Origin of the sequence: Pelagibacterium mangrovi, from assembly GCF_036662815.1 — a bacterium.
GTDB classification, from domain to species: domain Bacteria; phylum Pseudomonadota; class Alphaproteobacteria; order Rhizobiales; family Devosiaceae; genus Pelagibacterium; species Pelagibacterium mangrovi.
The window spans coordinates 514,887-563,319 of the sequence record NZ_JBAFXA010000001.1; the positions used below are offsets into that span (position 1 = coordinate 514,887).

Consider the following 48,433-nt stretch of genomic DNA (forward strand, 5'->3'; position numbering starts at 1 on the left):
CCTTAAGCTTCGGCTTCCGATGCGATAGGGGTGGCCAGCACCTTGTCGACGCGGCGGCCGTCCATATCGACGATTTCGAGACGCCAGCCGTCGGTTTCCAGCGTTTCGCCGGTGGTGGGCAGGTGCTGAAGGTTCTCGATGACGAAGCCGGCGAGCGTTTGGTAGTCACGCTTTTCAGGCAGCAGCAGGCCGAGACGGTCCGAGAGGTCGTCGGCGGTGAGGCTGCCGGCCAGGAGCCAGGACCCATCCTCGCGCTGTACGGCCTCGTCGGCTTCGCCTTCCTCGAGATCGGAACGGAATACGCCGGCGATGGCTTCGAGCAGGTCCGAAGGCGTTACCAGCCCTTCGAAATGGCCGTATTCGTCAAGGACGAGCGCGAGCGGGAAATCGGCGCGCCGGAGAATGTCGAGCACGTCGAGGGCGCCCATGGTGTCGGGAACCACCTGCGGCTTGCGCAACAGGCGCCGCAGGCCGGCATGATCCTCGGGCTGGGTCGCGAGATAGTCGCGCATGACCAGAACGCCGATGATGTTGTCGGTCTCCCCGCTCGAAACGGGAATGCGCGAATGCCGGATTTCGGCCAGTTCGGACCGGATGGTCTGGAAATCGTCGTCGAGGTTGATCATCTCCACATCGGTGCGCGGGGTCATGATGCCACGGGCCCGGCGGTCTGAGAGGCGCAACACGCCGGCGATCATGCGCTTTTCGTCGCGCTCGATGACACCGGTTTCGGCCGCTTCGGCGACGATCGACTTGATCTCTTCCTCGGTGACCTGGTCCTCGTTGGATTCGCTCATGCCCAGAAGGCGGAAAATCAGCCGCGTGGAGGCATCGAGCGCCCAGACGACCGGTGCGGCGACGCGCGACAGGATGGTCATGGGGCGTGCGATGATGCAGGCCACGCGCTCGGGATTGCGCAGCGCGAACTGCTTGGGCACCAACTCGCCCACGACCACCGAGAGATAGGTGATGATGACGACGATGCCGCCGAAACCAACCGCCGACGCCGCGCTTGCGGGAAGGCCGCGATCGGCCAGGAAATCGGCCAGTGCTCCACCGAGCGTCGCCCCGGAAAAGGCGCCGGCAACAATGCCGATCAGGGTAATGCCAATCTGGACTGTGGAGAGGAAACGGCCGGGATCTTCGGCCAGTTTGATGGCGGCATTGGCGCCGTTTTGACCGCGCTCGGCCATGGAGCGCAGCAGGGGTCTGCTGGAAGAGACGACGGCAAGTTCGGACATGGCGAACACGCCGTTGAGCAGGATCAGGCCCGCGACGATAGCTATTTCTATCATTTTGAACGAACAGGCTGGAGGGCCGGTCCGATTTTATCCTTCAGTTGATTTCAGGAAGCGGCACAATGAGGCCTTGGGCAGGCCGCGTCAATGCGCGGCCTGCGCCCTTGCAGCTTCCTTTACCGCATCCTGAACCTTTTCGAAGGCGCGGACCTCAATCTGGCGGATACGCTCGCGGCTGACTTCGTATTCCTGCGCCAGTTCCTCGAGGGTCGAAGGGTTTTCCTGAAGGCGCCTGGCCCTGAAGATGGCCCGTTCGCGGTCATTGAGCACTTCCATGGCGCCTTCGAGAAGGCCCATGCGCTCGTCGAATTCCTGGCTTTCGCCGAGAATTTCTTCCTGATCGGGCACATCATCGATCAGCCAATCCTGCCATTGGCTGGAGCCTTCGTCGGCGCGCATGGGCGCGTTGAGCGAGGCGTCGCCGGTCAGGCGTTGGTTCATGGAGACGACGTCGTTTTCCGAAACGTTGAGCGTGGTCGCGATCTGCTTGATTTGGTCGGGGTGGAGGTTGCCGTCGTCGAGCGCGGCGATCTGCCCCTTGAGGCGACGCAGATTGAAGAACAGACGCTTCTGGGCAGCAGTCGTGCCGATCTTGACCAACGACCAGGAGCGCAAGACATATTCCTGGATCGATGCCCTGATCCACCACATGGCATAGGTGGCAAGACGGAAGCCCTTGTCGGGCTCGAAGCGCTTGACTGCCTGCATGAGGCCGACATTGCCTTCCGAGATCACCTCGGAAATGGGCAGGCCATAGCCACGATAGCCCATGGCGATCTTGGCCACGAGCCGCAGGTGGGACGTGATGAGCTTCTGGGCCGCTTCGGGATCGGCATGCTCCTTGTACCGCTTGGCGAGCATGAATTCCTCGTCAGGGTGGAGCATCGGAAATTTGCGGATTTCCTGAAGGTAGCGGTTAAGACCGCTTTCCGAACTCAGGACAGGTAGATTGGACTGGGCCATATTTGCACCCCCTCTTATTCACCCCCGGATAAGCCCGGCGGGCCTTGGTCTGCATCGACGCCCATTTCGGCACGCGCGCAGACACGTTAGAGTGAATATAGGTCGCAATTGGACGATTACATCCCCGCCTCACGAATTTTTGCCATTCGCAAGGTGCATAGGTCTCGCCGGTTCGCAAGTTACAATGAGTAAGGTGCCAGAGCGGTTGCGAGATTTGCCAGATCCTGCGGCAATTCGCTCGTAAATCGCATGGTTTTCCCGGTCGCGGGATGCGAGAAACCCAGGACCGAGGCGTGGAGAGCCTGCCGTCCCAGGGCTTTTGCGGCCTGCTGGACCGGCTCGGGCACCGCATTGATCTTTGTTGCAAAACCCGACCCATAAACGCCGTCGCCCAGGAGCGGATGGCCGATATGGGTCATATGCACGCGAATCTGGTGTGTGCGGCCGGTTTCGAGATTGCAGGCAACCTGGGCCACGGCCCATTTGTCTCCTCCGAACCGATCGTTCACCCGATAATGGGTAATCGCCTCGCGTCCGTCGCGGCCCAGAACCGACTGCTTGAGGCGATTATACGGATCGCGGCCGATCAGGGTCTGGATCGTCCCCACGAGCGGATTTGGAATGTTCCAGACGAAGGCGGTATAGGCGCGTTCGAGGGGGCCGGTGCGCCCGTGATCGGCGAACTGGGCGGCAAGGCCGTTGTGGGCCTGTTCGGTCTTGGCGGCGACCATGACCCCGGAGGTGTCCTTATCGAGCCGGTGGACGATTCCGGGGCGTTTGACCCCGCCGATGCCGCGAAGGCTTTGGCCGCAATGATGGATGAGGGCATTGACCAGCGTGCCGTCCTCATTGCCGGGGGCGGGGTGCACGACCATGCCAGCGGGCTTGTCGATGACGATCAGATGCTCGTCCTCATAGAGGACGTTCAGCGCAATGGCCTGGGGCTCGGGTTCGGCCTCGACCGGTTCGGGGGCCGCGAGGGCGATGGACTCGCCGGCCTTGACGCGATATTTGGGCACTTCATTGGTCGTTCCTTCGACGCTGACCGCACCCGTTAAGATCAAGTCCTTGATCCGGTTGCGCGAGAAAACGGGGAAGCGCGCCGCCAGAAACACATCGAGCCTCGTCCCGGCCTCGCTTTCGAGCACCGTGGCGTCATGCCTGTCCTCCTGGAGCCCATCCGCTGCCATGACTCAACCTCAAGCCGATTTCGATAAGGACGAGCCGCTCAGCCCGGAGGCCGAGGCCGTTATGGCAAAAGCCCGCCGCCGGGCGGCGATATCCATGCTCATCATGCTTATCGGCTTTATGGCGATTGTGCTGGTGGTTGTCTATCGCCTCGTGAGCATGGGTCCCGACGTTTCGGAGCGTTATGGCGTGCAATCGATAGCGCTGCCGGCCGGCGCGCAGGTGATCGCAGCCCAGACACAGGATGGGCTGCTGACCGTGACCTATGCAACGGACGATGCCCAAGCGATCCGCATCTTCGACGGGGCAACCGGCGAAATGGTGCAAGAGATCGCGATCATCGCCGAATGATCAGCAGTCCGGCACCGCGACGCTGAGGCCGCCTAGGGAGGTTTCCTTGTAGCGCTCGTCCATGTCGCGTCCGGTCTGGCGCATGGTTTCGATGCAGGCGTCGAGCGGCACGATGTGGCTGCCATCGCCCTGCATGGCGAGCGAGGCGGCAGCGACCGCCTTGACCGCCCCGAGCCCGTTGCGCTCGATGCAGGGGACCTGGACAAGGCCCTTGATGGGGTCGCAGGTCATCCCGAGATGGTGTTCGAGGGCGATTTCGGCTGCATTTTCGATCTGGGCATTGGTTCCGCCCAGGGCCGCACACAGGGCAGCGGCGGCCATGGCGGAAGCCGAGCCCACTTCGGCCTGACATCCCGCCTCGGCGCCTGAAATCGAGGCGTTGTATTTGATCAGCCCGCCGATCGCGGCGCCGGTCAGCAGCATGTCGGGGATTTTCTCGCGGCTCGCGCCGGGAACGTGGGAGAGGTAGTAGCGCAGGACGGCGGGGAAAACGCCGGCCGCGCCATTGGTCGGGGCGGTCACCACCTGGCCGCCAGCGGCGTTTTCCTCGTTGACCGCCATGGCGTAGGCCGAAAGCCAGTCGATGGCCGAATGGAGCGGCATGTCATTGGCGCCGGCCCGGCCCGAGAGGTTTTCGAAGATGGCGCGGGCGCGGCGTTTGACCCTGAGCCCGCCGGGTAATTGGCCGGTGGCGTCCAGCCCCCGGCTTATGCAGGCGTCCATCACGTCCCAGATGTGCATCAGCCGGTGGGCGAAGGCTTCGCCGTCGAGGCGAGCACATTCGTTGCGGCGCTTCATTTCCGCGATGGAGAGGCCAGAGGCCTTACCCATTTCCAGCATTTCGGCGGCGCTGGCGAAGGGAAACGGCACGTCGTCGGCGGGTGTGGCGGGCAAATCGCCGGCCTCGATTTCGGCCAGTGTTTTGACGAACCCTCCGCCAATCGAGAAATAGATTTCCTCGGCGATGATCTGCCCATCCGCATCGAGAAGGGTGAAGCGCATGCCGTTGGGGTGGGTTTCCAATCTTGTGGTGCGATCGATGATCAGATCGGCCTCAGGATCGAGGCCGATCGTCCAGCCGGGGGCTGGGGAGATCGTCTTGCGCGCGGCGAGCGCGGCAAGGGCCGATTGGGCTTGGTGTCCGTCATAGGTCTGGGGCGCAAAGCCAAGGCAGCCCGCCAGAACTGCCGCATTGGTGCCGTGGCCTATGCCGGTGAAGGCGAGCGAACCGTAGAGGGTGATTTCCAGTCGCGCGTTCTCGCGCGGCGGCATCTGCGTCACCCAGTCGAGGAAGCGCGCGGCGGCAATCATGGGGCCCATCGTATGGGACGATGACGGGCCTACGCTGATTTTGAATACGTCGAAAACCGAGACGAACATGCGGTTTACCCCTCATCGCATGCGGCCGGACCTCATGTGAGGGAATAGAATAATATTGCTTACGTCAAGCGGTATTGGCGGATGGAAACTTCGCTTACGTGGATTTGTGAGCGGAAATCTGCGTTTTGGTCGCCTTCTCGCGCCAAATCGTTTCAAACAGCGATCTGAAATGATCCGGCTGAATCTTGTCGAGACGAACCAGAACGAAGGGGTAGCCGCGATAGTGATCGGTGAGAAAGAACAGGTCGGGCTCGGCTTCGAGCAGCATGTCGCGCTCGTCCATCGAAGGGCGTTGCAAGGCGACAATGCCGGGTTCGCGTTCGCGCAGGAGGAATTTGGTGCCCAGCTTGATAGCCGGCGTGCCGTAGCTCGGGGATTGAACGACGCCGGGGAAGGTGAGGGCAATGGCTACGAGCTCGTCGTATGTCATCGCCTCGAACTCTAACGCCGATAGCGCAGGCGACCGATTTCGTCGAATTCGGCCTGTTCGCGCTTTTGCTGCTCGTCCTTTTCGCGCTGGTGTTCGCGCGCGTCGAGCAGTTCGACCTTTTTCAAATCCTCGATGGCTTCGGCGAGATCGTCCTGGGCGGCTTCGAGCTTGCCCTTCATATCGCCGGCCGAGGTCAGAAGATTGTCGCGGCGGGTGATGGCGGCCTTGGCGAAGGTGGAATAGGCGAAGTGCGCAATATCGGAGATGCCGGTCTTTTTGTGCTCGATCTCGATCTGCTGATCGAGTTCGGCGGCCATGCGCTCGAAATCGGCAATCATGGTCTCGATCTGGAGAACCTGGCGGCGCTTTTCATCGACCTGAAACTTTTTGAGGCGGATCAGGCTCGCGCTCTTGGACTTCATGACTTGCACTCCTTACTCATCAAGCCGTCGGTCGGCTTAACGAGCCGCCCTCATCCTTTATGCACCGGGCCGTCCGCGCCGGCAGTTTCCAGAATCGTCGCCAGCAAATTGTAGCCGTCGGCGATTGCGGTGCGCTCATCCGATCGCTGGCTCAAAAAAGCCTCCAGCGCCGGGTTGAGCGCTATGGCGCGGTCAACCTTGGAGTCCGATCCTTTCCGGTAAGCCCCCAGCCGGATCAGTTCCTCCATGTCGGCGAAAACCGACATCAACTCGCGCGCCCTGCTCAAAGTGGGCCGGAAATCCTCCGGCACGCATCCGGGCATGGTGCGCGACACGGATCGAAGCACATTGACGGCCGGATAGCGTCCCCGTTCGGCAATGGATCGCTCCATGACGATGTGACCATCGAGAATACCGCGTACGGCGTCCGCGATGGGCTCATTGTGATCATCACCTTCCACCAAAACGGTAAACAGTCCGGTAACGGAGCCCGAATTGACGAGGCCAGGACCGGCCCGTTCGAGCAATCGTGGCAATTCGGTGAAGACGGTGGGCGGATAGCCCTTGGCGGTCGGGGGCTCGCCGGTGGCCAGGCCAATCTCGCGCTGGGCCATGGCAAAGCGGGTCAGACTGTCCATCATGCACAGTACGCGCTTGCCCTGATCGCGGAAATATTCGGCAAGGGTCAAGGTAAGATAGGCGGCCTGTCGGCGCATGAGCGCGGATTCGTCGGAGGTCGCGACCACGACGATGGCCTTTTTCATGCCCTCTTCGCCCAGCTGCTCGGTGATGAACTCCTGCACCTCGCGGCCACGCTCGCCGATCAGCCCGATGATCGAGACGTCGACGTCGGTGTTGCGGGCCAGCATGCTCATCAGAACGGATTTGCCGACGCCCGAACCGGCGAAAATCCCCATCCGCTGGCCATCGCAGCAGGTGGTGAAGGTGTTGAGGCACCTCACGCCCAGATCGATGGGGCCGCCGACCCGGCCACGGGCGTGGGCGGGCAGGGGGAGGTTGCGTAAATTGTATGGAGATGCGCCGCGCAGCAGGGGCGCCGCGCCGTCGATGGCCTGGGCTTCGGCGTTGATTACACGCCCAAGCCAGCTATCGTCGGGATAAACGGCGCCGTCATGGCCGGCGAAAACGGCCTTGCAGCCCAGCCGAACGCCCTCTACCGGGCCGAAGGGCAGACAGAGGGCAAGGCCGTCGCGGAACCCGATGATTTCGCAGGCGAGGTTTGGGCCGCTGGGCGTTTCTATCGAGACCCGGCCCCCGACGCGCAGTTCGCGCACCGGCCCGACGATCTCGATCAGAAGCCCCTGCACGGTCTTTACGCGGCCAAAGACTTCGATCTCGTCGATCGCTTCAATGTCTGAAATCAGCGATTGCACTTTGGCTCCAGGCGAACCGATTCGCACCACGTTTGCGCCGCATTGGTAACTCATCCTTAAGGTTATGGCGATATTGCCAGAAGTTGAGCAAATTTTTTCGCCACGCCCTTGCGCGCGCCTGCTTTTCCCCTACAGCCCGGTTTCAATGAGTCCCGAGAGTCGGTTGAAGGGCTTTCTTAACGTTGTGCATTAAGAAAAGTTACGGTAATTTTCTTATATATATCAACGCATTAACGTCTCATTCAGTTAATGTAGCTCGCATATTGCCCGACCGAATTAAACTTTGTTAACTAATTGACGTTAGGTTCGAATCGTACCCAGTAGGGTTTGGTTAAGGGTTGCGGCTCGAGCCGGGCTCGGTCCCAGATAGGGATGTGGTTGGATAAGGGGATTGGCATGCGTGTGCTCTTGATAGAGGACGACAGCGCGACAGCGCAGAGCATCGAATTGATGCTCAAATCCGAAAGTTTCAATGTGTACACCACCGACCTCGGTGAGGAAGGTGTCGATCTGGGCAAGCTCTATGATTACGACATCATTTTGCTTGACCTCAATCTGCCGGACATGAGCGGGTATGAAGTGCTGCGCACGCTGCGCGTCGCGAAGGTTCAGACCCCGATCCTGATCCTTTCGGGTCTGGCTGGCATCGAAGATAAGGTCCGAGGCCTTGGTTTCGGCGCCGACGACTACATGACCAAGCCGTTCCACAAGGACGAACTGGTCGCCCGCATCCACGCCATCGTGCGGCGCTCCAAGGGCCATGCCCAGTCGGTCATCAACACCGGCGACCTTTCGGTCAACCTCGACACCAAGACCGTCGAAGTGGGTGGCCAGCGCGTGCATCTGACGGGCAAGGAATACCAGATGCTGGAGCTTCTCTCGCTCCGCAAGGGTACGACGCTCACCAAGGAAATGTTCCTCAACCATCTTTATGGCGGGATGGACGAGCCGGAACTCAAAATCATCGACGTGTTCATCTGCAAGCTTCGCAAGAAGCTTTCGGTGGCCACAGAGGGCAAGAACTACATCGAAACCGTCTGGGGTCGCGGCTATGTACTGCGCGAGCCCGACGAGACCGAGATGGCCAAAAGCGCGTAATCCGCGCTTCCGAGCTTCTATTTCGGCAAAGCCCGCACGGTCCCCTCGTGCGGGCTTTGTTCTTTCGGCCCCCTATTCGATCAGCTTGCGATAGAGGTGCCAGGTCGCATGGCCGAGGATCGGCAGCGCGACGGCGAGGCCGACAAAGAGCGGCACCGAGGCGATCACCATGATCACGGCGACGAGTACGCCCCAGAGTATCATGGGAACGGGATTGGCGCCGAACGCCCTTAGCGAGGTGAGGATGGCATGGGCCGCACTGCCGCCCCTGTCGACCAGCAGCGGGAAGGCGACGGCGGTGGTTGCCAGGACCAGCAGGGCAAAACCCAGCCCCACCAGATTGCCCCAAAACAACAGGCTCCAGCCGCGCGAGGTGGTGAAAGTCTCTGTGATCAGAGCCATGAGGGTTTCGGGCGCCCGGACGGAAAAATGCGCCTCATAGATCGCGCCCGCCGCCGTGATCCAGAGAATGAAGAGAATGGCGAGCCAGAGGCCTACGGCAACCATCGAGCCGATGGCGGGATGGCGCAATACGCTCAGGGCATGGCTGGGATCGTCATCCTCTCCCCGTTCACGCCGCCGGCTCAATTCATAAAGCCCCAGAGCCGCGACCGGGCCGATGAGGGCAAAGCCCGTGGCGAGAGGATAGAGCAGGGGAAAGGTCGCCCCCCCGGCGCTCCAGGTCGCCAATACAATGCCGACCAGGGGATAGATGAGGGCTATGAAGAGATAATGGGAAGGGTGACGCCAAAAATCGGCCGATCCCTTGCGCAAGGCATCGAAAACATCGCTGGTCGAGATGGAGCGGACGACAGTTTCGGCGTTGCCGACATCCGCATAGGCTTGTTCGGGATACACAGGCATACCAGGCCTCCTCGGTCAAAAGGAGCGTGGGGTGCCAGCACTTCCCCCGGGCGCGGGCACACCACGCCGTTGGGGCATTGCCTTGTCCAGACAATACCTGAACGCGATCATAACCCGATTTGCAGGAAAACGGGACTGGCGTTCACACAGAAGTGTGCTCGGGGGTGGCGCGCGGCCTACACATAGGTCTGGAACTTGGCTTCCAGCATGGATTGGTCGAAGGGCTTGAGGATGTGATCGTTGGCGCCGGCTTTGCGGGCCATGGCCATGTGGCCGATGTCGCGCTCGGTGGTGCAATAGACGATACGGGGCTTTTCGCCGCCGTTATAGCCGCGCAGGGCCTTGAGAAATTCGAGCCCGTTCATGATGGGCATCTGCCAGTCGAGCAGGATCACGTCGGGCATTTCCCGCGCGCATTTTTCATAGGCTTCCTGGCCGTCCTCGGCCTCGTCGACGATGAAATCCATGTTTTCCAGGATGCGCCGAGCCACTTTGCGGATCACGCTGGAATCGTCGACGATCAGGCAGGACTTCATGAGCTCCATCCCATGAACGGAGGCGGTCGGGATGGAGCTGACTCTAATGGCTTAATCGTTAGCGAAGAGGTAATTCAGTCGATGTCGTGGGGCAGGGGATCGGCGGTGAAGCGCAGCACGTCGCCATCGAGGCTGAGGTTGAGGCCCATGTGGCAGAGGCGGGCGAGGACGCCGGTATAGAAGGGCTGGATGCCCCGGGCATCAACGGTGCCGTCCTCGGGCGTGCCGGCAATCAGCCCCTGAACGGCGTTGGGAATCAAGGTCTTGGGGCCGGTCCCCGTAATCGTGAAGCTCTCGCGCCCGGCTTCGCCTTCCACTTCCACGGTCACCGTGCCACCACGCGGAACGCCAGCGACTGCGATCAACAGCATGTTGAGCAGCATCTTTGCCTTGTTCTTGGGAAGGAGCATGGGCGTGACCTTCCATTCGAGGTCCGCCTTTTCACCGGCCATGAGCAGGGTCGCCACGCGATCAGCCTCGCGGGTGTCGATATCGGTGCCCGCAGTCGAGGACGCACCGAAGGCAAGGCGGGCGAATTCGAGCTTGGCGCGCGCCTGGCGCGTGGAATTTTCGATCAGCTCCTTGGCGAAGCTCTGCATTTCGACCTGAGAGGGATCGGCGAGCACTTCGAGCCCGTTGCCGATCGCTCCGACCGGGTTGATGAGGTCATGGCAAACGCGCGAGCATAGCAATGCGGCAAGATCGGCCGCGCCCAGTTCCACAATGCTCGTCATGGCCGATTTGCCTTTCGCTCGGTTCGGCGGCGTTGGCGCCGCGCGTATCTGTCGAATCAATGTTCCAGCACTTTATAGTGCAACTAGGGCAGGGCAACGCAAAGCTGCCCGCTCCGAAGGGGTTGCGCCCAATTTATTGGAGATCTGCGGCGCGCGGGTCGGGAAGCGCGGCCCAGTTGGTTGCGCCCTCGCGCAGCGCGCTGGCCGGCGAAAGGTCGAAGGCCGATCGGTTACCGATGGAATAGAATAGCATCAGCCTTCCGCCCACGATGCGAAAAATCTGCGGATTGCCGTCGGACATGTGTCCGCGCGCCATAGACATGGCGCAATGACCGCCGAAAAGAGGGGCGTAGATTTCCGGGTTTCGCTCGAAGACATCGCGATTGGCGGCGGAGGTGAAATACCAGGTGACGCCGTTCCATTGCAGATCGAAGAGCGGGCTGCCCACCATGGCGGCGTCCTCGGTGAAATAGGCGACCGGATCGTAACCCGAAATGGCGACGCCGGTCAGGACATTGGTGACAATAGCCTTTTCGCGGGCTAGCCCCGGTGCCGCGAGCAGGACGAGAGCGACGAGAAAGAAAGTCGCGTAAGACTTTGTAAGGGTTAAGATTTGTTTACCAATTTGCTGCATTATCGCTCACTGAACCGCTATGCTGTTGGGGGCGGACCGGTTGATCGTACCCAAAGGCCGTTTGGCCTTGGTTAACCGGGCACGCATATCGCGAGACCGAACGCGAGGGAGCATTAACGTGATCATCAATCGCCTTTTGGCGGCACTTGTTCTTTCCCTGGGAATGATAACCTGGGCCGCCCCGATCCAGGCCCAGATGCAGGCGCAAGGGCCGGCCCAGACCCAACAGGGCGGATCGCTGTCGGATACATATTCGAGCGAGGAAATCCTCACCGCCGGCCATCAGTTCTTCGGCTCGGTTGCCCAGGGCCTCGCCTCGGTGATCGAGCAGGCTTTCGAGCAGTATGGCCAGCCCAATGCCTATATTCTCGGCCAGGAGGGCGGCGGCGCGCTGTTTATCGGCGCTAAATATGGCGACGGCACCATGTACACCCGCAACGCCGGCACCCATCAGGTGTTCTGGCAGGGGCCGAGCCTGGGGCTCAACATCGGCGCGGACGGCAGCCGCGTGATGATGCTGGTCTATAATCTTCCCGCCGTCGAATCGATCTACGACCGGTATCCGGGCGTCGAAGGCTCGATTTTCGCCGTCGGTGGCATCGGCATGACCGCGCTCAAGCTCAACGACGTTTACGTCGTGCCCATCAGCTCTGGTGTGGGCCTGCGGGCGGGCGTCGCGGTGGGGTATCTCAACTTCACGCGCGAGCCGACGTGGAACCCATTCTAAGCCCCAAGAGTTCGCACAACAGCGAAGTCCCAGTGGACGCCATGCCAGAGCTGTGAGATGACGAGGCGACTTTCATCGCGTAAAGTCGTCTTGTGAACCGTTACGCCGATTTTTCCGGCGCTGGTTCGAGGGCAGGGCTTCCCGTCGGGGGAGAGGCATATGGTCATTGAGAATGCAATGTATCTGGCGCTGGGATTCCTCGCGGCGACCCTGATTGCGGTTGCCATCGGGCCGGCCTTCTGGCGTCGCGCCGTTCGGCTTACGAAGCGCCGGATGGAAGCGGCGACGCCCGTGACCCTCGCCGAATTCAGGGCCGACAAGGATAAGCTTCGGGCCGAATTCGCCATCACCCTGCGCAAGCATCAGCTCAAGATCGAGGCGCTGCGCGAGCAGATCGGCCAGCGGGTCGTGGCGCTCGACGCGGCCAATATCGAACTGGCCGCGCTCAGAAGCGAGCGCGACGAGCAGTTCGGCGCCATCGAAAGCCTTATCGCGCGCGAGCAGGAACTCGTGGCACGCATCCGCGATCTCGAACGCGATTCCGCGACGTTGGCCGCCCGGCTGCGGCAGGCCGATGTCGATCTTTCCGATATCGATCCCACCCTGGTTCCGGAATCGGTCGAGCCGGTCAGCGCCGAACAGCTTACGGGCGATTATCGCGCAGATGTGGAAGATCTGCTGACCGCGCTCAATATCGAGCGGCAGCGCAACGGATATCTCGAAGAACAGACCCGCATCCTTCTGGCCCGGCTGGAAAAGAAGAAAAAGAGCGGGCTCAAGGACGAAGCGATCGCCATGTTGCGCGATACGCTGGCCAGGAACGACCCCGAGAGCGAGGCACGCGTGGAGTTGCGGCGGGCCGAAGCGCGCATTTCTGGTGCCGAAAGCCGTCTCAACGCCCTTTTGGCGGAAACGGATGCGGAGCCCGAGGACAAGGCGCGGACCAATGGAGAGCGCCGGCTTTTGGCCGAAGACCTTTCCCTTGAAGACCAATCGGCGCGTATCGAGGAGAGCGTGGCCGCATTGCAGGAGTCGATAATGAGCGACTGGGAAACCGAACGCCGTGACGAGGACGCATTGCGCGCCCGGTTGCGGTCCATCGCTTCGGATGTATCGCAGCTCGTTTACGCCGGCGATGCGCAGGACGATCCGGCCCTTTCCGAAAGCCTGTTCGACAAGGTTCGCAAATTCGCCGACGGACTCGAGATGGAAGACCTGCCAACGCCGGTCGAAAGCGGTGCCGGTGGCCCGGTTTCAGATCGCATCGTCGCTTTGCGCGATCGCGCGGCACATTAGCGGTTTTCCAGCACCAGCCGAAATGTTGGCACGATATTTCGCGTGCCCGCCGATGGGCAGCATGGCCGGACCTTGGCCTGTTGCGCGTAGAGGCGTAGATTCTGCCTAATTGTTATGCACCGCGTTGGGCGCGGTCATCGATATGGGGCAGACATGTCATCTACGATTACAACTTCAGGCAGGCGGCCGCGTGGGCCGCTCTATACTTCGTTCGGTTTTCAGGTTCTGGTCGCGCTGGCGATTGGTCTGGTTCTCGGACTGATTGCGCGCCAGATGGGGCCGGGGGTGGATGGGCCGAACTGGCTCACTCAGACCCTCTCCACAATCGGATCGAGCTTCGTGTCGTTGCTGCGCACGATTGTTCCGGTACTGATTTTTACGGCCATCGTGGCTTCGATCGCCAATCTGCGTGAACTCAACAATGCGGCGCGGCTGGTGTGGCAGACGCTGCTGTGGTTCGCCATTACCGCATTGATCGCGGTGGTTATCGGTATCGCGCTGGGGCTTATCATTCAGCCCGGCCTCAATACGGCGGTGACCGAAGCGGCAGCACGGGCACCTTCGCGTACCGGCTCATGGCTCGATTTTCTGACGGGCTTGATCCCGTCGAACATTCTGGGGCTCACGGCATCGACTTCGGTCAACGACGGTGGCGCATCGACCAGCCTGAGCTTCAATGTCCTGCAAATTCTGGTGATCTCGATCGCCGTGGGTATCGCAGCGCTCAAGGCGGGCGAGGCGGCCGAACCGTTCCTGGCGTTCAATCGCTCGTTCCTCAAGGTTATCCACAAGCTGCTGTGGTGGATCATCCGGCTGACTCCGATCGCCACTGTCGGGCTGCTGGGCAATGCCGTGGCGGTCTATGGTTGGGAAACGCTCTCCTCGCTGGCCTGGTACGCTGCGGCCATCTACATCGGGCTGGCATTGGTGCTGCTGGTGGTTTATCCGGCGCTGCTCTCGGCCAACGGGCTTAGCCCGATCCGCTATTTCCAGGGCGCATGGCCGGCCATCCAGTTTGCTTTTGTTTCGCGTTCGTCCATCGGCACCCTGCCGATCACCGAACGGGTGACGGAAAAGAACCTCGGCGTGCCGCGCGAATATGCGAGCTTTGCCGTGCCGCTGGGCGCGACCACCAAGATGGACGGTTGCGCGTCGATCTATCCGGCGATCTCGGCGATCTTCGTTGCGCAGTTCTTCGGCATCGATCTGGGGCTGCAGGAATATCTGCTGATCGCTTTTGTCGCCGTGATCGGTTCGGCGGCCACTGCCGGTCTGACCGGCGCTACGGTGATGCTGACGCTGACGCTTTCGACACTGGGCCTGCCGCTCGAAGGCGTGGGTCTGTTGCTGGCGATCGACCCGATCCTCGACATGGGCCGCACGGCGGTCAACGTCGCGGGCCAGGCACTGGTGCCCACCATCGTTGCCAAGCGCCAGGGTATCCTCGATCAGTCCGTCTATGACGCCGCCGAGGATATCGACTCGCTCGATGCCAGTCCGATACCTCAGCCGGTGCCGGCGGAATAAAAGGAAAGGGGCTCGGTTGGGCCCCTTTTTATATGCTCCCCACCGTCCGCAGCCGTATGCGGGGGTGTACTTCGTTCTGGCTCATCACCACTGTCTGGGGGCGGAAGCGTTCGATGATGGCGCGGACGTGGGGGCGGATATGGGGTGAGGTGATCAGCACGGGAATTTCGCCCATCTGCGCCGCGTTCTCGAAGCCGTTCTGGATGCCGGCGATGAATTGCTGGAGTTTCGATGGCGCCATCGCCAGATGCCGCTCCTCGCCTTCCCCGATCATGGCTTCGGCAAAGTCGCGCTCCCAATTGGGTGAAAGCGTGAGCAGTGGCAGGTTGCCGTCCATGCCCAGATTGGCGGCGCAGATCTGGCGGGCGAGGCGCGAGCGGACATGCTCGATGATCTGGCCGGTGTTGCGGGCCGAGCCGGCAATCTCGGCGATGCCTTCGAGGATGGTGGGCAGGTCACGGATCGACACGCGTTCGGCGAGCAGGCCCTGAAGCACGCGCTGGATGCCCGAAACCGAGATCAGCGAGGGCACGATATCCTCGACGAGCTTCTGCTGATCCTTGTCGAGACCCGAGAGCAGGGATTGGACATTGGCGTAGCTCAGGAGATCGGCGGTGTTGGCCTTGAGCACTTCTGTCAGATGGGTCGAGATCACTGTGGACGGATCGACGATGGTCAGCCCCTGCACCTCGGCTTCGTCGCGAAGGGCGTTGTCGATCCAGGTGGCGGGCAGGCCGAAGGTCGGTTCGACCGTATGCTGGCCGGGCAGGGTGATCTTGTTGCCATAGGGATCCATGACCATGAGCTGGTTCGCATGGACCTCGCCGTGGCCGGCTTCGACTTCCTTGATCTTGATCTTGTAGAGGTTGGGCTCGAGCTGCATGTTGTCGAGGATGCGCACCGAGGGCATAATGAAGCCCAGTTCGGTGGCAAGTTGCCGGCGCAGCGCCTTGATCTGCTCGGTCAGCCGGTCGGTGCCGGAATCGTCTTCCTTGACCAGACTCAGAAGGCCGTAGCCCAATTCGAGCTTGAGTTCGTCGATCTTGAGACTGTCGGTGATCGGCACTTCGGTCGGGCCGGCGCCCGCTTGGGAAACCTGTTCGACCAATTGGGCCTTGGCGGCCTCCGCCTTTTCGGCCTTTTGCCGTTTGGAGGTCGACCAGGCGAGATAGCCGACCGCGCCACCCAGCGTCACGAAGGGAACGAGCGGCATGCCGGGGACGAGCGCCATAAGGAACATGACGCCCGAGCTCATGCCCAGCGCCACGGGGTAGGAGGTGAACTGGGTGGTGAGCGCCTTGTTGGCCGAACCGGTAACACCGGCCTTGGAGACGAGTATGCCTGCCGCCGTCGAGACGATAAGGGCGGGGATCTGGCTGACGAGGCCGTCGCCGATGGTCAACAGAGTGTAGTTATTGGCAGCCTGATCGATGGGCAGCCCCATCTGCAGGGTGCCGATGATGATGCCCGCGATGACGTTGATGAAGGTAATCAACAGCCCGGCGATGGCATCGCCGCGCACGAATTTGGACGCGCCGTCCATGGCGCCGAAAAACGAGCTTTCGTCCTCGAGGTTTTTCCGCCGCGTGCGGGCCTGATCCTCATCGATGAGGCCGGCGGAAAGGTCGGCGTCGATGGCCATCTGCTTGCCGGGCATGGCGTCGAGGTTGAAGCGGGCCGCGACTTCGGCAATGCGGCCAGAGCCCTTGGTGATGACGATGAAATTGACGATCAGCAGAATGCAGAAAACGATGATCCCGATGACGAAATTGCCACGGGTCACGAAATTGCCGAACGCCTCGATCACCTGGCCGGCGGCGTGGACGCCATTGTGACCTTCAGAGAGGATCAGACGGGTCGAAGCGAGGTTCAGCGCCATGCGCAGCATGGTCGAGACCAGCAGCACGGTAGGAAAAGACGTGAATTCGAGCGGCGTCTGGATGAACAGCGCCGTCATCAGGATCATCACCGAAAAGACGAACGAGATGGTGAGCAGAATGTCGAGCAGGATCGCCGGCATGGGCAGCACCAGCACGGCAAGAATGGCCACGACGCCAATCGCCAGCCCGGCGTTGGATTCGCGAATGATATCGAAAATGTTGTTGAGGCGGCCCATCGGATTGGCGGAGCGGGCGGGAGCTGTATCGGTCATCGTGGGCCGGGTCGTTGCGGATGGTTCGGTCTGGCGTGGAGCGGCGGCACCCCCCACGCCGCGGCTCGCACCCGAAAGGGGTGGAGGCGCTGGCGGGAGGGGCGCCGCGATGCTCATGCGGCGCTAAATCTTTGCTCGCCGGGGGCGGGAATATCGGCCCCCTCGTCGGCGTATTGGTTGAGCTTGTTGCGCAGCGTCCTGATCGAAATTCCCAATATGTTGGCCGCGTGGGTGCGGTTGCCCAGGCAATGGCCCAGAGTATCAAGGATCAAATCGCGTTCCACATCGGCCACGGTTCTGCCCACCAGCGAGCGGGACACAGCCTCGGCGGTCTGGGCCACCTGGCTGGCGAGGGAATGGTTGGCGACCGCTTCGGAAAGACCTGTTCCGTCCGGCATGCGGATGGCGTCGGGTTCGATCACGCTGCCTTCCGAAAGAAGGACGGCACGGTGCAGGGTGTTTTCGAGCTCGCGGACGTTACCCTGCCAGGGCGCGCGCAACAATTCCTCGCGTGCGGCGGGGGAGAGAACCCGCTGAGTGAGGCCGTTGGCGGCGGAATAACGGGCAACGAAATGGTCGGCGAGGGCAGCGATATCGCCGGGCCGCTCGCGCAGCGGCGGAAGCTTGAGATTGACGACGTTCAAGCGGAACAAGAGATCCTCGCGGAAACGTCCTTCTTTGACTTCCACTGCCAGATCGCGGTTCGAGGTCGCGAGAATGCGGATATTGACCGGAACGGGCCGCGTGCCGCCCACCCGATCGATCACTCGTTCCTGGATGGCGCGTAGCAGCTTGGCCTGCAGGCGGAAATCCATTTCCGAAATTTCATCGAGCAGGAGCGTGCCGCCATTGGCCTCCTCGAACTTGCCGATGCGGCGGGCGATGGCTCCGGTAAAGGCGCCCTTTTCATGCCCGAACAGCTCGGATTCGAGCAGATGCTCGGGGATGGCCGCACAGTTGATCGAGATAAAGGGACGGCTGGCGCGCTTGGAGCGGGCGTGAAGGTACTTGGCCATCACCTCCTTGCCCGTGCCGCTCTCGCCGGTGATCAGCACCGAAGCGTCCGAGCCGGCAATCTGGTCGGCGAGCTTGACCACCCGCGCCATGGCGGGGTCGCGGTAGAGCAGATCGGAATTTTCGCGCGCGACGGCGGCGATGACTGCCGCGATCAGTTCGGCATCGGGTGGCAGGGGGATATATTCCTTGGCCCCGGCCCGGATGGCGTTGACGGCGGCAGCCGCGTTGGTCTCGGTGCCGCAGGCGACCACGGGAATATGGATACGCTCGGCCTCGAGGCCGGCAATCAGCGCGGGGATATCGACCATCACGTCGACCAGGAGCAGATCGGCGCCCTTGCCGGCGCGCAGCGTGGCGAGCGCGACATCGATGGTCGCTGCCTGGGCGACCTTGGCGCCGCCGTCCATGGCCATTTTGGAGGCCTGGCTGAGTTGTCCTTCGAGCGCACCGATAATGAGTAGGCGCATGATCCGGTCTCCTTGAAACTAGCCGGCCTTGATGATTTCGGTCATGGTGACGCCAAGGCGCCCCTCGACCAGGACGATTTCGCCGCGCGCGACGAGACGGTCGTTGACGTATATGTCGATGGCTTCGCCCACCTGCCGGTCGAGTTCGACCACGGTGCCGATATCCATCTTCAAAAGCTTGGCCACCGGCATCCTGGTGCGGCCCAGAACCACCGATAGGCGGACCGGAACATCGAAGACGGCTTCGAGATCGGATGCCGACTTCTCCCCCGATGCGGTGTCGCCATTGTCGATATCGGCCAGCATTTCCTCAAAGGAAATGCCGTCCGCAACGGTTTGAATGTCGTCGCCATCGGCCATGGATCACTCTCCCTGCTTGGCGCCGCGTGCCGCCAGATAGGCGGAGATGCGGGTGTTGATTTCGTTGGAAATGGCATTGATGTCGCGCACCAATCCACCATCGGCCCATTCGATGCGTCCGTCACCGAGCCGGATATCGGGATCGCCCAGAACCACGAGCCGGCCGGAAAATCCCGACATTTTCATGCGCTCTTCGGTGATGACCTTGAGCGCGTCGCACAGGTCGGGATGGCAGCGGATCACCAGATGCGGCGCGTTTTCGAGCGAGGCCATGCATTCGGCGATCAGCGCCGCCATCTCGGCCTGGGGCTGGCGGGCCACCAGATGCGCCGCGAGCTTGCGCGCCACCGAGGCGGCGAGGTCCACCGATTGGGCGAGATGGTGTTTTTCGTATTGCTCGATGGACGTCACCATCTGCGCGACCTGATCGCCCAGCTTTTCCGCTGATTGGGCAAGGGCCGTCGCCGATTGAGCTTGGACGGTCGATTGGCCGGCTGCAACGCCCTGACGATAGCCTTCCTGGCGGGCGGCGGCCAGAAGCTGCTCGAATTCGTCCTCGGGCAACACCTTGTTGACGGTGGGCTTGCGGGCAAGGTCCAGATCGAAAGTGAATTTGTGGGCGACGCTCACGGGACCATCTCCTCGTCGGCCTTGCCCTTGTTGATGACGATTTCGCCGCGTGCCGCCAGATCCTTGGCGGTGTTGACGAGACGGGACTGGGCCTCATCGACGTCTTTGAGGCGGACCGCGCCCATGGAATCCATGTCGTCGCGCATCATGCCGGCGGCGCGGCTGGACATGTTGGCAAAGAAGAAGTCGCGGGCCGTGTCCGATGCGCCCTTGAGGGCCAGCGCCATTTCCCGCTTGTCGAAATTCTGCAAAAGCGTCTGGATGGCGGCGGATTCGAGCCGCGCCAGATCGTCGAAGGTGAACATCAGCGCCTTGATGCGCTCGGCGCTGTCGCGGCTCACATCTTCCAGCGCCGTCATGAAGCGCGCCTCGGTCTGACGGTCGAAGGCGTTGAAGATATCGGCCATCTGCTCGTGGCTGTCGCGGCGCTGGGTGTGGCTGAGCGTCGACATGAACTCGGTGCGCAGCGTGGATTCGATCTTGTCGAGGATTTCCTTTTGCACCGGATCGATAGAGAGCATGCGCTGGACCACGTCGAGCGCCAGCTCTTCGGGCAGCACGGAGAGCACCCGAGAGGAGTGGTCGGGCGTGATCTTGGTGAGCACCACCGCGATGGTCTGGGGGTATTCGTTCTTGAGATAGCTTGCGAGAATGTCTTCCTGAACGTTGGAAAGCTTTTCCCAGATGTTGCGTCCGGCCGGGCCACGGATTTCTTCCATGATCTGCTCGACCCGTTCCTGGGGCAGGAAGGAGAGCAGCAGGCGTTCGGTGGTGTCGGTGTTGCCGGCCATGGTGCCGGTCGAGGAAACACCCATGATGAATTCGGCCAGCAATTCGTCCAGCATCTGCTGGGTTATCGGCCCCAGGCGCACCATGGCGCGCGAGAGCACGCGGATTTCGACTTCGTCGAGCTCTTCGAGGATCGGGCGGCCGAAATCGGGGCCGAGCGCCAGCAGCAGGGCGGCCGCCTTCTCGTCACCGCGCATCTGGCGCTGGGTGGCGTCGGCACCCACCTGAATCCCCTGCTTCATGGGGTCGGAGGCAAGTGAAAGGCTGGAAGGTTCGGTTAGCGCCATCGTCGTTCTATGCCGCTTCGCTCAGCCAGTCGCGCACGATGAGCGAGGCCTGTTTGGGGTTCTCATCGACAAGTTCGCCGACCATCTTGAGTGCCTTGACCTGGGATTCGCCAAGCGATTTGGCCCGCTCCATCCAGGCGTCGGTTTCGGCCTCGCGGGCCCGGGCAAGAGCCATGGGGTCGAGCGCGGGCTCCTCGTACTCGGCGGGAACGCTTGCTGCCTCGGGCAGGGCGAGGGGCTGGGGTTCGGGCGCCAGCACCTTCTTGAGCAGCGGGCGCATGACGAAGAGCACGAGAGCAAGGGCGATCAGCAGGGTCACGGCCATTTCGGCGAACCGCATCAGGTCGTCGCGGTTGAATTCGAACAGGCCCGGAGCTTCGGTGCCCGCTTCGATGCCGGGGCGTTCGGCGAACTGCATGTTGACCACTTCGATCTGGTCGCCGCGCGCTTCGTCAAAGCCCATAGCGGTGCGCACCAGCGCGGTGATCTGGTCGAGTTCGGCCTGGCTGCGCGGCTCATAGATCGCCGTGCCGGCCTCGTCATAGGTATAGACGCCATCGACAACGACGGCGACCGACATCCGCTTGACCGCGCCCGCTTCGGTCACCTGCGTCTCGGTGGTCGAGGAAATCTCGTAGTTAAGGGTTTCTTCGAGCGCGGAGGAGGTGTGCTGGGTGCCGCCAGCGCCATTGGCACCCTGCTCGCTGGCGCCGGGCAATTCGTTGGCGACGGTCACTTCGCCCGTGTTGCCGGGGCCGGTGGACTGGTCGCCGGTTTCCACGAGCTGGGAGGAGCGCACCACCTGGCTTTCTGGATCGAAGGTTTCCGAGGTGCGGGTGGAGCGGTTGAGGTCGAGTTCGGCCGAGACCTGAACGCGGGCTCGGCCCATGCCGACGACGGAGGCCAGAAGCTCTTCGATGCGAGAGCGCATGCGGGTCTCGATGCCGAGCGTGCGTTCTTCGAGGGCCTGGGCGGTGACGGAAACTTCCCCTTCGCCCGAACCCGAGGCGAGGAGCGTTCCCGAGCTGTCGACGATCGACACCGCGTTGGGCGAAAGCCCTTCGATGGCGGAAGCGACGAGGTGCTGAACGGCGCGGATTTCGCCGGCGGAAAGCTGACCGCGAACGGTCAGAACGATCGAAGCTGAAGGCGCCTGCACGTCGCGGCGGAACAGTTCACGCTCGGGCAGAACGAGATGGACGCGGGCGCTCTGGACGCGCGAGAGCGCGCCGATGGTGCGGGCCAATTCGCCTTCAAGCGCCCGGATGTGATTGATATTCTGGACGAAACTGGTGGCGCCCAGCGTCGATTGGTTGTCGAAAATTTCGTAGCCGACCTGGCCGCGCGCCGGCAGGCCATCCTGGGCCAGCGACATGCGGATGGTGGTGATCTGGTCGCGGGGGGCCAGAATTGTCGCGCCTTCGGAGCGGATTTCGTAAGGCGTGCCCATGGCGCCCAGCGCTTCGATGATCGCGGCGGAATCTTCGAATTCGAGGTTGGTGTAGAGCGGGGCGAGCTGGGGAGTGGTCGAGCGGACGATGATGAAGGCGAAAAAGCCGATGAGCATCACCGCGACCACCGCCATGGCGGCAATGCGTGCGACGCCGAGCTTGCCCAGCAATTCCCCCAACTGATTCACGCGGCGCCCTCTGCCCAATACATCTATTATCTGCGGGCAAACCAAATCGCCGAGCCCACTGGGCAAAATATGCCTAGCCTATGGTAAACAAGGTGTTAACTCTCTCTCGCACAATGCAAAAAACCGGCAAATCCTGCCGACAGGCGAGCAAAAGGGGGGCGAAACAAGGCGGGAATGAAAAGCACAAAACCCGTCACGCGGGCGTGACGGGTTTTGGTTTTGATGCGCGTAAAGCGGGTGGAAGAGCGGAGTGCTCAGCCTTCCCGGTAGTGCTGTATCCAAGTGGTGCGCAGGCCTGCAAGGCCGTGCTTGTCGATGGCTGCCTGCCAATTGAGGAATTCATCGACACTCAGGGTATATCGCTCGCAAGCCTCTTCGAGGCTCAGGAGCCCACCGCGAACAGCGGCCACGACCTCTGCCTTGCGGCGGATGACCCAGCGCTTCGTGTTGGACGGCGGAAGATCGGCGATGGTCAGCGGACTGCCATCGGGCCCGATCACGTACTTTACGCGCGGACGCATCTGTACGGTCATTTTACTCTCTACTCAACCTGACCATAACCAATACCGACACTAACCTGTGTCACTTAAAAATTGGCTAAGCGGAAACTTACAACCGGTTAAGACGGCATGCAGAATGCCATCGCAAAACGCGATGCGCCGTGCGGCAGGGCGAGCAAAATCAAGGAGATAGGATAACCCTTTATGCCGCTTCCGCGTCAGGGTCGGGGGTCTCGTCTTCAGCGGGAGGGGGCATGTCCCCGTGAACGGCGGTGATCGAGGAGAGCGGGATGCGCAGGTCGCCGATCAGCAGATAGGGCTCGGTGCCGCTCACATCGACCCCATCGACGACGCCCATCATCTCGGTGGTGACGGGGATGTATTGGCCATTGGAATTGCGGGCGTCAATGGTGACGGTGAAGCGGCCCGACGTCAGCTTCTGGCCGGTGTCGGTGGTGCCGTCCCAGACGATGCGGTCGGTGCCCGCTTCCATGGAAAGCGTCTCTCTATAGACGGTGTTTCCGTTGGCGTCCTTGATGGTGACGGTGGTATTTTCCGCTGGACTATCAAGGCGATAGATCCAGCTTGCCGAGCCATTGACCAGATCGGTGGTGGCGCCCGAGGCGGTCACCGTCTTGCCCACATAGCCGACGGCCTGGGTGTTGGTGCTGTTTTGCGACGACTGCATCATCGCCTCGAGGAACTCATTGGTCTTAAGCTGTTGTTCCACCGAGGTAAATTGGACCAGTTGCTGGGTGAACTGGTTGGTGTCCAGGGGCTCGAGCGGGTTCTGGTTCTTGAGCTGGGTGATGAGGAGCTGCAGGAACGTATCGAAATTGTCGGCGATGGTCTGGCGGGACGTCCCCAGGCTCGATCCGGAGGTGGTGGTGCTTGAAACTGCATCGACCATGGCTTGGCTCCTCAGACCCAAAGATTGACGGCGTCGAGCCGCGCATATCCCCGCATATACGGGTTGAGATCGGCGTTGGTTGACGGTGTTGAAGCCTCCGATGCCGTGTGTGTTGACACCGTTGTGCGCCAGGACGGTTTTTCGGACTCGTCATGGGTGTTTCCACCCTGCTGCTGGAGCGAAAATTCGAGTTCGGTCTTTGCCGAATCCAGACCCGCATCGGCCAGCGCGCGTTCGAGGGCGCGCTGATCGCGCTGGAGCAGGTCGAGGGTCTCTGAGCGCTCGACCGCCAGACGGGCGACGACGTTGCCGGAGCCATCCACTTCCATGCGCACATCGATGCGGCCCAGTTCGGCGGGGTTCAGCTTGATCTCGAAGCGCGATACCCCGTTCTGGACGTGACGGGAAATCTCGGCGGCGATGTGGGGCAGGTTTATCTGGGCATCGGGCCGCTGGTAGAGCGCGGCTTCGGGGCGGATGGCAGCGGAGGTGCCGGGTGTCGGCGTCTGTGCTTGCGGCGCGCCCAGGGTGAGGCCGTCGGGGGCTTCGAGCTCGGGCGAGACGGGGGCGGTCGCTGCACTGGCTTGCGGCTGGGCCGGGCGAGCCTCGGGGGCGGGAGCGGGCTGTCCGTCCTTGACCAGCGAACGATCCGAGGGGGGCGTGGCCTGTTTGGGGGCGGCGTCCGGGGCGGGCTGCGCCGGTTTCTGTTCGGCGCTGGCCTGCTCTTCAATGGTGGCGGCAGCGTTGAGCTTTGTTTCGCTCTCGATGTGGCGGATCGAGGTAGCGGCGATGGCTTGCTCGTCGGCAAGCGCCGTCTGGATCGCGGCGGCATGGCCATCGAGGGTGCGGGCGAGACCGGTCAGCCGTGCGGCAAGGTCGGGCGCCTGTTCGCGCAGACCTTCGGCGATTCGGGCCGAAAGGCCGGCGAGGGCGTCGAGCGGTGCGGTGGGGCTGTCGGTGGCTTCGAGGCCCAGCGCGGTGGCGAGATCGGAGAGGGCGGCAAAGGCCGGGGATTCGGGCAGGGGCAGGGGAGCGCCCTGATTGAGTAGGTTTTCGATGCCGGCGAGGAGATTTTCGAGCTCTTCGAGATCGATTTCGTCGAGCGGGCGGTCCTTGAGCTTGTCGGACAGGCCGGCGAGTTTTTCGAGGAGGCTTGAGAGTTCGGAGACGAGCTCGGTTTCGGTCGGGGTGGAGGCGAGATCGGCCGGGACCTGGTGAGCGGTGGATGCGCCGATGGCCCGGCTGGGCGCTGTGGCCTGGTCCACGGGAATGAGCCCGGCGAAATCGGGGGCGGACACGTCGATGGGCTTGCCGGCGGGAGTGCCGGGCAGGGCGGGCTTGGGGGCGATGGCGATCGGGCTGGTCACGGGCCGTCGAAACTCTTGATGCACATGTGGTCGGGGGACTTCATGCAAGGGGGGTGCCAGTTTGAGAGGGAGGGAAAAGGGAGGAATATCAAGGAGTTGGAGTATTGGTGGTGGGGCGAGGGGCGGCAGAAAGGGCTTGGGAGGGGCAAAAAATGCCGGGTTGGGGATGAGGGGGCGCAGCGGTTGCAAGAAACGCAAACGGTGGTGGACGAGGCAGACTCAGCGCACCCTTCATCCGACCCGGCTTCGCCGGCCCACCTTCTCCCTCAAGGGGAGAAGGGGTGATTGTCGCAAGTGCTGCGGGGAATACACGTTTGCTGGGGCGTGGAGAGGCAGTGTGGGTCCTTGGGTCGAGTCCAAGGACGATGAAGGGGTGGTGTTGCAGTTGGGCGGCATTGGGCGTAAATAGCCCCTCCTTATCGTGCGCTGTGAATGGTGGCGTGCGTTGTCCGCTGGCCCTTGACCCCAACCGGATGAGATAAAATGGTGAATTCTCTTGGTTTCGACCGCGCGCCGGGCGAAACGCGTGTCGTCGTCGCGATGTCGGGCGGCGTTGATTCTTCTGTTGTTGCCGGACTTCTGGCCCGCGAGGGCTATGAGGTGATCGGCGTTACCCTTCAGCTTTACGATCATGGCGAAGCCACGTTCCGCAAGGGTTCGTGCTGTGCGGGTCAGGATATCCACGATGCGCGGCGGGTGTCGGCGACGCTGGGGATTCCGCATTATGTGCTCGATTATGAAGAGCGGTTCCGCAAGGCGGTAATCGAGCCTTTCGCCGAGAGCTATGCGCTGGGCGAGACGCCGATCCCGTGCGTATCGTGCAACCAGTCGGTCAAGTTCGTCGATCTGATGGAAGTGGCGCGCGATCTGGGGGCCGATTGCCTGGCGACCGGGCATTATGTGCGCTCGCGGCTGGTGGACGGCAAGCGACAGTTGCTGCGTCCGCTCGACGGGGACAAGGACCAGACCTATTTCCTGTTCGCGACTACGGCGGGGCAGCTCGATTTCCTGCGGTTTCCGTTGGGCAACATGACCAAGGACGAAACCCGTGCCTTGGCGCGGGACATGGGGCTGGCGATCGCCGACAAGTCCGATAGCCAGGATATTTGCTTCGTGCCCAAGGGCAGCTATTCGGACGTGATCCGCAAGCTCATGCCGGAGGCGGAAAAGCCGGGCGAGATCGTCGATATGGCGGGCAATGTGCTGGGGCGGCACAAGGGGATCATCCACTATACCGTGGGGCAGCGGCGCGGGCTGGGGATCGCGGCGGGTGACCCGCTCTATGTGCTGCGGCTCGATGCGCGGACCCAGCAGGTCGTGGTGGGGCCGCGCTCGGCGCTTTCGACCCACACGGTGCGGCTGCGGGACGTCAACTGGCTGGGGTCGCGCCCGCTGGTCGAAATGGCCGATGGCAACGGGCTGGCGCTGGAGGCCAAGGTCCGCTCGACGCGCGCGCCGCAGGAAGCTGTGGTGCAGGTGCGGGACGGGGACGTATATGTGACGCTGGTCTCGGGGGAAACGGGGATCGCGCCGGGGCAGGCGTGCGTGCTCTATTCCGATGACGGGGCGGATGCGCAGGTGCTGGGGGGCGGGTTTATCGCCGAGGCGGTGCCGGCGGCGCTGGTGGCGTGAACTGGGGGTAGGTGCGTGGCGGAATCTGCTTTGCTGTAAGCGCTCTTGGTTGAATCGATACTCGGGAGACCCAGGCATGCTTAGCACTGGATTCCGGGAGGCCCTTCGAGCGTAGCTCTCAGGGCGTTCGTGCGCTGTCAAAGCTCCACTGGAGCTTTGACTTCGGCTACGCCGAACCGCTTCTCACTCCCGGAATGACAGGCTGGGTTTGGGGCTGTGCCGTGCGTGTTCTGCTCTGTTGCGATGACGGGACGGATGCGCAGGTGTTGGGGGTGGGTTTATCGCCGAGGCGGTGCCAGCGGCGTGATCGTGACATCAAGACATGCAGATCAGGGGTGGTGGAGAGTCCGCTGCTGGACCCCGGGAATAAATCCCGGGGTGACAAGAGAGTTGGATAAAGGCAGGGCATTGCCCAAAACCCAGCCTGTCATTCCGGGGTTTATTCCCGGAATCCAGTACTGCCCAGGCCAAGGGCTTCTGAATATCGATCCAGCCTAGGCCAGAGCGTTCAGGATGGCTTCGGCGGTGTCGTCGGGAAATTCTTCGTAAAATGACAGCTTGCCGCGCGGCAGGATGGTGGCGCTGACGTTGTCGAGAGCCGCGAGTTCGGTCATTTCCGCCCGGGATTTGCGCGGCGTTTTTTCCGTGTAGAGCATGGCGACCGTGCTCGGCACGCGTCGCGCGGCGTCGAGCCAGGCTTGGCGCGAGGGGAAGGGATCGAGTTCGCCCGCCACGAAGCGGAAAGAGGCATAGCGCGCGCCGGGTGCTTCGGTGACGGCGCGCTTTGCCGCCATCCTGTCGCCCGCCAGCCAGTCCGGGTCGGAATAGACATGACCCCGCGTCATCATTCCGACCACGGGGCCGTTGACGTTGAGCCGGTAGATGGCGTTACCCGCCAGGGGCAGATCAACACTTCTGGCAAGCCCGCGGAACAGGGCCATGCGCTTTCCGGCCATGGTGGGCAGGGGGCCGCGCCATGTGGGGGTGAGCAGAACCAACGAGCCCGTGCTGGCGGGATCGTCGGCGGCCTGGGCAAGGGCGTAGCCGGCGGCATGCCCCGCGGCGACAGTGATCTTTGGGCTGACGATGGTCTCCAGCACGAAACGCAGGAAATCGCGGTAGAGGTCCGGCCGCCAATCGACCTTGGGGCGCGGCAACGTGCCCAAGCCGGGCCAGTCGATCGCCACCGTCGAATAGCGCTCGGCGAGCAGCTTCTGCAACGGCTGCATCTCCTGACGCGTCGAAATCGAGCTGTGGGCTGGCAGCAGCAACAGCTCTGGACCTGTGCCGGCCCGTGTCAGCCCGATCTGGACCGGCTTGCCGTCGGCGGTCCACTCGATCCGGTCTTCGATCCATTCCATGGCTGCACCGTTTCCCACTCTCTGAAGTATGGCCTCTCATACCATGTGAAACCGGGGAATGAACCCTTGGGCGCCACAACCGTTTTTCCTGTGCGGGCGCAGTGTGTGCAGGGAGAAAGCGGCGTGCCCTCGAGTGTTATCAAGCGATCGGAATATGATCCGGAGCGGCGGGTGCTCACTATATGGTTTGTGCCCTCGGGGCGGGCCTATGATTATCGCGACGTGCCGCAGCGGGTTTACGATCGGCTGCGGCACGCCATGTCCAAGGGGCGGTTTTTCAATGCGCATATCCGGGACCGGTATGCGTTTACCCAACGCGAGAGTGCTATTGGGTAGTGGCTTGGGCCTCGAGCGCGGCCTGTTCGTTTGCATCCCATTCGCCCATCGTCGACATGATGGTCGCGCCGATGGTGACGACGGCCAAAACGCCGAAGATGAGCAGGATGATGCGGGTACCCCAATTGGGCTTTTCGGGCTCGGTCATGAATGCTCCCTGGCCGATGGTGACGCTGGGAACACTCTATGGCCCCGCCAAGCGGAATTTCCAAGACAATCGAAAGGCCCAATCGTCACAGGCCGCGCGATGGAAGCGGTCAGTCGATGGCCTTTAGACCCGCCTCGATCTGGCTCCGCTTGGGCTCGAGGAACGGCGGCAGGGCTAGATGTTCGCCCAGCGTTTCCATGGGCTCGTCCACGTCGAAGCCCGGACCGTCGGTGGCGATTTCGAACAGGATGCCATTGGGCTCGCGGAAGTAGAGCGAGGTGAAATAATAGCGCTCGACTTCGCCCGAAGTGCGCAGGCCGGCCTGGGTGGCGCGGGCCACCCATTTGTCGAACTGGTCCTTGTCGGGCGTGCGGAAGGCGATGTGGTGGACGCCGCCAGCGCCGGGACGGGCAAAGGGCAGATCAGGTTCGACAGCGACGTGGAGTTCGGCCGAAGCCCCGCCATCGCCCATGGCAAAGACGTGGATTTCGCCCTGATCGGCGGTGGCCGGATGGGTGCGGACCTTGCGCATGTTCATCACCAGGGTCAGCACCGGCTCGCTGCGGCCCAGATCGGGAACGCTCATGGTGATGGGGCCGAGGCCCTTGATCTGACGTTCGCGGGGCACGGGGCTCTTGTCCCAGGGATGGGCGCCGCCGGCGCGGGTGTCGTTGACCAGCCGCAGGCGCTGGCCCTCGGGATCTTCAAAATCGAGGGACATGTGGCCGGCGCGCTCGGCGATATCGGAGGTTTTGACACCATTGTCTTCCAGATGGGTTTTCCACCATTCGAGCGAGGAAACCCCTTCGACGCGGAAGGCGGTGCGGACGACCGAATGGGTGCCGCGCACCTCGGGGGCCGTGGGCCAATCAAAGAAGGTGATATCGGAACCCGGGCTGGCGCGGCCATCGCCATAGAACAGGTGATAGGCGGTGGTGTCGTCCTGATTGACGGTGCGCTTGACCAGCCGCAGGCCGAGAACCTTGGTGTAGAAACGCAGGTTTTCGCGCGCATTGGCGGTGATGGCGGTGAGGTGATGCAGTCCGGTCAGTTCGAGGGCCATGATGGTCTCCTTGAGCAATGTTTTGTGGAGCTAACATAAACCCGGCGGACGTTCGCCAAAACGGGGGCGAGCCGAATTCATTATTCGATCGGGGTGAACGATCACGTTTTGATTGGGGTGCTTGTTTTGCGGCTGCCGCCGGAAGCCATCGTCTGCGCGAGAGCGGGGATGCGGATGTGGTGTTGGGCGATGCGTTCGCGCCATCCCGCGTTTCGGCCATGACTTCTCAAATGCCGCGCAAATATTGGCGCAACCTGCCCGAGGCCGAAATCATTCCCGATCTGATCCGTCAGCGCAAAAGCGGGAGATGGGGATGATCAAGAGCACGGCCAGCGTTCCGCCGGAGCGGCATCGTCGGCGGTCGGTGCGCGGCGGTCAAGCATTTCAAATTCGTGCCGCGTGGCAAGAGGAGAATTCACCAAAAACCCAATGCAGGCGAGGTTTCGGCCTGTCGGTTCTGGCTCGATCATGAGCGGTCATTGGTTAAGCCCAAGGCCATCGTCGCGCTGGGGGCGACGGCGGCACACAGTCTTCTGGGCTCGGGGGCGACGATTTCAAAACTGCGCGGATCGCCGTTGGCGCTTGAGGATGGAACCACGGTGTTCGTGACCGTGCATCCATCGTTTCTCCTGCGTATGCCGGATCGGGAAAAGGCTGCAGAAGAGCGCGTGGCTTTTGCGCGCGACCTTGCGGCGATCCGCAAACATATGGAAGGGATAAAAGGTGCGAGCGTGACGCTTGACAGGGCCCCTGCCGGTCCCTAATAAGCGCCGTGCCTTCCACCCTTTCCGGGTGGTCGCCGGGCCGCCTTTGCGGCCTTGCCCTTATCGGGGCGGAGTAGCTCAGCTGGTTAGAGCAGCGGAATCATAATCCGCGTGTCGGGGGTTCAAGTCCCTCCTCCGCTACCAACGGTCCAGCCCCTTTGATAATCCGGGGCTTTCCTTCATCCGAAAGAAACGGGTCCAGCCAGCTTCTGACTTCGACCGTGATTGCCTTGCCCTCTTTCGAAAGGGTGATGGACTCGATGATTTCGCGAATGAGCCCCGACAACTCGCCCATGTCCTCAAGCATGGCCAGCGTCATTTCCAGCTTGGCGCGGGCTGTGGACAGCTTGCGGGCGAAGTTCTCGATTGCAGCCCGGTGAACGGTCACGGTGGTGCCTTCGGGGAGGCTGGCGAGTTCAAGCTGTAACTGGTCGCGTTCCGCGCCGTTGACTTTGGTTTTGGCTCCCAGCGTTGCGGTGTCGGCCCCGTCGAGCAACATCAATTCCACCAGCCGCATGTTCTCTTTTTCAATGGCCTTCAAGCGGACCTCGATTTCGATGCGGCGGCGGTTTTCCTGTATGGCCTGTTTGCGGCGTTCCTTCTGGTAAACCTCGGCATAGCGCTTGATCTGGTCGGCGGTGGCCAGTTCTTTGGTGAGGCTTTCAATTACCAGCGCTTCCACTTCGTCCAAGTAATAGGTCTTGGGGTCGGGGCAGTTTCCCGAATTGGTGTGCGCCGAACAGCGCAAGCGGGTACGGCCTGATTTATCAACTCCCGCCACGCTCATGCCGGACCCGCAAGCCCCGCATTTCAACAGCCCGGACAGGAGCCGCTTGGGCCGTTTGTGGACCCCGATATTTTCGCGCCGGTTGACGTGGCGACGGCCATTGAGTTGCTTCTGTACGGCCTCGAAAAGCTCGTCGGGCATGATGCGGAGTTCGGGGATTTCGGCGGTCTGCCACTGGTCGCGCGGAACGGGTCGGGAGAGGCGTTTGCCGGTGTCCGGGTCTTTGACCATTGTCACCTTGCCCCACACGATCCGGCCCACATAGATGGGATTGCGGAGCGTTCCCGTGCCTCGCGACTCGAAGCCAATGAGGGCAGAGGGGGACCATTGTTTTCCACGCGGGGCAGGGACCCGTTCCGCGTTCAAGCGATGGCAGATGGCTTTCGGGGAAATGCCCTTGGCGTAATCCTCGAAGATGCGCCGGACGATCTGGGCTTCTTCTTCCACGATAAGAGGTTTGCCCCGGTTGGCCGGGTCGGCACGATATCCATATGCCTGCCCGCCCGCCGTGAGCCCTTGCTTGAGCAAACCGGCCATACCGCGCTTGATCTTGTGGACGTTATCCTCGCGGTACATTTGACCGATCAAGCCGCGAAGCCCCACCAGTATGGTGTTGGCTTCCCCTTCATGGACCGCGACCAATCGGACCCCCATGAAGCTGAGGCGCTTATACATGTGCGCTAAATCTTCCATGTCACGGGAAAGACGGTCCAGCGCCTCCACGATGATGACGCTGAATTGCCCCTGTTCGGCGGCGGTAAGCATTTGGCGCAAGCCCTCGCGCCCATGCATGGACCCACCGGAAAGGGCCTTGTCGTCATAAGCGGCGACAACGTGATAGCCCTCGCGTTGAGCGAAGGCACGGCAAAGGCTGATTTGATCCTCCACCGATTTCTCGTTTTGCAGGGCCGTGGAATATCGGGCGTAGATAGCTGCGCTAGCGCTCATTTGTTTGGCTCCCGTTCCTTGGCTTGCTTGATTAGTTGGATGATCTCTTTGTTGACTGACCGCCCATTGGCCTCAGCCTGAGCAACAATCCAGTCTTTGACAGCTGCGGGTACGCGGATGCTTAAGGCTGAAAACGACATGGGCTAACCTCATGGTTTAAAAATAAACCATTACGGTTTACTCTCGCTAATTCTTGTCGTCAAATTCAAAACGGTCCATTCTTAGACCATGAGCGAGTCGCAAATGAAAATTCGTCTGTCGCCCGATCTGAAAATCCGGATCGATGAGGCTGCGGCATCCAACAATAGATCGCTCAACGGAGAGATTGTCGTGCGCTTAGAAGCCAGCTTTGCAAATGGCGGAGGCGGTGGGTTTCCCAGTCGAAATTGGGAACGCGAAATCGATGCCTTGAAAGCAAGGGTGCTGGCCTTGGAAAACGCAAGGGTGAAAATTGACGATTAGCAATCCCCTTGCTTGAGTGTCTGTAAGGGTTAGGGGCGAATATGACGTATTTTTTAGGGCGGATTAGCCGGGCGCAGTTTGTAAAATTTTTCATACTGATGATCGGCGCTTCTTTGGTCTCTGCGCTTGTCGTTAGTTGGCTGGCATCGACCAACATTCCCGATCTAGCCACCTTCGTTGGAGTGATATGGACGGTCGCCGCTGCTATAATTTCGTTCTCGTTTGCGGTTCGGCGCTGTCATGACCTTGGATTAAGCGGTTGGCTTGCTTTGAGTATTTTTGTGCCGATCATCAATATTTTCATGATCATTGTGTTGCTGTTCAAGGAAGGTAATCCGTTCGCCAATACATACGGGAATCCTCCTCGGGAGACTGTTTCATCGAGCGCTTCGCGAGACGAGCGAGAATTTGCAAGTGTCGTGAGCCAAAAACGGGTCGTTATTGGAACACTGATAGTCGCCCTGATCGCTATCCTATTCCCGCCTTGGGGTTATTTGGGACAAAATTTTGATCAGTTTGCCTTTCCCCTTTCGCGCGACGTGTACCTCACAAATTATCGAAACATTCCCGCAAGTATTGTTTGGCACATACTGGGGCTTGAGCTAGTCGCAATCGGGATAGTGGGGGCAGTGGGATATGTGCTCGCACCATCGGGCAAAGCGCCTCGACACTGATTTTTACCGTCTCAAATCCCCGAACATGCCACCGGGGCGGGATTGGTTCACTGCCCATTGAGCCATCTTCTTTTCCAAGGCTTGATCGACCTGCTTGCCGATCATTTCGGCATGCTCCCGATCCTGTCGGGGGTCCCCCGATGACCCTTGCGTGGTGATGTTGATGTCCCCGATATTGACGTTAGGACGGTCCCGCCCGGTGCTGATCCTGTTACCTGCCAAGCCCCCGGATGCGAATTGAGCGATGCGACCGCTGTTGATGGCTTCGAGCAAATCGAGGTTTCGAGAGGTCGCGCGGGCGTTGACGACATACTCGCCATCGGACAGGCGGGCGGGGATGCTGTCACTGGTGCCCGTGCCGGGTCCCCGGATATAACCGCCGCTGGCGGCTTCGACCACGCCACCCCCTTTGAAGCCCAAGAGCCCGCCAAGGATGCCGCCGCCAAGGTTGGCGAACAAAGCGTCCACGGCGGCGTTCAAAGCCATATCGAGAATGCGATCCCCCAACCGCCCGAAGGCATTGGCAAGGGCTGTTGCACCATCCACGCCGCTGCGAAAGTCTTGTGTCAGCCCGGACAGGAAATCCCGCGTTATACCCTTCGCTTGCTCAGTGGCCTGTTCAAGCCGTTCAAGGGCTCCCCGTTCGGTTTCGATGGCGGACACAAGCTCTCTGATACTGGCCTTTTGTTCGTCCGTTGCGAAGGCTCCCGCCCGCCGCAATTCCTCATTCACGCGCTGTTCCATCTCGCTCATACCCAGGATGGCCAGTTCGTTTTCAAGCTCGGCAATCAATTCCGCCGCTGCATCTCTCTGCTCGCGCATGCTGGATGCACTACGGCCTCCACCTCCACCCCCGCCGCCAGTGCTGGGGGTCACTACCGGTCGAACCGGGGGAGTAGGGGGCGCGGGTGGTTGAAGAACGATGTTGCCATCGGGCCCGAAGTCGAAGCCCTCATAGAAGTTGGTCCGCTCATTGCGGAGGCTGGCCAAGGGCAAGTCGAGATTGACCATGCGGTTGCGCTGCTCGGGGGTGAGCAATTGGCTCCACGGTTGATTGCCGCCGAACCCGGCCCCGACTGTTCCACCCCCCGCCGTGGCGAGGAAATTGTTGAACCCCGCGATGAAGTCTTGCAGGGCTCCCGCCGCTTCCACGATTGCCGTTTTAAGGGCCGTGCCCACGGTGGCCGCTACTGCGCCGAACTTGCGGTCAAGTTCATCGGCTTTCGCGATCAATTCTTCGTCCATGATAAGCCCAAGGTCGTGGGCTTCCCGGATCGTGTCTTCGATGCCTTCCCGGCCTTGATCGATCAATTGAACAAATCTTTCACCACCGGTTCCCCCGAACACTTCGTCAGCGATGCGGATGGCGGCGGCGCGGTCGAGTTGCCCCAGCTTGCCGATGATTTCGGTGAACAGCGCGGAGGGGTCTTGGAGCTTCGTGGCGAGGTCTTGGGCTGTATAGCCCATTCGCTGGAATGCCTCGGCGGCTGAACCCCCGCCTGTGGCAATGAATTCGTCGGCGCGGAGGTTGAGTTCTTTTATGCCATCCACGAGCCCATCCACACCGATGCGGTTCTGTTCGGCCACGTATTTGAGTTCCTGAAAGGCTTCGATGCCAAGGCCAGCGCGGCGGGCTTCATCGCCTATGCTGGCGACGGATCGGGCGATATCGTTCAACCGGCCTGAAATGCCCATGATGCCACCTGCCACCAGCCCGCCGATGAGCCCAGCGGCGAGGTTCTTCCCGATGCCGCCGAAGGTCCGGCCCAATCCTGCCCAATGGGCTTGCAGGCGGTCGGTGGCCATTTTCGAGCGTTTCTCGATCTGGCCGAAGTTCTTCCCCGCCGTGCCGGATGCCCTCTGGAAATTACGCTCGAAATCCCGGATGCGGGCCTCAAGGGAAACGACAAGCTGTTCGGTTTCGGTGGCCATGCTGGGCACTCCCTAGAAGATCAAAAGCCCCTCGGGGCGTTCGGCGGTTTCATAGATCGAGCGGGTATCTTCACCAGCGGAGGCACGGGCCACGGCCATGGCAGCGGCAACAGCGCCGTCAATGCGGTCCCGGCTCTTGCCCTTGTGAAAGGATTTGTTGCCCGCCTTGTCCTGCTCGACGGCGATATTGTCGAAGTTCCAGCGCAACACGGGATTTCCCGCGTGGAAGAGGTTTTCGCCCACTATCGCGCGCTCCAGTTCCTTGATAGCCGGGGCCATGGTGACCCAGCCTTGCCGCATTTCGATTGCCGGGTAACCGTCTTCGGCAAGCGTGTTCATCATGTTGCGGGCAAGATGCGGGTCGAAGGCGATTTCCCGCACGTCGAAGCGGTCGCATAGGTCGCGGATCGTGTATTCGACCGCCCTAAAGTCCACCACGTTGCCGGGGGTGGGGGTGATGAAGCCCTGTTCGGCCCACAAGGGATATGGCACCCCGTCACGGTCGGCCCGCTTTTGCAGGTTGTCGGCTGGGCAGAAAAACCACGGGTGGACGATATAGCCATCACCATCCCGCCACGCGGCGACGATGACGGTCAAATCGCTATTGCTGGAAAGGTCCACGCCCAGCCAGCAAGGCCGGTGTTCGAGGTCTTCGAGGTCGAAGGGTTCGGCCCCTAGGTCATAAATTGCCATGTCCACGAATGGGGTGGCGCTGTGATCCTGCCAGATATTGAGATGGTAGCGCTGGAAAATGGCGCGTTCGGCGGGTTTGTGTTCGGCCTCCCGTGCCATCTGGCGAAGCCCTTCAAGGTCGGGATAGCCGTGTTTCAGGCCGGGGTTCACCGCATGCCATAGGGCTTCATCCCGCCAATCCGCATCGCGGTCGGCTTCAAATAGAATGGGCAGGGTGGCGGGGTCGTCTATCTCCCCACGGGCAACTTTCCGGGCGTAGTCGATGATATCGAAGGCGAGATTTTCCTGTCCGGCTCCCGCCGTGGTGGTGACCACTGTAAGCGAGTTCGAAACCTTGGCCGCACCCGCCCGCATGGCCCCCCAGAGTTCGCGAGGATCGCGTTTCAACCATGCGTGGATTTCGTCAGCGATGATGAGGCTGGGGGTTCGGCCCTGTGCGGTGCCCGCGTCACTGGCCAAGGCTTCATATTCGATCCCGCCCGGAAAGATGATCTTGGAGGTGTATTCCCTGATCTTGGCCCCGCGCGCCTGATCGATGGCCTTTGCGCTGTTGCCGATGTTGGGCGCGAAGGCATAATCGCCGTCGAGCATGCCCGCGACTTCCTTGAACACCCCCTTAGCCTGTTTCTTATCGACGGCAACGGAAACCAATTGAGCGCCTTGCCGCCGTTCCGGCCCCTTGGCATGCAAGAGGGTGATGGCCCCGGTGAGCGTGGTTTTGCGATTACCACGAGGGACAAGGATGATGGCCGTCTTGACGATGCGGGAGCCGTCAGGGTGCCGGGGGCCATATATCTGGCGGATGATCTTCTCTGCCCACGGGTCGAGCGGGAAGGCGTTCCCCGGCAAGGTGGAGAGGGGATGCTTGAGGGAGCGAAGATAATCGACCGCCCGTTGCCCATACCCGAAGGGATCGGGGATTTCAGGGAAGGGATTGGCAGGCTTTTTCTTGATGAGGATGACGGCCATTTACGCGCACCGCAATTCCAGCCCGGCCCGCCGTCCAAGCTCCCTGATTTCCTTGATGTCGAGGACATTGCCGCCATGCATCACGCGGTCGGCCAAGGTGATCCCCCGCTTGTGGCGGATGCGGAAGATGATCGCTGGTTCCTCGCTGGTGCCGAACGAACGCAAAAATTCGGTGGTGGAGGCCTGGATAATTTCGGTCTTCACCGTGGCGAGCGTGGTCCAATCCTCAACAACCGTGCCGTACTCGTCCACGGTGCTGGTAAAGCGTTGGATGGTGATGGTGTGGGTGAGCTTTCCCGCGCGCATTATGCAGCCTCCACGACACGGGCCACAAGCGAGACGATCCCATGGGAGTGGGTGCCGTTGGGGTCCCGGATGAAGCGGGAGGACGCAATCCGAAGGTCGGCGACATGGAAGCCGTTGACCGTCATGGGGCCATCGGTGAGGGCCGCCCGGATCGCCCCCGCGATCTGTTTCGCGCCCACAAGCCCGCTTTCTTTCTTCCAGATATGCAGGTCGGCAAACGCCTCATGGCGAAGGCGGGAAAGGCCATCGTCCGGGAGCGTCATGCCCTCGCCAATGACGATGGCATTGTCCAGCACGGGAGTGCTGTTGCGGTCCACGATGGCACTGGCGGGGACAAGCCCCGTGACGGCGGACGATGATATGAGCCGGGACCGAATAGCCGTTTGCATGGCAAGGCTGGGTTCCATCACTTCACCCATTCGGTTTTGACGGCCTTCGACACGGCCCGCTTGATGCGGTTGGACGCCTTCTTTCTTAGGAGGCGGAAGGCGGGCCAGAAGAACGGCTGAGCAGAAGAATTTTGGGTGCCGTATTCGACGAGGTGGGGATAGCGCACGTCCTCATTGCCCACGGTGATGAGCACTTCGTTCTCGGCGGCAAGGCGGCTCCCGCCGGGTTGGCTGTAAGGCGGGCTGGCGGTGCCGGGTGCGGTCACCTCTATGCTGTCGCGGAGCGCCCCTGTATCGACCGGGGCAAGCGTCTTCATGGTGCCCGCGATCTCATTGCCCGACTGGATAAGCGCTGGATGGACGGCTGATTTCACGGCCTTGGGGATGGCCTCTAAACGGCGCTGCAATCGTCGGGTCTGGGCACTCATTAGAACACCCACGTGCGAAAAGGTGTAATCAGGTCCATGACCCCGAAGGGGATTTCATCGGCGGTGACCCCGATAAGTGTTGCCTCGCGGTTCTCATATAAATGACCCACGAGTTGCCGGACGGCTTCTTTCAAAGGCTCGGGGGGACCATCGGGGAATGTTTCTTCGTCATCGAGCGGGGTCCCGATGAATTTGGAAATCCACGCCTCGGCAACAGCGACTTTCTGTTCGAGCAGATCGAAATCGGTCCCGTCCTCGATATTGAGATGATCGTTGATGCCGTATGCTATCGTGCTAAAGCTCATGGCTGTTCCCCGATGCCGTCGAAATCTGTTTCGTGCCTCCCCCCGCCGGTCCCCAGAGGGTTCTGGGAAGTTTCGGCGTACCCCCCGGTGTCAGAGTGGGGCTTGCGACGGGGAGGATTAGGGGGCTCGGTCAAGGCGCGTTCGATGGGCCAGCCGAATTTGTTCAAGCGGTCTCTTAGGGTCTTGGGGTCGATCCCGACTTCATGGGCCCAATCGACTAAGGAGCGGGTTTTGCCCCGGAAGGTGATGAGGTCGGCTTTTCGCCTGCGTCGGGCGGGAGTGCTCAACGCGGCTTCGATGTTCCCGCCATTGCGGGAGATGCGGCTGAGCAGGGAGTCATAGGTGAGCCCCAGATTGCGTGCCCATTGGCGAAGCGTGAGGGACTGGCCCCGGAAGGTGTGGAGGTCGGCTTTCCGTCCCGGCTGGATACGCGGTGCGGGGCGAAACTCGATTGCAGCTTCGATGCTGCCCAGCCTGCGAATGCGGTCGCTGAGCGTGCTATAGCCGATGCCCAAGGTGTCGGCCCACTCGCGGATCGAGAGGCTTTTACCCCGGTATTCATGCAAGGTTGGCTGTCGGCCCTTGGGTTCAATGCCACGCACATAGGGGTTGAAGCGCTCGGCTCCCAAGATGCCCTTGGGCATCCATTCGCGGACCTGCTGTTCCCGCGCTTCCCGGCGCTGGTTTACGCGCATCATGGCCCGCTTGTGGATGGCCGCGCATTCGGCTGTGAACACCAGTTGTTCGGTGATGCGGACAAGTTCTGTCTGTGTCATCCCCGCCGCTCCATCGATTGTTTGGCGCTGCTATGGTGATGCTGGCAAAGGGAGGACCAGTTCTTGCGATCCCAGAACAGCTTGCGGTCGCCTCGATGCGGAATGATATGATCCACGACGGTTGCCGTGGCCGTGCAGCCGGGATGCGAGCAATGGGGATGGGCCTTGAGGTATTCGGCCCGCGCTTGCTGCCAGCGGCTATCATAGCCCCGTGCGCGTGCGGTCGGACGCTGTTCGTCAAACCGGGCTTTGCGTTCCCGGTCGCGAGCAATCATGTGGTGGCACCGCTGGCCGGAAGCGAGAACACAACCGCATGAGCGCAGAGAAGGGGCTGCGAAGGGCACTTCATCCCCCCTTCCGCATGGCATCAAGCTCATAGCCCAGCACGTTTAGACAGCTTTCAACATGATTGAACTGAGCATGCCGATAGCCATCTTCCAGCTTTCTGAGCGTCTGGCGATTGATCTTGGCTTGGATGGAAAGCTGTCGCTGGGAGACGTTCTGTTCCTCGCGCAGTTCCCGTATCAGATGGCCCCAATTGGTGGTTGTCATGGTGTCACCCCGCGACCTTGGATTTGACGGATTGGGATTTCACCGTGCCCATGCGTCCGAAGATACCTTTGAACTTGTCGTCCAAGGCTTCCGGGGCGGGTGGGGCGCTATCGGCTTCGCCGCCGCCATAGATGGCCCTGAGCATGGCCACGCGGCCCGTATGGGCATGGATGATCTCGATGGGCAGGGCATCGAGGGTTTGTTCGGCGGTCCAGCCCAGCCAGCCCGTGCCCACCTCGAACAGCTTTTCGAGCCGTCTGATTAGAGGCTCGCTTTTCAGGGGTCGTTCGGAAGGGGTGGGGCGGTCGTCAGGATCAACACCCAAGAGGCCATACACGTACAGCCGCATGGCCGGGAACAGCGTGTCGATCCCTGCGTCCATGATGCGGTTGGGCAGGAACGTGGAATATGTGTGTCCTTCGAGAATAGCGACGTTGGCCGATAGGGAGCCTTGGCTGAGTTCGGTCCCCAAGCTCATGATGCCACCGGGGCGGCGTTCGAGGCGAAGGGCGTGGGCGAGGGAAGGCCTGATCTCAAACTGATCGTCCTTCCCCAGATCGATGAAAATCTGTTCGCCCAGCTTCATGGCTTAGGCCCCGTCAGAGGCGGCCACCTCGAACACTTCGCCCGAAATTGCCAACGCGAACGTGGTCAGAACAATCGAGTTGCTTTCGTTGATGGCCGTCCGGGCGCTCGCGACAAGCGCGGCGAAATAGAACGTGCTCGGCGTGCTGTCATCGCCCGGAGGGGCGTCGTTGAGCGTAACCTTGAAGTTATAGGCGTGGTCGGTCTTCTCAGCCGCAACCAACGCGGCGTACCCCGCGTCCTCGCTATCGCGGGCCACCACGAGCGTCATAACGCCATTGTCACGGGTGCCCTTAGATTTGCGTGCATATCGCCGGTCAAGGAAAAGGCCGGTAACGATTTCGGCTTCTGAGCCCGTCTCGCCTGCATTTTCAATATTGCCTATCGGCACATACGGGGTGTCGGCCTGAAAATCCACGAGGTTGTCGGCAACGTCACTGGTGCCGATTGCGACGGTCGTACCGGCTGCGGTGTGGATACCCATCTTGTCTTACTCCATTGAGAGAAGGCGCGGGGGATGACCCCCGCCACGCATTGATGGTTAGGAGGCTGCGACCTTGAGGGCCTTGAACGCTTCGGCCTTGACCACGGCCCCGCCGACGCGCTTGCGCCAGTGGAAACGGGTCTGGGACGACACGGCGGCGCTGTACGGGTCGCGGAGCGAGGACAGGGCGATACGGTCCACGATGCGGTAACCCTGCATGAAGTCCCCAAGGATGATGGGGAACTTGCCCGCGCCTACATCGTCCATGTCAGGAAGCTCGATTACAGGCCTCCCAAGCAAGGTGTCCGGTTGACCGGCTTGAAGGCCCGGTTGCCAGAGGAACTGGCCCGTGGTCGTGTCCTTGAGCTTGCGAACGGCGGCGAGGGTCGTGCCGTTCATGCCCCATGTCGCATTGGCCCGATAGAAGGGCTTGAGCGAATAGAACAGGTCGATGAGCAGGTCGGCGGGAGCAGTGCCCAGCGTCGAAGCGGCCCCGGTGAGCTTGGCCCCGGCGGCAACCGCCGTATCGGTGATGATACCGGAAGGCTGGCCCGTGCCGGTGCCCTTGACGAACGAAATGCCCTCAAGGCGTCCGAATTCCTCGGCGGCGTCGAAGGCCAGTTCTGCGGCGAGGTCGAGCCCGCTGTCTTCAAGAAGCTGGTTGCTGATATCGGTATAGCACCGCGCTTCATGAGCAGCGACATTGACCTGCGCAAAGGTCGGGCTGGTTTCGTCGCTGTCGTCGCCTTCGTCCACCCAATCGGCGGTCATGGTGCCCGTGCGCTTGGGGAGCTTCACGCTTCCCCCGGCAATGGTCATCACACGGGCGACGGAACGAATGGGGGAGAACTGCACGATATTGCGGAGCAGTTCGGCGGAAAAGGTTTCCGGGACGGTATAGCCCCCGCCTGCATCGGCGGTGCCGCTGTCGAGCGCGCGATGCTCGGCGGTCATGACGCCGCGACGGGCGTAATCGAGGAATGCCCGCATTTCGGTGTCGCCGTCATCGTGATTGTCCTGCGATGAGCCGGGGCGATTGAGGCGGGTTTCAAGCGCGGCAATGCGGTCGTCACGGGTGCGCAGTTCGGTTGCGAGCCGTTCATCCATGGCCGTGCGGTGTTCCTCGGCTGTCCGGCTAAGCTGCTCCACGGCGGCGGTGGCAGCGGCGAGCGGATCGTCCTCGCGGGTTTCGACCGGCTGGGCCATGCGGGTTTCGAGGGGAAAGAGGTGCTTCATTTCAGTTTCTCCATACGAGCACTGGCTGAGCGGCATGCGTTGACGAAAGCCACGGTGCTCGCGTGGCCTGTTTCGGGGTTGTGGATGCGAACTGAGGTGACGCCGGAGCCGGGGACGCTGGGAACGGCGACGAATGAGACTTCGACAAGCTGGGCCTGAGTGATATGGCGCACCCCGCCTGCTCGGCTTTCGTCTTTGATGCGGCGGAAGCCGATGGACAGCCCGCCGATGTCCCCGGCCATGAGCAGGGAGCGGACTTCTCGGGCCTTGGCCACGTCGAGATTGAGTTTGCCCCGGATGCGGAGCCCTTCGGACTCTACGGCGACGGATCGAATGGAGCCCACCACGTCGCTGGGGTTATGGCTCCACAAGAGGGGCAGGGATTTGCCATCCCATGCGAAGGCGCGGCGGTCGAAGCTGGTCCGGTAGGTGTCCACCACGTCGAATTTGACGGCCAAACCTTCAATTGCCCCGTCATCGCTGAGCGACGAAAACCGCACCTCGCAATCGAGCCGGTCGGGGTGTGCAACTAATTGCACTGGATCATTTTTCATCGGTGGAGCCCTCTTGAGTGGTTTTCGCGGGCTCGGCCCCGAAATAGGCGACTTCGAGAATTTGGACGGCGAGCGCGAACATGGTCCCCAGCGGCTGGGTGGCGGCATAAGACGCGATGAGGGCCGATGCCTCTTTCGGATCGGTGCCCCCGCCGATGAGGGCGAGCCGGATGGTTTCGAGAAGGTCGAGGTGCCGGAAGTCACCCCGGAACAGACGGCGGCACAGCTCACCGATGCCGTGGCCCGTCTTGCGCTCAAGCTCGATGATGAGGTCAGGAGAGAGACAGAACACGCGGTCCTGATCCCAGAAGAACGCTGTATGGCTGGGGCTATTCATCGGTGCCCCCGGTTGTCGTGTTGGGATTTTCGAACCGGTCCCCGCCTTCGTACGGGCCACGGTTCTCCATGGCGCGGGCTTCGTTGGGATTGAGCACGCGGGCGGCGATCAGCTTCCCATAGGCATCGGCACGGGCCCCCAGATCGGACCTGAGCAGATCATCCACGAGGAATTCCGCATACACGCGGTCCCGGTCTTCGGACGCAATGAGCTTGAGCCGGATTTCACCCTCCCAAGCCTTGAGCCAGCGCGTCAGGGTGAAGCGGAGGAACGATGCGCCCATTTCAGAAGCGTTGCCCCACGTGGCGCGGCCAAGCTCGAACACCAGATGCGGCGGGACCCGGAACACACGGCATATTTCGAGGGTGGAGCGTTCCCAGATTTGCAGGAACTGCGCATCCACGGAATTGAGGGTGAGGGCTTGGAAGCTCCCGCCGTCTTCCAGCACCGCCGTCCCGCCGCTGTTCTCCCCGGCATGGGCAGCCTGCCAAGATGCCTTGATGCGCTGAGCAGCTTCCGCTCCCAGCTTCTGGGGGAAGGTCAGAATTCCGGAAGGACGTGCGCCTCGCCCGAACAGTCGAGCGGCATGTCGTTCCAAGGTGATGTTGAGGGCGATGGCCTCTTTGCATTGGGTGACGGGGGACACGCCGGAAATGCCGTTGAGGCTCGGGGCTGCGATATGGAGAATATCGCGGCGGTCAATGACGCGCTGAGCCTTGCGGCTGTCGGTGAGGCGGTAGAGGGGTTCTGAGGTGAGGGGGTCGAGGTCCACCGACACGCTTCCCGGATCGAGGCGGATAAGCTCGCGGGGTTCGCTGCTGGCCCGGTTGATGAAAGCGAAGCCGTTCCCATGGAGAAGAGCGTCCCGCGTGATCTGCTCAATGAATTTCCCGGAGGGGGTCCATTCGTTTGCTTCATGACGTAACAGCGAATAGGCGGGGTGGTCCGTAGATCGCTTACGGGAGTCGTCAGCGGCCTTTTCATAGAGGTGGAGGGGCAAGTCCCCGACTGCCTCGGCAATGGCCTCCACGCACGCCCGGACGGCTGGGGAGCGCATGGCAGTGGAAGGGGTGACACTAACGCCGCTGATCGAGGGAACAGTGCCGAAGATGTCGAGCAGGAAATCGGAAGCGTCGAGCGCCCGTTGCTCGGTCTGCTCTGATTGATCTATGGACTTGGACTTGTCGAACCCGAAGTCGATGCCGAACACTGGTGCCACCTAATCTGAGGTGGCTACGTACCTTGCACACGGCGAAGTCTAGCGCATCAAGAAGTTTCGTAAGTGGTCTGCGGATTGAGCCGGGGCTGATCTGCGGAAGGTAATCGCGGAGGGGGGTAGGGGGGAGGTTCTTTCTTCTTTTACGGGATAGGATATATCCCTCCCCGAATGAAACTTCTTATGCAGATAGGCACCCGAACGTGAACGCGGATGCGTTCACGATCTCCACTTCCTTTTGATCCTTCTTATCTCTATCTATATATCTACTATATTTAGAAATGTACGTTTTGATCGATTTTAGAAATTTAGCTTGAAAAACCAATGGTTTGGGAAGCTGAAAAAATGGCGATTTTGGCCGTTTTGTAAAATGTACGTTTTGATGTCTAAACGCGAAAATATGGCCCTCTGAAAAGGGGTGTTCTCGGGCCCGCCAGCTAGTCCATATGCAGCCCCAGCCCGTGATAGATTTGCTTCCACTGATAGCTGCCTGTTGCGGCGTAGGGCTTCTTATGGTGATGGCCTTTGCCTATCGGGATGGGTTTGGTCAGCCGGTCCCAGATAGCCCACCGGGCCGGTTTATCGAGGCTGAGATAATCGCCCTTGATGGTGGACAGATAGAGCGCTCTCAGATCGGCCTCGATCTCCTTATGCTTGGCGCTCAGGCCACGGGGTTTCTTTGCCGCTGGTTTGGCCTTGGCGGGCTTCGCGGGCACAAGCTGTTCCCGGACCTGCTCCCAATATCCGGGCTCGAACACTATGCGGGAAAGCTGTTCGGTGGGCTTTATCCATAGGTGGTTGGGGCCCTGCCATTTCCGCGCCTCGGCAACAATGAGCCCCATGGCGACAAGACGGTTTTTGTATTTGTCAAAAGTCTTTGCGCATACACGGGCGGGAGCCTGTGCCTTCCCGTGGTGAATGCCGGATTTGCACCAGTCATTCACTGATCTCACCCCCCAGCGCTCCCAGCGCTGTAAATCTTCGTTCCAGCGGCCATTGGTGGATTGGTGGTGCTGGAATTCAATGTCGTGGAGCAGGTCGGCCACAAAGCCGGTCTTGTCCCAGCCGATGGCCTTTAGAATGTTCTGCCAGCCGGGAACGCGGGGCAAGGCATCATGACCCCATGGTGATTTGGGCAGGATCGCCGCCCCCGTCGAAGATACCTCAAGCGCGTTGGCGGCGGTGGAGGTCCGTTGCCACACGGGAAGGGCGGCAAGCTGTTCGTCGGTTTCCTCGGGGAGCAATCCCATTTCCATTGCCAGTTGGGCCTTGGCTGTTTCACTATAGTGCGGTAGTATAATACCACTCATGGGTGGCATCCTTTACTCATGGGTTGCGCTATCGCTGGCGTTCTTCTGCATCTAACCCCCGCACAATGGCCGTGCGGGGGTTTCTTTGTGGTGCGGGGTCTAATGCCCTCCCGCAAGTGGGTCGGTCTAAACCGCGTACCGGCCCACGATAATCCGCTTGTCCCCTGTCATGGCTGGGCTAGGGTTCGGTGGCCCCTTGCTGCGTGGCGTAGTTCGGGGCCCCGTGTTGCGCCGACGCGGTAAGAGAACCCGGAGGATTGCATCCCCTCCGGGTTTTCTGCGACGAAATCTCAGCGTTCCAGGCCAGCTTGGCAAACGCGCCGATCCGTGTGACATAATCCCTAAGATTGGGGGATGAATGGCCGGGAAAGAGACTTGGCTCGACGCCTTGGTACTGGTGGTTGGATGGTGGGGCTGGCCGCAAACCATTGCATTGCTGGGCGTGCTCATAGCCGCGTTCCAATGGCGCACCGCCCGCGAGAAATTGCTTCTCGACCTTTTTGACAAGAGATACGCCGTTTACACCGACATTCTGCATTCGGTTCGCACTGTTGATTTTTTCCGGGGGAGCGATTTCACACCGAATTTCCGAAAGGTAGTTGACGCTCGAATTAGAAGTGCCTTCCTGTTCGGCCAAGAGGTGACCGATTGCGTCAAGGAAATCGAAGACCTCGCCTTTGAGATCAAAAATTTCTTGGACATTCGAGAGGGACGAATTCCGTTCGACAATGCGGATGAACTCATACGAGATCGCGCGCCCCGAATTAGCAACATCGGTATGGACCTGTTGAATAAGTCCAGCGAGCTTGGCGAGAAAATGGCCCCATATATGAAGGTTCACGTTCGCCGACGCTGGCACCCATTCTGGTGAGGGCGTACATCAAACGCTTTCCTCGCTAAGCTCTCGCTCTGCACGAAAAATCCATAGGGGGCCGTTCCGTCTGAATGGGGCCTCCGCTACCACTATCCTCCTAAGTCATTGATTATGAATAAAACGGCCGGTTTTCAGGCTGTTTTCTGTTCCGAGTGGTACACATTGGTGGTACATTTGGTCTATGGAACAGATGCCGAAAATTCCCTATCTGACGGTCGACAAAAAGGGGAGGAAGCTGCGTCGGAATGTGCCAGCCGATCTGCGCGACAGGGTGGGGAAAACTGCGTGGGTTAAGCGGATATCTGGAAAGACGTGGGATCAGATCAAGCAGGAAGCCAATGCCTTTGGTTTCACGACCGGGCTAGAGATTAGCCGTCTGAGAGAAGCTACACGGGTTACCAGCGCGAACGAAGGTAGAGTTGAACCCGGGTTCACCTTGCCGCTTGACGATAGCTCTATCGTGGCCCTCGCCTTGGGTTATTTTCGCAAACGGGATGCGAACATTATTGAAGCCGGGGGCTATGTGCCGCCCGATAATACTTCCTTTCTGGACGACATCCTTGTTGATGCGAACCTAGACCTTGCTGAGGCGGATCGCGCTCAACGCGGCGAAGGGCGGCATCCAGATGAACGGCAGTGGTCCAGCTTAGAGCGCCACGCATTTGAGTATCTTGTCTCTGAAGGTTGGGCGACTTGGCCAGCGGGCGAGGTCCGGCGCGTGCCTGATGCAATTCGAACCGACAAGCACTTCAAGAAGCTCTGCCACTATATTGCCCGCGCTGACAGCGAAATCGCTCGCCGGAGCGTAGAGGCGATCACGTCTGGCAGACATCCCTCGTTGGAAGATGTCTGGTTTCGGCATGCGTTAGAGCCCGATCATTCCGGCAGTCCAACGGAACGCTTGGCTCCGCGCACAGTAGTCCAATTGACAACCTTGTTCCTGCAACGGAAGTCGGAAGAGGTGGGACTGTCGCGGAAATCGCAATTTCATGTGCCCATCCGTGCTCTCCACGAAACTCTAGGCAAACAAGCGTTGATTAGTTCGATCTCACGGGCGCAATGCCAAGAGGTTGCGGACCTTCTGATAAAGGTGCCTGCACACACTACCCAGCATTACAAAGAGTTGTCATTGGCAGCCGCTGCTGATGCTTATGCGCGCGCGCATGGTGGTCATGCTCAGCGTCATAAGGAGGCGCAGAAAAGCCTGGCGGTGATCCAGCGCATTTTCGATTTGGCGGTGGACGAGGAATGGCTGAAATCAAATCCTTTCGCCAAGGTGCGTATTGCAGTTCCTCGCAGATCGATCAAGCATCATCAGGAGGACGACGGCTACGAGCCATTTGAAATAAAAGAGCTCGCCAAGATATTCTCCGCTCCCCTTTATGTGGGTTGCTTGAACGATGACAATGGTTTCAGCAAGACGGGGCCAAACGTCATCAAAAGGCACCGGTACTGGGCACCGCTGCTGGCCCTTTGGACTGGTATGCGGATGAATGAAATTCTTCAGCTTGAACGCGGTGACATTAGGCGCGATGGGAAAATCTGGTTCATTTCGGTCAATGATGCATTTGAGCTGGATTATGACCCCGGAACCTTTGACTGTCCGTCGTCAGAACATTTGGCACACCTCGCGGCGTAGATTAGCGGAGTGCGGGCCTCGTCTGGGGGTTGATATTAAGCGGCGAGGTTGCGGTGCAGCAAGCGCCGATGTTCGATGGTCTTCCGTTTGATCCTTTCACGTTGTTTGATGATGGCAGGCGCCCTGCCGAAGTAGGTATCGGCGGGCGTTACGTTGTGCAGGCTCTCGTGGTAACGCTGGTGGTTGTAGTGCTCGACGAAGGCCTCGATCTGGGCCTCAAGATCGCCGGGCAGGAAGTAGTTTTCCAGCAGGATGCGGTTTTTCAGGGTCTGGTGCCAGCGTTCGATCTTGCCCTGGGTCTGGGGATGCATCGGAGCACCGCGCACATGGCTCATTTTCCGGGCCTTGATATATTCCGCCAGTTCGCCCGCGATATAACTCGGGCCATTATCCGACAGCAGCCGAGGCTTGTGCAGCACGGTGGCGTTGTCGCAGCCCGAGGACTTGAGAGCGCGGTCCAGCGTGTCGGTCACATCCTCGGCCCGCATATTGGTGCATAGCTTCCAGGCGATGATGTAGCGCGAGAAGTCATCGAGCACGGTCGACAGATACAACCAGCCCCAGCCGATGATCTTGAAGTAGGTGAAATCGGTCTGCCACATCTCGTTTGGTCGGGTGGTTTTGGTGTGGAACTGATCGGCGGCCTTGATCACGACATAGGCCGGGCTGGTGATCAGATCATGGGCCTTCAACAGGCGGTAAACCGTGGCTTC

General features: G+C 61.0%; 54 protein-coding genes and 1 tRNA gene. 13 read left to right on the plus strand and 42 right to left on the minus strand.

The features are described 5' to 3' along the window. Positions 1–2: 2 nt before the first annotated feature. From V4T21_RS02460 to V4T21_RS02470, 3 genes are all read right to left on the minus strand, one after another. Positions 3–1,295, minus strand: coding sequence for a hemolysin family protein (locus tag V4T21_RS02460; protein ID WP_332712532.1), 1,293 nt, complete (start codon positions 1,293–1,295; stop codon positions 3–5). An 87-nt stretch (positions 1,296–1,382) separates the two neighbouring features. Continuing rightward, positions 1,383–2,261 carry an RNA polymerase sigma factor RpoH gene (gene rpoH / locus V4T21_RS02465; protein ID WP_332712535.1) on the minus strand — a complete coding sequence of 293 codons (879 nt, stop codon included), beginning with the start codon at positions 2,259–2,261 and terminating at the stop codon, positions 1,383–1,385. 179 nt (positions 2,262–2,440) lie between these two features. Next, on the minus strand, positions 2,441–3,451 hold the full coding sequence (locus tag V4T21_RS02470; protein WP_332712537.1) for an RluA family pseudouridine synthase: 1,011 nt from the start codon (positions 3,449–3,451) through the stop codon (positions 2,441–2,443). On the opposite strand from V4T21_RS02470, the gene V4T21_RS02475 reads away from it, so the two are divergent. Next, positions 3,450–3,800, plus strand: a complete 351-nt coding sequence (locus V4T21_RS02475; RefSeq protein ID WP_332712539.1) for a DUF6476 family protein — start codon at positions 3,450–3,452, stop codon at positions 3,798–3,800. The two genes, V4T21_RS02470 and V4T21_RS02475, sit on opposite strands and share 2 nt — an antisense overlap. Here V4T21_RS02475 and V4T21_RS02480 read toward each other — a convergent pair whose 3' ends face one another. From V4T21_RS02480 to fliI, 4 genes are all read right to left on the minus strand, one after another. Further along, complete coding sequence (locus tag V4T21_RS02480; RefSeq protein ID WP_332712542.1) at positions 3,801–5,180, minus strand: L-serine ammonia-lyase; 1,380 nt, start codon at positions 5,178–5,180, stop codon at positions 3,801–3,803. A gap of 94 nt (positions 5,181–5,274) precedes the next feature. Continuing rightward, complete coding sequence (locus tag V4T21_RS02485) at positions 5,275–5,610, minus strand: MmcQ/YjbR family DNA-binding protein (RefSeq protein ID WP_332712545.1); 336 nt, start codon at positions 5,608–5,610, stop codon at positions 5,275–5,277. Between the two features lie 11 nt (positions 5,611–5,621). After that, the gene (gene fliJ / locus V4T21_RS02490) at positions 5,622–6,032 is read right to left on the minus strand and encodes a flagellar export protein FliJ (protein WP_332712547.1); all 411 of its coding nucleotides are present in this window, start codon (positions 6,030–6,032) and stop codon (positions 5,622–5,624) included. A 50-nt stretch (positions 6,033–6,082) separates the two neighbouring features. Beyond that, positions 6,083–7,426 carry a flagellar protein export ATPase FliI gene (gene fliI / locus V4T21_RS02495; protein WP_332712550.1) on the minus strand — a complete coding sequence of 448 codons (1,344 nt, stop codon included), beginning with the start codon at positions 7,424–7,426 and terminating at the stop codon, positions 6,083–6,085. A gap of 396 nt (positions 7,427–7,822) precedes the next feature. Between fliI and ctrA the strand changes: the two genes are divergently transcribed. Beyond that, positions 7,823–8,524, plus strand: a complete 702-nt coding sequence (gene ctrA, locus V4T21_RS02500) for a response regulator transcription factor CtrA (protein ID WP_332712553.1) — start codon at positions 7,823–7,825, stop codon at positions 8,522–8,524. A gap of 72 nt (positions 8,525–8,596) precedes the next feature. Here the strand turns inward: ctrA and V4T21_RS02505 are convergent, their stop codons facing one another. The 4 genes from V4T21_RS02505 to V4T21_RS02520 all read right to left on the minus strand — a co-directional run bounded on the left by V4T21_RS02505 (position 8,597) and on the right by V4T21_RS02520 (position 11,292). Continuing rightward, positions 8,597–9,388 (minus strand): DUF2189 domain-containing protein, encoded by a 792-nt coding sequence (locus tag V4T21_RS02505; protein WP_332712554.1) that lies wholly within the window; start codon positions 9,386–9,388, stop codon positions 8,597–8,599. Positions 9,389–9,564: 176 nt separating this feature from the next. Beyond that, complete coding sequence (locus tag V4T21_RS02510; RefSeq protein ID WP_332712556.1) at positions 9,565–9,924, minus strand: response regulator; 360 nt, start codon at positions 9,922–9,924, stop codon at positions 9,565–9,567. Between the two features lie 74 nt (positions 9,925–9,998). Further along, complete coding sequence (gene chpT, locus V4T21_RS02515; protein WP_332712557.1) at positions 9,999–10,658, minus strand: histidine phosphotransferase ChpT; 660 nt, start codon at positions 10,656–10,658, stop codon at positions 9,999–10,001. Positions 10,659–10,791: 133 nt separating this feature from the next. After that, positions 10,792–11,292: a YHS domain-containing (seleno)protein gene (locus V4T21_RS02520; protein WP_332712559.1), complete on the minus strand. Its 501-nt coding sequence runs from the start codon at positions 11,290–11,292 to the stop codon at positions 10,792–10,794. 163 nt (positions 11,293–11,455) lie between these two features. Between V4T21_RS02520 and V4T21_RS02525 the strand changes: the two genes are divergently transcribed. The 3 genes from V4T21_RS02525 (at position 11,456) to V4T21_RS02535 (ending at position 14,842) form a co-directional block, all read left to right on the plus strand. After that, positions 11,456–12,019 carry a DUF1134 domain-containing protein gene (locus V4T21_RS02525; RefSeq protein WP_440589612.1) on the plus strand — a complete coding sequence of 188 codons (564 nt, stop codon included), beginning with the start codon at positions 11,456–11,458 and terminating at the stop codon, positions 12,017–12,019. A 159-nt stretch (positions 12,020–12,178) separates the two neighbouring features. After that, positions 12,179–13,315 carry a coiled-coil domain-containing protein gene (locus V4T21_RS02530; protein WP_332712562.1) on the plus strand — a complete coding sequence of 379 codons (1,137 nt, stop codon included), beginning with the start codon at positions 12,179–12,181 and terminating at the stop codon, positions 13,313–13,315. 153 nt (positions 13,316–13,468) lie between these two features. Continuing rightward, complete coding sequence (locus V4T21_RS02535) at positions 13,469–14,842, plus strand: dicarboxylate/amino acid:cation symporter (RefSeq protein WP_332712564.1); 1,374 nt, start codon at positions 13,469–13,471, stop codon at positions 14,840–14,842. Between the two features lie 28 nt (positions 14,843–14,870). On the opposite strand, the gene flhA is transcribed toward V4T21_RS02535, so the two are convergent. From flhA to V4T21_RS02580, 9 genes are all read right to left on the minus strand, one after another. After that, a complete protein-coding gene (gene flhA / locus V4T21_RS02540; RefSeq protein ID WP_332712567.1) occupies positions 14,871–16,994 on the minus strand; it encodes a flagellar biosynthesis protein FlhA in 2,124 nt (707 codons plus the stop codon). A gap of 113 nt (positions 16,995–17,107) precedes the next feature. Beyond that, a complete protein-coding gene (gene flbD / locus V4T21_RS02545) occupies positions 17,108–18,478 on the minus strand; it encodes a sigma-54-dependent transcriptional regulator FlbD (RefSeq protein ID WP_332712569.1) in 1,371 nt (456 codons plus the stop codon). Between the two features lie 18 nt (positions 18,479–18,496). Then, positions 18,497–18,784, minus strand: coding sequence for a flagellar motor switch protein FliN (fliN, locus tag V4T21_RS02550; protein WP_332712720.1), 288 nt, complete (start codon positions 18,782–18,784; stop codon positions 18,497–18,499). Between the two features lie 57 nt (positions 18,785–18,841). After that, positions 18,842–19,468, minus strand: a complete 627-nt coding sequence (locus V4T21_RS02555) for a FliH/SctL family protein (RefSeq protein WP_332712571.1) — start codon at positions 19,466–19,468, stop codon at positions 18,842–18,844. Beyond that, the gene (gene fliG, locus V4T21_RS02560; protein ID WP_440589609.1) at positions 19,465–20,544 is read right to left on the minus strand and encodes a flagellar motor switch protein FliG; all 1,080 of its coding nucleotides are present in this window, start codon (positions 20,542–20,544) and stop codon (positions 19,465–19,467) included. The genes V4T21_RS02555 and fliG overlap by 4 nt, the downstream gene beginning before the upstream one ends. A gap of 7 nt (positions 20,545–20,551) precedes the next feature. Beyond that, positions 20,552–22,183 carry a flagellar basal-body MS-ring/collar protein FliF gene (gene fliF, locus V4T21_RS02565; protein WP_332712574.1) on the minus strand — a complete coding sequence of 544 codons (1,632 nt, stop codon included), beginning with the start codon at positions 22,181–22,183 and terminating at the stop codon, positions 20,552–20,554. Between the two features lie 254 nt (positions 22,184–22,437). Then, positions 22,438–22,716, minus strand: a complete 279-nt coding sequence (sciP, locus tag V4T21_RS02570) for a CtrA inhibitor SciP (RefSeq protein ID WP_116654789.1) — start codon at positions 22,714–22,716, stop codon at positions 22,438–22,440. Between the two features lie 169 nt (positions 22,717–22,885). Further along, complete coding sequence (locus V4T21_RS02575) at positions 22,886–23,593, minus strand: flagellar hook assembly protein FlgD (RefSeq protein WP_332712582.1); 708 nt, start codon at positions 23,591–23,593, stop codon at positions 22,886–22,888. Positions 23,594–23,604: 11 nt separating this feature from the next. Continuing rightward, complete coding sequence (locus V4T21_RS02580) at positions 23,605–24,960, minus strand: flagellar hook-length control protein FliK (RefSeq protein ID WP_332712584.1); 1,356 nt, start codon at positions 24,958–24,960, stop codon at positions 23,605–23,607. A 486-nt stretch (positions 24,961–25,446) separates the two neighbouring features. Between V4T21_RS02580 and mnmA the strand changes: the two genes are divergently transcribed. Next, positions 25,447–26,592, plus strand: coding sequence for a tRNA 2-thiouridine(34) synthase MnmA (gene mnmA / locus V4T21_RS02585; RefSeq protein ID WP_440589613.1), 1,146 nt, complete (start codon positions 25,447–25,449; stop codon positions 26,590–26,592). A gap of 494 nt (positions 26,593–27,086) precedes the next feature. Here the strand turns inward: mnmA and V4T21_RS02590 are convergent, their stop codons facing one another. Then, positions 27,087–27,953: an alpha/beta fold hydrolase gene (locus V4T21_RS02590; protein WP_332712589.1), complete on the minus strand. Its 867-nt coding sequence runs from the start codon at positions 27,951–27,953 to the stop codon at positions 27,087–27,089. Between the two features lie 123 nt (positions 27,954–28,076). Here V4T21_RS02590 and V4T21_RS02595 point away from each other — a divergent pair, with 123 nt between their 5' ends. Further along, a complete protein-coding gene (locus V4T21_RS02595; RefSeq protein ID WP_332712592.1) occupies positions 28,077–28,289 on the plus strand; it encodes a KTSC domain-containing protein in 213 nt (70 codons plus the stop codon). Here the strand turns inward: V4T21_RS02595 and V4T21_RS02600 are convergent. Beyond that, positions 28,279–28,437, minus strand: a complete 159-nt coding sequence (locus V4T21_RS02600) for a hypothetical protein (RefSeq protein WP_332712595.1) — start codon at positions 28,435–28,437, stop codon at positions 28,279–28,281. The two genes, V4T21_RS02595 and V4T21_RS02600, sit on opposite strands and share 11 nt — an antisense overlap. Before the next feature lie 109 nt (positions 28,438–28,546). Further along, a complete protein-coding gene (locus V4T21_RS02605) occupies positions 28,547–29,500 on the minus strand; it encodes a ring-cleaving dioxygenase (RefSeq protein ID WP_332712597.1) in 954 nt (317 codons plus the stop codon). Between the two features lie 350 nt (positions 29,501–29,850). Between V4T21_RS02605 and V4T21_RS02610 the strand changes: the two genes are divergently transcribed. Beyond that, on the plus strand, positions 29,851–30,264 hold the full coding sequence (locus V4T21_RS02610) for a uracil-DNA glycosylase family protein (RefSeq protein ID WP_332712726.1): 414 nt from the start codon (positions 29,851–29,853) through the stop codon (positions 30,262–30,264). A 67-nt stretch (positions 30,265–30,331) separates the two neighbouring features. Further along, positions 30,332–30,408, plus strand: a tRNA-Met gene (locus V4T21_RS02615). Here the strand turns inward: V4T21_RS02615 and V4T21_RS19145 are convergent. Continuing rightward, positions 30,365–31,999, minus strand: coding sequence for a recombinase family protein (locus V4T21_RS19145; protein WP_440589614.1), 1,635 nt, complete (start codon positions 31,997–31,999; stop codon positions 30,365–30,367). The two genes, V4T21_RS02615 and V4T21_RS19145, sit on opposite strands and share 44 nt — an antisense overlap. Then, on the minus strand, positions 31,996–32,139 hold the full coding sequence (locus V4T21_RS02625) for an Arc family DNA-binding protein (RefSeq protein WP_332712603.1): 144 nt from the start codon (positions 32,137–32,139) through the stop codon (positions 31,996–31,998). The genes V4T21_RS19145 and V4T21_RS02625 overlap by 4 nt, the downstream gene beginning before the upstream one ends. Before the next feature lie 103 nt (positions 32,140–32,242). Here V4T21_RS02625 and V4T21_RS02630 point away from each other — a divergent pair, with 103 nt between their 5' ends. Beyond that, on the plus strand, positions 32,243–32,461 hold the full coding sequence (locus tag V4T21_RS02630) for an Arc family DNA-binding protein (RefSeq protein WP_332712606.1): 219 nt from the start codon (positions 32,243–32,245) through the stop codon (positions 32,459–32,461). Between the two features lie 41 nt (positions 32,462–32,502). Further along, positions 32,503–33,135: a DUF805 domain-containing protein gene (locus V4T21_RS02635; RefSeq protein ID WP_332712609.1), complete on the plus strand. Its 633-nt coding sequence runs from the start codon at positions 32,503–32,505 to the stop codon at positions 33,133–33,135. A gap of 3 nt (positions 33,136–33,138) precedes the next feature. Here the strand turns inward: V4T21_RS02635 and V4T21_RS02640 are convergent, their stop codons facing one another. The 16 genes from V4T21_RS02640 to V4T21_RS02715 form a co-directional block, all read right to left on the minus strand. Next, positions 33,139–34,941 (minus strand): phage tail tape measure protein, encoded by a 1,803-nt coding sequence (locus V4T21_RS02640; protein ID WP_440589615.1) that lies wholly within the window; start codon positions 34,939–34,941, stop codon positions 33,139–33,141. Positions 34,942–35,079: 138 nt separating this feature from the next. Next, positions 35,080–36,729 carry a terminase large subunit gene (locus tag V4T21_RS02645; RefSeq protein ID WP_332712615.1) on the minus strand — a complete coding sequence of 550 codons (1,650 nt, stop codon included), beginning with the start codon at positions 36,727–36,729 and terminating at the stop codon, positions 35,080–35,082. Beyond that, the gene (locus V4T21_RS02650; RefSeq protein WP_332712617.1) at positions 36,730–37,035 is read right to left on the minus strand and encodes a phage head closure protein; all 306 of its coding nucleotides are present in this window, start codon (positions 37,033–37,035) and stop codon (positions 36,730–36,732) included. It abuts the gene before it with no gap. After that, complete coding sequence (locus V4T21_RS02655; RefSeq protein WP_332712620.1) at positions 37,035–37,424, minus strand: DUF3168 domain-containing protein; 390 nt, start codon at positions 37,422–37,424, stop codon at positions 37,035–37,037. Before V4T21_RS02655 ends, V4T21_RS02650 begins: the two co-directional genes overlap by 1 nt. Positions 37,425–37,441: 17 nt before the next feature. After that, a complete protein-coding gene (locus V4T21_RS02660; RefSeq protein WP_332712623.1) occupies positions 37,442–37,852 on the minus strand; it encodes an HK97-gp10 family putative phage morphogenesis protein in 411 nt (136 codons plus the stop codon). Next, positions 37,852–38,157 (minus strand): head-tail connector protein, encoded by a 306-nt coding sequence (locus V4T21_RS02665; protein ID WP_332712626.1) that lies wholly within the window; start codon positions 38,155–38,157, stop codon positions 37,852–37,854. The genes V4T21_RS02660 and V4T21_RS02665 overlap by 1 nt, the downstream gene beginning before the upstream one ends. Next, the gene (locus tag V4T21_RS02670) at positions 38,154–38,933 is read right to left on the minus strand and encodes a hypothetical protein (RefSeq protein ID WP_332712629.1); all 780 of its coding nucleotides are present in this window, start codon (positions 38,931–38,933) and stop codon (positions 38,154–38,156) included. Before V4T21_RS02670 ends, V4T21_RS02665 begins: the two co-directional genes overlap by 4 nt. Beyond that, on the minus strand, positions 38,930–39,208 hold the full coding sequence (locus tag V4T21_RS02675; protein WP_332712632.1) for an HNH endonuclease signature motif containing protein: 279 nt from the start codon (positions 39,206–39,208) through the stop codon (positions 38,930–38,932). The genes V4T21_RS02670 and V4T21_RS02675 overlap by 4 nt, the downstream gene beginning before the upstream one ends. A gap of 70 nt (positions 39,209–39,278) precedes the next feature. After that, positions 39,279–39,485, minus strand: coding sequence for a helix-turn-helix domain-containing protein (locus V4T21_RS02680; RefSeq protein ID WP_332712634.1), 207 nt, complete (start codon positions 39,483–39,485; stop codon positions 39,279–39,281). A gap of 4 nt (positions 39,486–39,489) precedes the next feature. Then, positions 39,490–40,071, minus strand: coding sequence for a hypothetical protein (locus V4T21_RS02685; RefSeq protein ID WP_332712637.1), 582 nt, complete (start codon positions 40,069–40,071; stop codon positions 39,490–39,492). Positions 40,072–40,074: 3 nt separating this feature from the next. Further along, complete coding sequence (locus tag V4T21_RS02690) at positions 40,075–40,554, minus strand: hypothetical protein (protein ID WP_332712640.1); 480 nt, start codon at positions 40,552–40,554, stop codon at positions 40,075–40,077. Positions 40,555–40,611: 57 nt separating this feature from the next. Beyond that, the gene (locus tag V4T21_RS02695) at positions 40,612–41,790 is read right to left on the minus strand and encodes a phage major capsid protein (RefSeq protein WP_332712643.1); all 1,179 of its coding nucleotides are present in this window, start codon (positions 41,788–41,790) and stop codon (positions 40,612–40,614) included. Next, positions 41,787–42,344 carry an HK97 family phage prohead protease gene (locus tag V4T21_RS02700; RefSeq protein WP_332712645.1) on the minus strand — a complete coding sequence of 186 codons (558 nt, stop codon included), beginning with the start codon at positions 42,342–42,344 and terminating at the stop codon, positions 41,787–41,789. The genes V4T21_RS02695 and V4T21_RS02700 overlap by 4 nt, the downstream gene beginning before the upstream one ends. Continuing rightward, the gene (locus tag V4T21_RS02705) at positions 42,334–42,681 is read right to left on the minus strand and encodes a gene transfer agent family protein (RefSeq protein ID WP_332712648.1); all 348 of its coding nucleotides are present in this window, start codon (positions 42,679–42,681) and stop codon (positions 42,334–42,336) included. The genes V4T21_RS02700 and V4T21_RS02705 overlap by 11 nt, the downstream gene beginning before the upstream one ends. Continuing rightward, positions 42,674–43,891, minus strand: coding sequence for a phage portal protein (locus V4T21_RS02710; protein ID WP_332712651.1), 1,218 nt, complete (start codon positions 43,889–43,891; stop codon positions 42,674–42,676). Before V4T21_RS02710 ends, V4T21_RS02705 begins: the two co-directional genes overlap by 8 nt. A gap of 443 nt (positions 43,892–44,334) precedes the next feature. Next, the gene (locus V4T21_RS02715; RefSeq protein WP_332712654.1) at positions 44,335–45,141 is read right to left on the minus strand and encodes a hypothetical protein; all 807 of its coding nucleotides are present in this window, start codon (positions 45,139–45,141) and stop codon (positions 44,335–44,337) included. Between the two features lie 424 nt (positions 45,142–45,565). Here V4T21_RS02715 and V4T21_RS02720 point away from each other — a divergent pair, with 424 nt between their 5' ends. Both V4T21_RS02720 and V4T21_RS02725 read left to right on the plus strand, forming a co-directional pair. Further along, positions 45,566–46,078, plus strand: coding sequence for a hypothetical protein (locus V4T21_RS02720; protein WP_332712657.1), 513 nt, complete (start codon positions 45,566–45,568; stop codon positions 46,076–46,078). A 184-nt stretch (positions 46,079–46,262) separates the two neighbouring features. Beyond that, a complete protein-coding gene (locus V4T21_RS02725; RefSeq protein ID WP_332712660.1) occupies positions 46,263–47,720 on the plus strand; it encodes a site-specific integrase in 1,458 nt (485 codons plus the stop codon). 35 nt (positions 47,721–47,755) lie between these two features. Here the strand turns inward: V4T21_RS02725 and V4T21_RS02730 are convergent. Beyond that, the coding region (locus tag V4T21_RS02730; protein ID WP_332712663.1) for a DDE-type integrase/transposase/recombinase at positions 47,756–48,433 on the minus strand (678 nt) is incomplete at its 5' end.

Coding starts and splice junctions, on each gene's coding strand:
- V4T21_RS02640 (WP_440589615.1), bottom strand. CDS start 34,941: ATGGCCACCGACCGCCTGCAAGCCCATTGGGCAGGATTGGGCCGGACC.
- V4T21_RS02650 (WP_332712617.1), bottom strand. CDS start 37,035: ATGCGCGCGGGAAAGCTCACCCACACCATCACCATCCAACGCTTTACC.
- fliG (WP_440589609.1), bottom strand. CDS start 20,544: ATGGCGCTAACCGAACCTTCCAGCCTTTCACTTGCCTCCGACCCCATG.
- V4T21_RS02695 (WP_332712643.1), bottom strand. CDS start 41,790: ATGAAGCACCTCTTTCCCCTCGAAACCCGCATGGCCCAGCCGGTCGAA.
- V4T21_RS02690 (WP_332712640.1), bottom strand. CDS start 40,554: ATGGGTATCCACACCGCAGCCGGTACGACCGTCGCAATCGGCACCAGT.
- V4T21_RS02485 (WP_332712545.1), bottom strand. CDS start 5,610: ATGACATACGACGAGCTCGTAGCCATTGCCCTCACCTTCCCCGGCGTC.
- V4T21_RS02700 (WP_332712645.1), bottom strand. CDS start 42,344: ATGAAAAATGATCCAGTGCAATTAGTTGCACACCCCGACCGGCTCGAT.
- V4T21_RS02505 (WP_332712554.1), bottom strand. CDS start 9,388: ATGCCTGTGTATCCCGAACAAGCCTATGCGGATGTCGGCAACGCCGAA.
- V4T21_RS02520 (WP_332712559.1), bottom strand. CDS start 11,292: ATGCAGCAAATTGGTAAACAAATCTTAACCCTTACAAAGTCTTACGCG.
- V4T21_RS02720 (WP_332712657.1), top strand. CDS start 45,566: ATGGCCGGGAAAGAGACTTGGCTCGACGCCTTGGTACTGGTGGTTGGA.
- V4T21_RS02670 (WP_332712629.1), bottom strand. CDS start 38,933: ATGACACAGACAGAACTTGTCCGCATCACCGAACAACTGGTGTTCACA.
- sciP (WP_116654789.1), bottom strand. CDS start 22,716: ATGACCGTACAGATGCGTCCGCGCGTAAAGTACGTGATCGGGCCCGAT.
- V4T21_RS02665 (WP_332712626.1), bottom strand. CDS start 38,157: ATGAGCTTTAGCACGATAGCATACGGCATCAACGATCATCTCAATATC.
- fliN (WP_332712720.1), bottom strand. CDS start 18,784: ATGCTGGCCGATATCGACAATGGCGACACCGCATCGGGGGAGAAGTCG.
- V4T21_RS02460 (WP_332712532.1), bottom strand. CDS start 1,295: ATGATAGAAATAGCTATCGTCGCGGGCCTGATCCTGCTCAACGGCGTG.
- V4T21_RS02600 (WP_332712595.1), bottom strand. CDS start 28,437: ATGACCGAGCCCGAAAAGCCCAATTGGGGTACCCGCATCATCCTGCTC.
- V4T21_RS02625 (WP_332712603.1), bottom strand. CDS start 32,139: ATGTCGTTTTCAGCCTTAAGCATCCGCGTACCCGCAGCTGTCAAAGAC.
- V4T21_RS02705 (WP_332712648.1), bottom strand. CDS start 42,681: ATGAATAGCCCCAGCCATACAGCGTTCTTCTGGGATCAGGACCGCGTG.
- V4T21_RS19145 (WP_440589614.1), bottom strand. CDS start 31,999: ATGAGCGCTAGCGCAGCTATCTACGCCCGATATTCCACGGCCCTGCAA.
- V4T21_RS02510 (WP_332712556.1), bottom strand. CDS start 9,924: ATGAAGTCCTGCCTGATCGTCGACGATTCCAGCGTGATCCGCAAAGTG.
- V4T21_RS02660 (WP_332712623.1), bottom strand. CDS start 37,852: ATGAGTGCCCAGACCCGACGATTGCAGCGCCGTTTAGAGGCCATCCCC.
- V4T21_RS02645 (WP_332712615.1), bottom strand. CDS start 36,729: ATGGCCGTCATCCTCATCAAGAAAAAGCCTGCCAATCCCTTCCCTGAA.
- V4T21_RS02475 (WP_332712539.1), top strand. CDS start 3,450: ATGACTCAACCTCAAGCCGATTTCGATAAGGACGAGCCGCTCAGCCCG.
- V4T21_RS02470 (WP_332712537.1), bottom strand. CDS start 3,451: ATGGCAGCGGATGGGCTCCAGGAGGACAGGCATGACGCCACGGTGCTC.
- V4T21_RS02635 (WP_332712609.1), top strand. CDS start 32,503: ATGACGTATTTTTTAGGGCGGATTAGCCGGGCGCAGTTTGTAAAATTT.
- V4T21_RS02590 (WP_332712589.1), bottom strand. CDS start 27,953: ATGGAATGGATCGAAGACCGGATCGAGTGGACCGCCGACGGCAAGCCG.
- chpT (WP_332712557.1), bottom strand. CDS start 10,658: ATGACGAGCATTGTGGAACTGGGCGCGGCCGATCTTGCCGCATTGCTA.
- flhA (WP_332712567.1), bottom strand. CDS start 16,994: ATGACCGATACAGCTCCCGCCCGCTCCGCCAATCCGATGGGCCGCCTC.
- V4T21_RS02630 (WP_332712606.1), top strand. CDS start 32,243: ATGAAAATTCGTCTGTCGCCCGATCTGAAAATCCGGATCGATGAGGCT.
- V4T21_RS02655 (WP_332712620.1), bottom strand. CDS start 37,424: ATGCAAACGGCTATTCGGTCCCGGCTCATATCATCGTCCGCCGTCACG.
- V4T21_RS02685 (WP_332712637.1), bottom strand. CDS start 40,071: ATGAAGCTGGGCGAACAGATTTTCATCGATCTGGGGAAGGACGATCAG.
- V4T21_RS02575 (WP_332712582.1), bottom strand. CDS start 23,593: ATGGTCGATGCAGTTTCAAGCACCACCACCTCCGGATCGAGCCTGGGG.
- V4T21_RS02675 (WP_332712632.1), bottom strand. CDS start 39,208: ATGATTGCTCGCGACCGGGAACGCAAAGCCCGGTTTGACGAACAGCGT.
- ctrA (WP_332712553.1), top strand. CDS start 7,823: ATGCGTGTGCTCTTGATAGAGGACGACAGCGCGACAGCGCAGAGCATC.
- V4T21_RS02605 (WP_332712597.1), bottom strand. CDS start 29,500: ATGGCCCTCGAACTGACCGGACTGCATCACCTCACCGCCATCACCGCC.
- fliJ (WP_332712547.1), bottom strand. CDS start 6,032: ATGAAGTCCAAGAGCGCGAGCCTGATCCGCCTCAAAAAGTTTCAGGTC.
- V4T21_RS02725 (WP_332712660.1), top strand. CDS start 46,263: ATGGAACAGATGCCGAAAATTCCCTATCTGACGGTCGACAAAAAGGGG.
- V4T21_RS02530 (WP_332712562.1), top strand. CDS start 12,179: ATGGTCATTGAGAATGCAATGTATCTGGCGCTGGGATTCCTCGCGGCG.
- flbD (WP_332712569.1), bottom strand. CDS start 18,478: ATGCGCCTACTCATTATCGGTGCGCTCGAAGGACAACTCAGCCAGGCC.
- V4T21_RS02680 (WP_332712634.1), bottom strand. CDS start 39,485: ATGACAACCACCAATTGGGGCCATCTGATACGGGAACTGCGCGAGGAA.
- V4T21_RS02525 (WP_440589612.1), top strand. CDS start 11,456: ATGATAACCTGGGCCGCCCCGATCCAGGCCCAGATGCAGGCGCAAGGG.
- V4T21_RS02480 (WP_332712542.1), bottom strand. CDS start 5,180: ATGTTCGTCTCGGTTTTCGACGTATTCAAAATCAGCGTAGGCCCGTCA.
- V4T21_RS02535 (WP_332712564.1), top strand. CDS start 13,469: ATGTCATCTACGATTACAACTTCAGGCAGGCGGCCGCGTGGGCCGCTC.
- rpoH (WP_332712535.1), bottom strand. CDS start 2,261: ATGGCCCAGTCCAATCTACCTGTCCTGAGTTCGGAAAGCGGTCTTAAC.